Origin of the sequence: Salipiger abyssi (assembly GCF_017311415.1) — a bacterium.
In the GTDB taxonomy this organism is placed as follows: domain Bacteria; phylum Pseudomonadota; class Alphaproteobacteria; order Rhodobacterales; family Rhodobacteraceae; genus Salipiger; species Salipiger abyssi_A.
The window spans coordinates 169,616-225,739 of sequence record NZ_JAEKIS010000005.1; the positions used below are offsets into that span (position 1 = coordinate 169,616).

Below are 56,124 nucleotides of genomic sequence, written 5' to 3' on the forward strand. Positions count from 1 at the left end.
TGTATGCTGATGAGATCTGAACAGTCATATTTTCCAGCCGAAGGAAGATCCACATACCACTGATAGACATCCACGTTCTGGAGGGCGTTTTCAGCGACGAGGAAAAACAGCGGATGATCCGCGAGACCGCCCGCGCCTTCGGGCGCGTCGCGGGGCCGAAGATGCAGGAAAACACCTCGGTGCGCGTTCATGAGGTCCGCAGCGGCTGCTGGGGCGGTGCCGAGAGCGTCTGGACGACCGAGCGCGCGCTGGAGATGAAGGCGGCGCGCTGAGGTCTATCTCGCCTGCGGATAGGTGATGATCGACAGGTAGCGCGCCGGCAGCTCGACCAGCCCCTCGGGCCCATGCGGGGCGTCGGAATCGAAGAGAAGCGAGTCGCCCGGTTCCAGCAGGAAGAGCTGGTCACCATGGCGGTAATCGAGCACGCCGTCGAGCATGTAGATCAGCTCGATCCCCTCGTGCTGGAACGCCGGGAAACGGTCGGAATCGCTGTTGAGTGTGATGAGATAAGGCTCCACCACCACGCCGGAATTGTTCGATCCGATATGGCCAAGCAAGTTGTACTGATGGCCGGCGCGGGTGCCCGCGCGCTCGATTTCGACCCCCTGGCCAGCTTTGACATGCATCGCGCCGCGCGGCTCTTCGAAGCCGGAAAACAGCTGCACCAGCGGCACCCGCAGCGCGTTGGCCAGCGCCTGAAGCGTGTTGAGCGAAGGCGAGATCACGCCGTTCTCGATCTTCGACAGCATGCCGACAGACAGGCCGGTCTGCTGCGCCAGCTCCGAACCGGTCATGCGCTGGCGCTTGCGCAGATCGCGCACCTGGCGCCCGATGGCCACTTCGAGATTCTTTTCGCGCTGCTCGCGGACGGCGTGCGGGTTCTGGGTCAGTTTCGACCGGGAGCCGTTCTTCATTGTCTTTCCATCACCGGTTGGGGTGTCCCGTCGTGCAGGGGCGGCGGCGGTCATGTCAAGCCTCCGTCCAACAAGAGCATGCCCGGCTGGCAAAGCGCAGGGCTGAAACGGGGGGCAAACCGGTTATGGATCGTCATTCACACCTCAGTCTTGAAAGCAGCTCCTGTAGAGCGGCAGTATGTTGTCAGAACTCAGGGCGACCGGGTTGGTTCCCGCCGTCGGATCCTTGAGCGCTGACGCGCAGAGTATATCGAAATCCGGGTCGGTGACACCCAGCCCATCGAGCGTGGCGGGAATATCCAGTCCGGAGATAAGCTCCGCCACGAAATCGTAGAAGGCATCGAAGCTCGGCGCCAGCCCGAGATAGGCGCCGGCCCGGGCGAGTTTCTCTTCCACCGCCGGGCGGTTGAAGCGCAGCACCGGCAGCATGACCACGCCGTTGGTGGTGCCGTGATGGGTATCGTAGTGCGCGCCTATGGGGTGGCTCAGCGAATGGATCGCGCCCAGCCCCTTCTGGAACGCCGTCGCGCCGGCCGCGGCGGCCGTCATCATCTGCGCGCGCGCCTCGATATCGCTGCCGTCCCTGTAGGCGTGCAAAAGGTATTCCTTGCAGAGCCGCATGCCCTCCAGCGCGATGCCGTCGCCCATCGGGTGATAGGCGGGCGAGCAATAGGCCTCCAGACAATGGGCAAAGGCGTCCATGCCGGTGCCGGCGGTAATCGCGGGCGGCATGCCCACGGTCAGCTCCGGGTCGCAAATCACCTGCGCGGGCAGCATTCTGGGATGAAAGAGGATCTTTTTCTGATGGGTCTCCGCATTGGTCAGCACCGCAGCGCGGCCCACCTCCGAGCCGGTGCCGGCGGTGGTGGGCACCGCCACGATGGGCGCGATGGCGTCGGCATCGGCGCGGGTCCACCAGTCGCCGATATCCTCGAAATCCCATACCGGCCGCGTCTGCCCCGCCATGAAGGCGACGAGCTTGCCCAGATCCAGCCCCGAGCCGCCACCGAAGGCGATCACCCCGTCATGCCGTCCCTGCTTGAAGGTCACCACGCCGACACCGAGATTGCGCTCGGTCGGGTTCGGGTCGACATCGGCGAAGAGATCGGCTTCGAGCCCGGCGCGGCGGAGGATATCCAGCGCCTGTGCGGTGATCGGCAGATCCGCCAGCCCCCGGTCGGTGACCAGCAGCGGCTTGGAGATCCCGGCGGCATGGCAGGCTTCGGGCAGCTCTTCGATACGACCGGCACCGAAGCGGATGGCGGTCGGATAGGACCAGTTTGCATAGAGGGTCATGGAGCGTCCTTTCGGTCTCGTCCGGGCGCGTTGACGCGCCCGTCGTCGCGGGCACCATAGGAAACGACAAGGGGCAAGGCGAGCCTCAAGCGCGGCACTCTCTCCCCCGTGCGCGATTTCGTCGGGACCAAATGAAGGAAGGCTGCGACGTGCGCCGCAAGCCGTTTTTGCCCCCCGTCAAGCTGGCCAATCTCCAGCTCCGCGCCTGTCTCGGCATGGCACATGTCACCCGCGCACCAGCGCGATGGTCTTCGACAGCACTCTCGCAAGCGTATGGCAGAGCTGCGCACCCGCCCCAAATGGTCGGCGGCAACGCCAATGCGCCCAAAATCTCGGTCGGCGCGCTTGGCGCCGGACAGATCGCGGCGCGGCTTTAGCGGCAGCCGGACATGGAAACGGGGCGGAAAACCGCCCCGTTTCGAAACATGATAAATTGGCTCAGGCCGCGCGGCGGCGCGGACGCCGGCGCCGGGCCTGACCGGGTTTCGCGGCACCGCCACCGGCGCCCTTGTTGAACCCGCCCGGCTTGCCGCCGCCACCGCCGCCACGGCGACGCGACGGGCCGCCACGGCGCCCCTGCCCGCCACCGGAGGTCAGCTCTTCGGGCGCCTCGCCGCTGGCCACGGGAATGTCGATCTTCATCAGGCGCTGGATCTGGCGCAGCAGGTCCGCCTCGTCCGGCGCACAGAGTGCAATCGCCTCGCCCTCGCGCCCGGCGCGCGCGGTGCGGCCGATGCGGTGCACATAGTTGTCCGGCACCTCGGGCAGATCGTAGTTGACCACATAGGCCACGCCCGGAATGTCGATGCCGCGTGCCGCCACATCGGTTGCCACCAGCACGTTGATCGTGCCCTCGCGGAACGCCTTGATGGCGCGGTCACGCTGGCCCTGGCTCTTGTTGCCGTGGATCGAGGCGGCGTTGAACCCGTCGGCCACCAGCCCCTTCATCAGCTTTTCGGCACCGTGCTTGGTGCGCGCAAAGACCAGCGTCAGCGCGTCGGTATCCATCGACAGGATCTCGCGCAGCTTGCGCGGCTTGGCCGGTTTTTCAAGGAAGTGCACCGACTGGGTGATCTTGTCGGCGGCCTTGCCCGGAGGCGAGACCTGCACCTTGCGCGGATTGTTGAGATAGGCGGCGCTCAGCTCTTCCATCTGCTTCGGCATGGTGGCCGAGAACAGCATGGTCTGGCGCGGCGTCCCCAGCGCCGGCGCGATCTTGCGCAGCGCGTGGATGAAACCGAGGTCGAGCATCTGGTCGGCCTCGTCCAGCACCAGATAGCTGGCGGAGGACAGATCCACCGCGCGCCGCTCCATCAGGTCGATGAGCCGGCCCGGCGTGGCCACCAGAATATCGGTGCCGCGCGACAGGAAATTGATCTGCCGGTTGATGGACTGGCCGCCGACCACGGTCGAGACGCGGATGCGGGTGCCGTCGGTGAGCTGCTTGAGGCTCTCGGCAATCTGGTTCACCAGCTCGCGGGTCGGCGCCAGGATCAGCGCCTTGACCGTCTTGGGCGCGGGTTTGCCGGGGCTTTGCAGCAGCCGGTCGATCAGCGGCAGGCCGAAGGCCAGCGTCTTGCCGGTGCCGGTCTGGGCGAGGCCCAGCACATCGTGGCCTTCGAGCGCCAGCGGGATCGCCTGGTTCTGGATCGGGGTGGGTTCCTTGAAACCGTTGCGGTTCAGGGCGTCGTTGAGCGCCGGCGAGAGGCCGAGCATGTCGAAATCGAACAAGAGATATCCTTTGTCGAACCGCGACCCTCATCAGGTGCGCGGCAAAGCGTGCCGGACGCCGGAACGGCGGCGCGGCCAGGGTGCGGCGCGGCCTCGGGACAGGCGGGCGTATCCCGCGCCATCCGGCCGTCGCATCGAGAACCCTGCGTGATGGGGAATCGGACTGGGCAACGCTGATGCGCCCTTTATGCGGGCGCGGCTAGCTCACGCGGCAGCGCAGCGTTACCTGCCCATTTGGGCCCTGAAAGCGCTTCTGTCAAGCTTTATCGCGGCAGCAGCGCCGGAAAGCCAAAGCCGCGTTCGAGCAGCTCGCCCGCCTCCAGGCAGATATCCTCGCGCCAGGGCGGCGCCACGAGCTGCACGCCGGAGGGGATGCCGTCCACCACGCCGGAGGCCACCGAGAGCCCGGGCAGCGCCAGAAGCGGGATGGCGATCTGCGGCAGCTGGACTTCCCAGAGCCGGGTCAGCACGTCGCCGCCGCGCAGGTCTTCGTCCTGCTGGAAGGGCAGCTCGCCCGAGACCGGCATGAGCACCACCGGATAATCCTCCAGAAAGCCGCGCCAGGCCCGGATCAGCGCCGAGCGGCGCGCAAAGATCTCGCCGAAGCGTGCCACGTCGATGGCCGCCGCGCGGTCGGCATAATGGCGCAGCAGCGCAACGGCGCCGGCGTCGCCCTCCTGCTCGGCCTGTGCCAGCTTGGCCTCGTGCCCGTCCGAGAGCCAGAGGTCGATCTGAAGCTGCACCGCCTCGCGCAGATCGGGCAGCTCCGTGGGCTCTTCGACCTCCCATCCGGCAGCGCGGAAGAGCGCTGCGGCGCGATCGAGATCGTCGAGAATACGCGGATCGGTGTCGATCCCGCCGGGGCGTTTGACCAGCGCCACGCGGCGGCGGAAGGCCGGCCCGGTGAGCGGCACCGGCGCCGTCCAGGGATCGTCGGGCGCATAGCCCGCCATCGCCTCCAGACCCAGCCGCAGGTCGTCGACGCGCCGCGCCAGCGGGCCTGAGACCGCCATGATCTGCGGCCCGATCCCCCGGTCGGGGCCGGAATGGTTGAACTGCGGCACGCGCCCCGAGGTCGGGCGCAGCCCGTGGATGCCGCAGGCATAGGCGGGATAGCGGATCGAGCCCGCGATATCGGTGCCATGAGCGATATGGCCAAGCCCCGTGGCCGCCGCAGCCGCCGCCCCGCCCGAGGAGCCGCCGGCGGTCAGCGCGGGGTTGTGCGGGTTCTTCGTCTCGCCATGCACCGCATTGGTGGTAAACCAGCGATAGGAAAAGGCCGGGGTATTGGTGCGCCCGACGACGATGGCATCCTTCTGCCGCATATGACGCAGGAACGGGTTGTCCTGCGGCGCGATCACATCCTGAAAGAGCCATGTGCCGTTGGTGGTGGCATAGCCCTTCTGATCCGACACCACCTTTGTGGTCACCGGCACCCCCGCCAGAACGCCCACCTGCTGACCGTCCGCGATGCGCCGGTCGAGCGCCTCGGCCTCCGCCATGGCGTCGGCGCCGCAATCCTGCACGATGGCGTTGATCTGCGGATTGATGCGCGCGATGCGGTCGAGCGTGTCGCGGATGACGGTCGTGGCCCGGAGCTCGCCCCGGCGGATGCGGGCGGCGAGCTCGCGGGCGGAGAGATCGTTGTGGTCCATGGTCGGAAATGCCTTTGAAAGAGGGTCAGCCGCCGCCAAGCGCCCGCATCCGGTCGCGGATGCTACGCACGACAAAGGTCGGCTCGGGGATGGAGGCCACATGCGGCGTGATCACCACCTTGGGATGCGCCCAGAGCGGGCTGTCAGCCGGCAGGGGCTCGGTCTCGAACACGTCGAGCGTGGCGCCGCAGAGATGGCCCTCGTCGAGCAGGCGCAAAAGCGCCGCCTCGTCCACCTGCCCACCCCGGCCCATCTGTATGAGCGCCGCGCCGTGCGGCAGCTTGCGCAGGAAGGCCTCGTCGATCATGCCGCGCGTCTGCTCGGTAAGCGGCAGCACGTTGATCAGGATGTCGGTCTCCGCCAGAAACGCGTCGAGCTGACCCTCCCGGAAATGCCGCATGCCGGGCTCGGGCGGCTGCGGGGCCGAGCGGGAATAACCCGCGACCGGATAGCCCAGCACCATCAGCCCGCGCGCAATGGCGCGGCCCATATGACCGAAACCCAGAATGCCCACGCGTTTGTGGGTCGGCGAGAGCCGGGCGATCTCGCGCTGCCAGACCCGCGCGCGCTGCCGGGCGAGATAGAGCGCCATGTGACGGTGATGCCAGTGAACGTGAAAGGCAGCATACCCGGCCATCTGAAGCGCCTGATCGTCATCCTCGACCCGGAACACCGGCACGCCCTCGGGGCGCGAGGGGCAGGCCATGATCGCATCCGTCCCCGCCCCGGCGGAGAAGATCGCGCGCAGGTTGGGATAGGGCGCAAAGGCATCCTCCGCCGGCTGGAAGGTGAAGACGAAAGAGACCTGCTCCGGCCGCTCGACGCTCTCGGGCGCAACCACCCGGATCTCCGGCGCCTCGGTTTCGAAATAGGGCCGGTAATAAGGGTACATGTCGAAACCGGCATTGGTGACGACACCGATCATGCGCTTGCGGTCCTTTGCTGCTCCCAATCGGCGCCGGGCACCGCCGCGAGGAGCTGGCGGGTGTAGTCCTGCTGCGGCGAGAGGAAAATCTCGTGCACCGTACCGATCTCCACCAGCTTGCCCTTCTGCATCACCGCGATACGGTCGCAGAGCTGGGCGGCGACGCGCAGATCGTGGGTGATGAAGAGGATCGACAATTCCAGCTTTTCACGCAGCTCGCGCAGCAGGTCCAGCACCTGCGCCTGGATCGACACGTCGAGCGCCGAGACCGCCTCGTCGGCGATGATCAGCTCCGGGTCCATGGCGAGCGCCCGGGCGATGCCGATGCGCTGGCGCTGACCACCGGAGAATTCATGCGGGAAGCGGCTGGCGGCATCGGCGCCGAGCCCGACGATTTCCAGCAGCTCGCGGGCGCGGGCCTCGGCCTCTTTGCGGGGAATGCCGCGCGTGATCGGGCCGTCGGTGATCGCCCCCATGATGCGCTGGCGCGGGTTGAGCGAGGCGTAGGGGTCCTGAAACACCATCTGCACCTTGTGGCGCTGCTTGCGCAGGTCTTCGTCGCTGAGGGCTGCCAGATCGGTGCCGCCCACCAGCACCTGCCCGCCATCGGGGGTGACCAGCCGCACCGCCGTGCGCCCCAGCGTGGATTTGCCGGAGCCGCTTTCGCCCACCAGCCCCAGCACCTCGCCGCGCGCCACGGTGAGCGAGACATCGTCCACCGCCCGCACCTCGCGCACCGGTTTGAAGAGCCCGCCGCCGGTGCGGTAGATCTTGCGCAGCCCCTTGATCTCCAGCGCCGGGGTGGCGCTGAGCTGCCGCGCGTCGGGCAGCGTGCCGGTGGGGATCGCATCGAGCAGGCGCTTGGTGTACTCGTGCTGGGGGTTGCCCAGCACCTCCGCCGCGGCGCCGCGTTCGACCACCCTGCCCTCGCGCATGACGATCACCCGGTCGGCGATCTCCGCCACCACGCCGAAATCATGGGTGATGAACATCACCGCCATCCCGCGTTTCTCGCGCAGATCCAGAATGAGTTTCAGGATCTGCGCCTGTGTCGTCACATCCAGCGCCGTGGTCGGCTCGTCGGCGATGAGCAGTTTCGGCTCCAGCGCCAGCGCCATGGCGATCATCGCCCGCTGCCGCTGCCCGCCCGAGAGCTGGAACGGATAGGCGCGGATGATCTTTTCCGGGTCGGGAAGCTGCACCTCGCGGATCAGCGCCAGCGCCTTCTCGCGCCGTTCCGATTGCGTGAAACGGTCATGCGCGGCAAACACCTCGGCGATCTGGTCGCCGATGCGCATCAGCGGGTTGAGCGCGGTCATCGGCTCCTGAAAGATCATCGCGGTGGAGGCGCCGCGCAGCGCCTGTTTCTCCGCCTCCGGCAGGCGCAGCACGTCGCGCGCCTCGAACATGGCGCGGCCGGCCTTCACGCTCACGCCGGGCGGCAAGAGGCCCATCAGCGCGTTGGCGGTCATGGATTTTCCGCTGCCGCTTTCGCCCACCACGCAGAGGATCTCGCCCTTCTCGATGGACATGCTCACATCCTCGACCGCAAAGGGCCGGTCGGCGCCCTGCGGCAGGCCGATGGTCAGATGCTCGATGGAAAGTGTCGTGCTCATGCCTTGCCCTTCCGCGACAGATGCGGGTTCAGCGCGTCGTTCAGCCCCTCTCCGATCAGGTTCAGCGCCAGCACCGTGATGACGATGGCGATGCCGGGGAAGAAGCTCAGCCACCAGCTCGACCGGATCACCGTCCGCGCGGCGCCGATCATGTAGCCCCAGCTCATGGCGTTGGGATCGCCGAGGCCGAGGAAGGAGAGCGAGCTTTCCAGCAGGATCGCGGTGGCGACCATGAGCGAGGCCATGACGATGATCGGCGAGACGGTGTTGGGCAGCACCTGACGCACCAGAATGCGCGGTTTCGACAGGCCGGCCAGCGTGGCCGCATCTACGAATTCGCGCTTGCGCACCGACATCACCTCGGCCCGCACGAGGCGCGCCACCGGCGGCCAGCTCACGATGGCAATGGCGAGCGTGATCGAGGCCAGCGTCGGCTCGAAGATTGCCACCAGCACGATGGCCAGCGCGAAATTGGGGATGGTCTGGAAAAACTCGGTGAAGCGCATGGCGCCCTCGTCGACATAGCCGCCATAGAAACCTGCGAGCGCCCCCAGCGGCACGCCGATCAGCAGCGCCACCAGGGTCGAGACCAGCCCCACCAGCAGCGACACCCGCGCGCCATAGGCAAGCTGTGCCGCCACGTCGCGGCCCAGCGTGTCGGTGCCGAGCGGCAGCGCCTGCATGGTGAAGGGCGCGAGGAAGGGCCGCTGCACCATCTGCCAGGGGTCGTGGGAGAAGAGCAGCGGCGCAAAGATCGCGATAAAGATCACGGTGAGCAGCAGCAGCACGCCCACCATGGCACCGATATTGGAGGAGAAGCGTTTCCACATGCTCATGAGCGCGCTCCGATACGGGGATCGACGATGCGATAGACGATGTCGGTCACGATATTGAACAGGATCACCATGGCCGCGGAGACGAGGAAGACCCCGAGAATGGTGTTGTAATCCCGCGCCGCGAGGCTCTCGAACATCAGCCGCCCGATGCCGGGCCAGGCAAAGACCGTCTCGGTCAGCACCGCGCCGCCCACGAGCTGGCCGGCCTGAAGCCCCGCCAGCGTGACCACCGGCAGGATGGCGTTGCGCAGGATGTGGCGGCGGCGGATCACCGGGCCGGACAGGCCCTTGGCCTTGGCGGTCTTGACGAAATCGGCGGTCGAGACCTCCAGCATCGAGGCGCGTGTCATGCGCATATAGACCGCCATGAAGAACAGCCCCAGCGTCAGCGCCGGCAGGATCAGGTGTTTGAGGATATCGAGCGCGCGGGCAAAGCCGGAATAGGCCGAACCCACGGTCTCGTAGCCGAAGCCGGGCAACCAGCCGAGCCAGACCGAGAACACCAGCACCGCCATCAGCGCCAGCCAGTAGAGCGGCGTGGCGTAGAACAGCAGCGCCAGCGTGGTCAGCAGCGAATCCGACACCTTGCCGACCCGCGCCGCCGCCGCGACCCCCAGCGCGATGCCGCAGCTCAGCGAGATCACGAAGGCGGTCAGCGTCAGCAGCAGCGTGGCGGGCAGCCGCTCGGCGATGAGGTCGATCACCGGCGCGCCCTGGCGGAAGGAATAGCCCAGATCGCCCTGCACGATGCCGCCGACATATTTGCCGAGCTGGACGTAGAAGGGCTGATCGAGGCCGAAGCGCTCGCGCAGCTGTTCGATCATCTGCTCGTCGGCGGCACCGGCCTCGCCGGCCAGCACCACCGCCGGATCGCCGGGGGCGGCGTGCAGCAGGAAGAAATTCAGCACCGCAATGGCAAGCAGCGTCGCCGCCGCTTTGACGACGCGCGAAAGGGTGGCGATGAGGGCTGTCATGCGTCCTCGCGGAGAAGTTTGGATCTGCGGGCACTGCCCCGCCGGGGTGACGGGGCAGTGCCTTTTACCGGGCCGGAAAAGGGACGATCCGGCCCGAACTCGGGATTACTTCTCGATCCACGCGTTGCGCGGGCCGTCATTCACACCGATGCCGGTGGTCACGAGATCCTTGACGTTGCAGCGGTAGATCGTCGGGAATTCCAGCTCCAGCATCCAGGCAACCGGCACATCGTCGACGATCTCCTTCTGGATCTCCTCATAGGCGGCCTGGCGCTCTTCCGGCGACACCATGGTGGCTGCGGCGAACCATTTCTCGTCGAGCTCGGGATTCTCGTAGCCCTCGACATTGTTCCAGGGGCTGCCCTTCTGGATGCGGTCGGCGGTATAGTTCCGCGACACGCCCAGCGCCGGATCGCCGTACTGGTAGAGATAGGTGAAGGCCATGTCGTAATCCCACTGGGAGGTCTTCTCGTTCCAGCCGGCGACATCGGCGCTGTCGATCTCGACATTGATGCCGACCTCGGTGAGGTTCTGGCGCACCGCCTCGGCCCAGCGCTGCCAGGTCTCGCCATAGGGCAGCGGCAGGATGCGCACCGGCTCGCCGTCATAGCCCATCTCGGCCAGCAGCTCCTTGGCCTTGTCGGGGTTGTAGTCGTAATGGGTGACGTCGTCGGAATAGAAATTCGTCTTGGACGAGATCGGGCCGGTGGGCACGTTGCCGAAGCCGTTCCAGACGACATCCTTCATGAATTCGCGGTTCATCGCGTACATGACGGCCTGACGGAACAGCTTGTTCGAGGTCGGACCCTCGCGGTTGTTCAGCCACATCCAGGCATGCGGCGCGAAGAATTCCCAGCCCTCGCCGGTGGAGCAAACGCCCTCCATCTCGGTCAGGCGCGGCACGTCCCAGTTCTCCACCGAACCGCCGGGCAGCACATCGACCTCGCCCGTCTCGAAGGCCACCGCGCGCGAGGCGGCGTCGGGGATCACCCGGTAATAGACCTCGTCGAGATAGGGCAGACCGTCGATATAGTACTCCTCGTTCTTGACCAGATGGATATAGCTGCCCTTCACCCATTCATCGAACTTGAACGGGCCGGTGCCGATGGGCGTGGCGTTCATCTCGTTGGTGGCGAAATCGGTGCCCTCGTAGATATGTTTGGGGATCATCGGCATGGTCGCCGCCTCGAAGACGCTGATGAACGGGCCGAAGGGCTCTTTCAGCTTGAACTCGACGGTCAGCGGATCGAGCGCGGTGACGCTCTCCACATAGGCCAGCGAGGCGCGCAGGCGGGCATGGGTCTCGCGCAGGAAGACATCGGCCGAGAACACGACGTCATCGGCGGTGAAATCCTCACCGTCGTGCCACTTCACCCCCTCGTGCAGCTTGAAGGTATAGGTGAGGCCGTCCTCCGAGATCTCCCAGCTTTCCGCCAGCCCCGGCTGGGGTTCGAGATCGGTGTTGTAGATCAGCAGGCCCTCGTAGATGTCGCCGGCCACGAGCTGGGTCGGGCCGTTCTGCACCAGCCCCAGCATGAGCCCCGGCGGTTCCGGCTGCACAACGATATCGAGACGCCCGCCGGCCTCTTGCGCGGCAAGCGGCGCCGCCAGCGCGGCGGCGATCAGAAAGGTTGTCGCTTTGAGATGTTTCATGGTTTCCCTGTCGGTTTTTTCCGGTTCTGAGGTTCGGTCCGTCTTGTCGCGGACTCTGCCGCCCCGGATCAGGCCGGAGCGGACGAAGGGCTATCCCTGATAGCCGGGGGCCGCCGTTTCGAGCTGGCGCAGATAGGCGTCCCATTCGGGATCGCGTCCGCCCCGCTCTTCCTGCTTGTCATAGGCGGATTGATATTGCCGGGCGGTATGTTCGGCCACCTCGTCGGAGAGCACCACCGGCGTCAGCCCCATGCTCAGCGCCGCCACCTGCGCCTTGCAGGAGCGTTCGAGATTGATCGCCAGCTTCACCGCCTCGGCCACCGAACGGCCGAGGATCAGCGTGCCGTGATTGCGCAGCAGCATGACCTGTTTCTCGCCGAGATCGGCGACGATGCGGGCGCGCTCTTCGAGGTTGAGCGCGATGCCCTCGTAATCGTGAAAGGCGATGCGGTTGTGGAACTGCGCCGACCACTGGTTGAGCGGCAGCACCCCCTCGCGCACCGACGAGACCGCCACCCCCGCCACCGTATGGGTGTGCAGCACGCAGGCGGCATCGTGGCGCGCCATGTGCACGGCGGAATGGATGGTAAAGCCCGCCGCGTTCACGCCGGCGCCATAGGGGTCGTCAATCACCGCGCCGGTCTCGTCCACGGTGACCAGATTGGCCGCCGTCACCTCGTCGAAGCGCAGGCCGTAGGGGTTCAGCAGAAAGCGCTTCTCGCCCCCCGGCCCGTCCGGCATGCGCGCCGAGATATGGGTGTAGATGCCGTCATCCATCCCGAAGAGCGCGATCAGCCGGTAGGCCGCCGCTAGATCGCGTCGCATCCGGGAAACCGTCTGTTCCACCGCACCGTCGGGCATGAGAGTCATCCTTTCCGTTGTCTGCCTAAAGAAAGAACATTCCCACATCTTTGGTCAAGGAAATTGTCGACAGTCGACAGAAAGACAATTAACCTGACCGAAAGATGTGCTTTCACCCCCGGCGACATGGACCAGCAGAACGACAGTGACGGATTTCGGCCTATCGACCGCGAGGGGCTCGTTCAGCGCGTCGCGCGGCGGCTGAGCAAGGCCATCGTCACCGGTCAATTGGCCCCCGGCGCACGGCTTTCCGAATCGGTGGTGGCACGGCAGCTCGGCGTCAGCCGCGCCCCGGTGCGCGAGGCGGCGCGGCTGCTGGAGACCACCGGGCTGGTGACCTACGAGCCCAATCGCGGCTTTTTCGTGCGCGGCTTCACCTCTCGCGAGCTGGACGATCTCTACGAATTCCGCCTGGTGATCGAGACCGCCGTGATCCGCCGGCTGATCCGCAACGGGCTGGGCGAGACCGAGGCGAGGCTCGCCGCCCAGATCGACGAGCTGCACCGCGTTGCCGGGCCGGACTTCGACATGCTGACCCAGGTCGAGGCCGACATGCAGTTTCACCGGCTGCTCTGCGCCGGATCGGGCAACCCGCGATATCTCGCGGTCTTCGAACAGATCGCCGTCGAGACCGAGCTGTCGATCATGCTGATCGGCCAGCTCTACGACGATCCGCAACGGCTGGCCGAGACCCATGTGCCGATTCTCGATGCGCTGCGTAGCGGCGACGAGGCGCGGGCGGTCGAGGCGATCAGCTATCACATCGGCGAGGCGCGCACGCTCGTCACCGAACAGTTTCGCAAACTGGAAAGCGACCGGACAGAATGAAATGCTATTACGCTCCCGAGACCGAGGCACATGACCCGGTCTTCCGGCTGACCCACGGAAAGATCCTGCGCAACGCCGAACGGGCCAAGCGCGCCAGGCTGCTGCTTGCCGGGCTCGACGCGCTGTCCATGCCCACGGAAGAGCCGCCCGAGGCGCCGCAGGCAGCGCTGGAGGCGGTGCACACGCCGCAATTCCTGAGCTTCCTGGAAACCGCCTGGGAGGAATGGCAGAAACTGCCCGACTGCGGCCCCGAAGTGGTGCCCAACGTCTTTGCCCAGCACAGTTTTGCCACCTACCCCGACAGCATCGTCGGGCGCGCCGGCTGGCATATGGGCGACACCTCCGCCCCCATCGGCGAGCATAGCTGGCGCGCCGCGCGCCGCGCCGCCGATTGCGCCGTGGCCGCCGCCGACGCGGTGCTGGCGGGCGACGCCGCCGCCTATGCGCTCTGCCGGCCCGCCGGCCACCACACCAGCGCCGACATCACCGCGGGCCATTGCCTGATGAACAATTCCGCCATCGCCGCCGCCCGCCTGCGCGAGGGGCACGACCGGGTGGCGACGCTGGATATCGACGTGCATCACGGCAACGGCACGCAGGCGATCTTTTACGACCGCGCCGATGTGCTCACCGTGTCGATCCATGCCGATCCCAACAGCTATTACCCGTTCTTCGTGGGCTATGCGCATGAGACCGGCAGCGGCGCCGGCGCGGGGCACAACCTCAATATCCCCCTGCCCCGCACCACCACCGACGAGCGCTGGCTGGAGAGCATCGCCGAAGGGCTGGCGCGCATCGCCGCGTTCGCGCCCGGCGCGCTGATGGTCAGCCTCGGGCTCGACGCGCATGAGAAAGACCCGCTGAAGGGCATGCAGGTAAGCTGGGACGGCTTCCGCCGCGCCGGCGAGATGATCGCGGCGGCGGGCTATCCCACCGTGCTGGTGCAGGAGGGCGGTTATCTCTCGCCGGACCTCACCACCTCGCTCGTCTCCTTCATGACCGGCTTTCTGGGGCGCGGGGCATGAGCCTGTCGCCGGAGCTGACACAGAAGATTCTCGCCGAGGTCGCGGCCGGCTTCGAGGAACAGATCGCCTTTACCGAGGCGCTCGGCCGCTATCCCAGCCTGCGCGGGCAAGAGCACACCGCGCAGGATTTCCTGCATGACGCGCTCAAAACGCGCGGCTACGCCATGGACCGTTGGGCCATCGACGTGGACGAGATCAGGCACCATCCGGGCTTTTCTCCGGTGACGGTCGATTATTCCAACGCCATCAATGTCGTGGGTACCCTGCGCCCGCGCGAAGAGACGGGGCGCAGCCTCGTGCTCAACGGCCATATCGACGTGGTGCCCACCGGCCCGCTGGAAATGTGGAGCGCACCGCCTTTCGAGCCGCACCGCGACGGCGACTGGCTCTATGGGCGCGGCGTCGCTGACATGAAGGCCGGGATCGCCGCCAATATCTTTGCCGTGGATGCGCTGGCGCGGCTTGGCTACCGCCCGGCGGCGACGCTCTACCAGCAATCGGTGGTCGAGGAGGAATGCACCGGCAACGGCGCGCTGGCGGCGCTGCTGCGCGGCTACAGGGCCGATGCGGCGATCATCCCCGAACCGGTGGATGACAAGCTGGTGCGCGCCAATACCGGCGTGCTGTGGTTCCGCGTGCGGGTGCAGGGCGTGCCCGTGCATGTGCGCGAGGCGGGCTCGGGAGCCAATGCCATCGAGGCCGCCTATGAGCTGATCCGGGGCCTGCGCACGCTGGAGGAGGCCTGGAACGCCCGCAAGACCGATCACCGGTATTTCGAGGATCTCGACCACCCGATCAACTTCAATGTCGGCAAGATCGCGGGCGGAGACTGGGCTTCGTCGGTGCCGGCCTGGTGCGAATTCGACTGCCGCATCGCGCTCTATCCCGGCGAGAAACCCGCCGAGGCCGCGCGCGAGATCGAGGACCATCTGCGCCGGGTCTCCGAGAGTATCCCCTTCCTGGCAAACAACCCGCCCGAAATCGTCTTCAACGGCTTTTTCGCCGAGGGCTACGTGCTGGAGGAAGGCTCCGAAGCGGAAGGCACGCTCGCCCGCGCGCATCTGTCGAGCTACAGCGCGCCGATGCAGAGCTTTGTCAGCCCCGCCTATCTCGACGGGCGGGTCTTTGTGATCTACGGCGCCACGCCCTGCATGGTCTATGGCCCCGTCTCCGAGGCGATCCACGGCTTTGACGAACGGGTCAGCCTGTCCTCCGTGAAACGAATAACCGGCACCATCGCGCTATTCATCGCAGAATGGTGCGGATTGGAGGAAATATGATCAAATCTTCCGTGACCTTTCCCGTACACTTCCCCTAGTCTCTGACCCAGAGCGCCCAGCGCCACGATTCCCCTCACGTTCAAACCGGAGTTTCCCATGAACCAGCGTCCGAATTCGCTTCACGCCTCCGACATCGCCCATTCGATGCACCCTTACACAAACATGCGCCTACATGAGGAAAAGGGTCCGATGATCATGACCAAGGGCGACGGCGCCCGCGTCTATGACAGCGACGGCAAGGAATATATCGAGGCGCTGGCGGGGCTGTGGTCGGTGGCCGTGGGCTTTTCGGAAACCCGTCTCGCCGATGTCGCATACGAGCAGCTCAAGAAGCTGCCCTATTACCACACCTTCGCGCACAAGGCGCATGAGCCGTCGATCCGCCTGGCCGAAAAGCTGGTCGAGATGACGCCCGAGGGACTGAACCGGGTGTTCTTCACCAATTCCGGCTCAGAGGCGAACGACACGGTCATCAAGATGGCCTGGTTCCTCAACAACGGCCTTGGCCGCCCGGAGAAGAAGAAATTCCTCGCCCGCAACAAGGCCTATCACGGCATCACCATCGCGTCCGGCTCGCTCACCGGCCTGCCGGCGAACCACAAGGATTTCGACCTGCCGGCGATCCCGGTCACCCACCTGACCACGCCGCATTACTGGAAATTCGCCAATGAGGGCGAGAGCGAGGCCGAATTCACCGCCCGCCTGCTGAAAGAGCTCGAAGACACCATCCTCGCCGAAGGCCCCGAGACCATCGCCGGTTTCATCGGCGAGCCCGTCATGGGCGCCGGCGGCGTGATGACCCCGCCCGAAGGGTACTGGCCCGGCGTTGCCGAGATCTGCGCGAAATACGACATCCTGCTGGTGGCCGACGAGGTGATCAACGGGTTCGGCCGCACCGGCGCGCGCTTCGGCTGCGAGCGCTACGGCTTTACCCCCGACATTCTGGTGACCTCGAAACAGCTCACGTCGTCCTACATGCCGCTCGCCGCCATCGTGGTGAACGACAAGGTCTATAACGCCATCGCCGACAACACCGCCAAGCTCGGCACCTTCGGCCATGGCTTCACCGGCTCCGGCCACCCGGTTGCCTGTGCCGTGGGTCTGGAGAACCTCAAGATCATCGAAGAGAAAGACCTGATGGGCAACGCGGCGCGTCTGGAGCCGATGTTCCAGGAGGGGCTGCGCAAATTCGCCGATCACCCGCTGGTGGGCGAGGTGCGCGGCATCGGCCTGATCGCGGGCGTGGAAATGGCCAAGGACCGCGAAAAGCGCCAGTCCTTCGAACCGGCGGGCATGATGGCGGCCAAGGTCACCGCGCTCTGCGCCGAGGAAGGGCTGATCGTGCGCTCGGTCTATGAGACCGTGGCCTTCTGCCCGCCGCTGATCGTGACCGAAGAGGATATCGAGCAGATCCTCGCCCGCTTCGGCCGCGCGCTCGACCGGGCGTTGGACTGGGCCAAGGAAGAAGGGCTGGTCTGAGCCGCGCGCCACAGCGCACATGAACAGAGCGGTGGGCGGGATTGCCCACCCTACACCCTGCGCACCTTACCCGATGCTTTGCGCCAGCACCCGGCTGATCGTGGTGAGTGTGGCGCCGCTTTCCTCCCGCAACGCATTGAACGCCTGCTGGACGGCCTGCATGGCCTTGCGCGAGCTTGGCGCCTTGTCGATCACGCCCTCGGCCACCAGCCGCGCCACCACATCCTGACTGAGAATATAGCCGTCCTTGCCCATGCTGCGCAGGAGATAGGCCGCCGTCCCGCCGCCAAGCCGCGACCCGTCGCGCTTGAGCCAGTCGAGCAGCCCGGCGAAATCCGCCTCGGGCCAGTCGGCCACCCGGCGCCCGAAGGGAGTGCCCTCTTCGGCGAGGCGGCGCAGGAACGCCGCGTTGTCGCGAATGGCAGCAATCTTGGGCGCCGAGCGGATCACCCGCCTGTCGGCGACGAGATCGTCGAACCAGTCTTCCGACATCATCGACAGCGCGCCCACATCGAAGCCGCGAAACGCCTCTTCGATCTCCGGCCATTTGTTCTCGACCACGGTCCAGCTTATCCCGGCCTGAAAGATCCCCCGCGCCATACCCGCAAGCCAGCGGTCATCGGGGATGGCGGCGATCTCGTCAGGTGATTTCGGCGTCGGAATGCCGGCGAGCACAGCGTCGCGCCCGCCCTTCCGCTCGGCGGCGATATCAAGGATCTCTTCGAAACGGCGCATCGGCCCCTCCAGCGTTCACACTGAGCGAAAACTGCCGGACGGACCAACAAAGGTAAAGAACAAATTGAGAACAGCCCGCTGCGGGGCCACCCTATCAATCCGCGCCCGCAGGCACGCTGTTCAGATCCTGAGCATCGCGCTCCACCGCCGCGTCCTCGTTCACCTGTTCGGACTGGCCAGTGAAATCGTCCATCACGGTGCCCTGTGCCTCGGGCGCCTCGCCGCCGGCTATGACCCAGCCGAGCCAGCCGAGAAAGAGCAGCACGACAATGCCCAGCCCGGCCCAGATGCCCCAGAGCGGCGCGCGGTGCTGGCGTTCCTGTTTCTTGAGATTGGTGTCGGGTGCCGACATGGTCCCCTCCTTTCGATTTTTCCCGGGCGCGCGGTTGCCGCCCGTGTCTCATAGGCCTAACACTTTGGCAGCCGACACAGTTCCGGCGCCGCCCCAGCCCCGAGGATGAGAGAGACATGAAAGACGCGAGCCCCCAGACCATCTATCTCGAGGATTACACCCCCTTCGGCTGGCAGGTGGCGGATGTGCATCTCACCGTGGCGCTGGCGCCCAATGCCACAAGGGTCAAATCGCGCATCCATTTCGTGCCGAACCCGAACGCTCCGGAGCAGGAGTTCTTCCTGCATGGCGAAGAGCTGAAACTGATCCGCGCCGCCATCGACGGCGAAGAGGTCGCGCCCGAGGTCACGCCGCAGGGCCTGCGCTGCAAGGTGCCCTCCGGCCCGTTCCTCTGGGAGGCGGAGGTCGAGATCGCGCCGGCGGAAAACTTCGCGCTTGAAGGGCTTTACATGTCGAACGGCATGTATTGCACACAATGCGAGGCGGAAGGCTTTCGCAAGATTACCTATTACCCCGACCGGCCCGACGTGATGGCCACCTTCACGGTGCGCATCGAGGGCGATGAGGCGGTGAAACTGTCGAATGGCAACCCCACCGACAGCGGCGAAGGCTGGGCGGAATGGCACGATCCCTGGCCGAAACCGGCCTATCTCTTTGCGCTGGTGGCGGGCGATTTGGTGAACCATCCCGGGGAGTTCACCACCATGTCGGGCAAGACGGTGGAGCTGAACATCTGGGTCCGCCCCGGCGACGAGGACAAATGCGCCTTCGGCATGGAGGCGCTGAAAGCCTCGATGAAATGGGATGAAGAGGTCTACGGGCGCGAATACGACCTGGACATTTTCAACATTGTTGCGGTCGACGACTTCAATATGGGCGCGATGGAGAACAAGGGGTTGAACATTTTCAACTCTTCCTGCGTTCTCGCCTCTCCCGAGACCTCGACCGACGCAAATTTCGAGCGCATCGAGGCGATCATCGCGCATGAGTATTTCCACAACTGGACCGGCAACCGCATCACCTGCCGCGACTGGTTCCAGCTTTGCCTTAAAGAGGGGCTGACGGTGTTCCGCGACAGCCAGTTCACCTCCGACATGCGTTCGGCCGAGGTGAAGCGGATCTCCGACGTGATCGACCTGCGCGCGCGCCAGTTCCCCGAGGATCAGGGGCCGCTCTCACACCCGGTACGGCCCGAGAGCTTTCAGGAGATCAACAATTTCTATACCGCCACGGTCTATGAGAAAGGCGCCGAGGTGATCGGCATGCTCAAGCGGCTGGTGGGCGACGAGGATTACGCCAAGGCGCTGGATCTCTATTTCGAGCGCCACGATGGCGACGCGGCGACCATCGAGGACTGGCTGAAGGTGTTCGAGGACGCCACGGGCCGCGATCTGGCGCAGTTCAAGCGCTGGTACTCGCAATCCGGCACCCCGCATCTGAGCGTGACAGAAGATTATGCCGACGGGGTCTATACGCTGACCTTCAAGCAGCACACGCCGCCCACCCCCGGCCAGTCCGAGAAGGCGCCGCAGGTGCTGCCCATCGCGGTTGGGCTGCTGAACCCCAATGGCGACGAGGTGGTGCCGACCACGGTGCTGGAGATGACAGAGGCCGAGCAGAGCTTCAGCTTTTCATGGACTGCTGAAGGCTGGGTTCTGAATACTGGTAATCCAGATGAGATGCCTGAGCGCGTCGATGGAAGTGTTTCAACAAAGCCGGTGCCCTCGATCCTGCGCGGCTTTTCCGCGCCGGTGGTGCTGGAGCGCGAGACCGCTCCCGAGGAAAAGCGCTTTCTGCTCGCCCATGACACCGACGCATTCAACCGCTGGGAGGCGAGCCGCGATCTCGCCCGCGCCTGCCTCTACGCGATGATCACCGAGGGCGCCGGGCCGGACACCGCCTGGATCGACGCGCTGGAACAGGTTGTGCGCGCCGCCGATCTCGATCCGGCTTTCCGCGCGCTGATGCTGTCGCTGCCGACCCAGTCGGAGCTGGCGCAGATGCTGCATGCCAGGGGCGTGACGCCCGATCCGGACGCGATCTATGCCGCCACCGAGGCGCTGAAAAACGCCATGGCCGAGCGCTGGTCCGTCCTGCTGCCGGCGCTGCGCGAGGAAAGCGCGGTGAGCGCCGCCTACAGCCCCGATGCCGAGCAATCCGGCAAGCGCGCTCTGGGCAACGCGGTGCTGGCGCTGCAAACCCGGCTCGACGGCGGCAAGGCAGCACAAGCGCAATACGATGCCGCCGACAATATGACGATGCAGCTCAGCGCGCTGAGCTGCCTAATCTCGGCGGGCGCCGAAGAGACCGCGCTGGCCGCGTTCGAGGCGCAGTGGAAAGATGACCGGCTGGTGATGGACAAATGGTTCGCGCTTCAGGTCGCCGCCACCGCCCCGGAAAATGCCGCGACCCGCGCCGGGGCGCTGACCGAGCGGGCGGATTTCGACTGGAAGAACCCCAACCGTTTCCGCGCGGTGATGGGCTCGCTGGCGATGAACCACGCGGGTTTTCACGCCAAGGATGGCAGCGGCTACAAGCTGCTGGCGGACTGGCTGATCAAGCTGGACGAGAAAAACCCGCAGACCACGGCGCGCATGTGCTCGGTCTTCCAGACCTGGAAACGCTACGATGCAGGACGCCAGGCACTGATGAAGGCCGAGCTGGAGCGCATCGCCGGCAAGCCCGGACTGTCGCGCGACGTGACCGAGATGGTGACACGGCTGCTGAGCTGACCCCGGCTGGCGGCTGTCTGGAGCGGTGGGCAGAATTGCCCACCCTACGCGGGCGATGACGGGGATCGTGGCGGATGGCAACGGCGAATGACCGTCCGCGCCTTCGCCTTCGAACATTCGAACAAAAGCGCTGAACGATATGTGCCGGCGGGTCCGTCTCGGGTGATCGTTTGCACCACCCGGGCGAATGCCTCCGGGAGAGTAGTTGCCGAAAAGAGGAACGTCGGACGTGACCCGGGATCAGTGCTCCCGGCCGATGTCCTGTTCGGCGGTCGTACCCGAGGTGGCAATGACGGGATCGGAGGCTTTGCGCACGATGGTTCCGTCGATGCTGAGCGCCACGACCCCCTGCATTTCCGGCAATTGCGGGCGCGTGCCCTCAAGCCCGGCCATGAGCGCGGGCTGGCCCCAGGCATCGGGGCGCGCCACCGGTTTCAGCGAGCGCGGCAGACCGGCGCAATAGGGCTGCGCGCGCGTCCATGCGATCATGTCCTCGCGTTTCGCCCGCGAGTGAAACGGGCCCCAGTCGGCCGCCACGCCGCGCATATTTCGGCTCACCACCCCGTCGCGCGCCACGGTCTTGGCCATGATGCGCAGCCCGCAGGCCAGGTTGAGACGCGGATCCTTGAGCGCCGCCCCGCTGCGCGCTTCGCAGCCATAGAGCCGCGCGGTCGAGGGCAGGATTTGCAGCAGCCCATACCACAGCCCGCCGCCGCCCACGGCGGTGGGGCGATACGTGCTTTCATGCTTGGCCAGCGTCGAAACCAGCCCCAGCCAAAACGCCTCGCGGTCGGCCTGGGTGGCGCTGGGATAGGCCGGGCACCAGGTCGAAATATCGGCGGGCACGGTTTCCGGCAGGCGGCTGGCATGACCGCGCAGCGCCGACAGCGCCGCCAGAGACCAGGTGTTGCGGTCTGCGGATCTGCCCCAGCGCGCCTCGGGGATGCGCATCCGGCGCACCTGCGGGCGCAGCGACTCGGACACAGCCGCCGTCACCTTGGCGATGGGCGGAAGGCGGACCGGATCGGACCAGGCGGCGCTTGCAGTGACCAGCGCCGCCACGACACAGAGAACACGGGGCAGCATGGCCCAGACGCTTGCCACATCGGGTTCCATGGGTAAAGCGCGAGGGGGTGGCATCCCCGAGGCGCATAGGTGGAAACCGGGTATCGCCTGCATTAACCCTTTGTAAATCAATGCGGCAGGACCGGGACAGCGATGCGCGGAATGCCGCCGCTTCTTCGCCGGAACGCCCTCATGACGCCCGAATCCGCGACCAGTCTCTCCGTCATGATGGTTCCCGGTAAGATTCCCGATCTGTTTCCAGCAGTCCGCGCCCTGGGCGCCCGGCTGGGTGTGCGACCCCGTGCCGGGGAGGTTTCGATGCCGCTGCCCTCACGCCCGGAGGACTGTCCCGGCAGCGCGCCACAGCCCCGGATCCTGATCCCGGTCCGCGACGCCCCGCCCGACGCGGTGCAGCGCGACCGCCTGCGGACGCAGGGGCGCTATCTCGCCCGGCAGGAGGCCTGGGAGGTGCTGGCGCGCGGGCTGCGCGAGGCGGATACCGCCCGAGATGCCGCGCCCGGAGGCACGCCGGTAGCGCGGCTTCTGGCCGAGGGCGCCTGTTCGGACGCGATGGGGAGCGCGCTGGCCGCTGTCCGTCGCGACGATCCCACCGCCGCCCGCGCCAGCCTTTTCGCCCTGCGCGACGCCATCGACGGCGCCGAACGCGCGCCCTGGCTCGCCGCCATGCTGGCGCAAGCGCATCTCGGCGTGGCCAAAGCTTGGGCCACCCGCTCTGGCGGCCTCCTGCATCGCGATGCCCGGGCGCAACATCTGGAAGCGGCGCAGCGACTGATCGCACCCTTCGATCCGCTGGAGCACGACTCGCCCCTGCTTGCCGCGCTGCGCTGCGCTCTGCTCGATCTGGATCCGCATCCGGAGCATCGGGTCTATGACGATTACGAGGATCTGATCGACCTCGATCCCGCCTGCCCCGACCACCTGCGCGCGCTGGGACGCGACCTGATCCCGCAGCGCTTTGGCGACTGGGAGCGGCTCGACCGCGAGGCGCGGCGCACCGCCGGGCACACCGCGGATATCTGGGGGCTGGGCGGCTATGCCTGGGTGTGGTTCGACGCGCTGGCGGGCGCCGCGCCGGGCGGCTTCGCGAATGTGGATGCGGAGCTCTTCGCCGAGGGGCTGCACGATATCCTGCATCGCCGCCCCGATCAGCACATGGCCAACCTGCTGGCCGCCTATTGCGGGCTGACGCTCTCGGGTGCCGCCGTGCCGGGCTCGGCCCGGGCCCGCATTGCCGGCTGTTTCGGCTGGATCGCGCAGGACCATCTGCGCGAGGTGCATCCCGAGCTCTGGGCCGATGCCCGCCCCGTCCGGGGCAGCACCGACGGCGGCGAGCGGCTGCGGCTGGGTGAGGCCCGCGCGCTCTCTGCGCTGGCGGAGCATTTCGCCCATCAGCTGGCGCGCGGCCGGCAGGTGCGCTTTACCGAGGCGGGCATCGTGCTGACACCCTCGCCCTGTGCCGCCTGCACCCTTGCTCCCTGTTCCGCTCTGGCGTATCCCCGTCGCGATCAGCGAGACGAGGATGCGCCATGCTTGACCTGAGCTTCGAGACCCCCAAACCCAAGGTCATCGCCGGGGCCAAATACGATTGGGAACTGGTGATCGGCATGGAGGTGCATGCCCAGGTCGCCTCCGAGGCCAAGCTGTTCTCGGGCGCCTCGACCAAATTCGGCGCAGAGCCGAACAGCAATGTCAGCTTCGTGGACGCGGCCATGCCCGGCATGCTGCCGGTCATCAACGAATTCTGCGTCGAGCAGGCGGTGCGCACCGGGCTGGGGCTGAAGGCAGAGATCAACCTGAAATCGGCCTTCGACCGCAAGAACTATTTCTACCCCGATCTGCCGCAGGGCTATCAGATCTCGCAGCTTTATCACCCCATCGTCGGCGAAGGCGAAGTGATCGTGGATATGGAGCCGGGCATCGCCCGCCTCGTGCGCATCGAGCGCATCCATATCGAGCAGGATGCCGGCAAGTCGATCCACGACATGGACCCGAACATGTCCTTCGTCGATCTCAACCGCACCGGCGTGGCGCTGATGGAGATCGTCTCGCGCCCCGACATTCGCGGGCCCGAAGAGGCCGCCGCCTATGTGTCGAAGCTGCGGCAGATCCTGCGGTATCTCGGCACCTGCGACGGCAATATGCAGAACGGCAACCTGCGGGCCGATGTGAACGTATCGGTCTGCCGCCCCGGCCAGTACGAGAAATATCAGGAAACCCAGGATTTCAGCCATCTCGGCACGCGCTGCGAGATCAAGAACATGAACTCCATGCGCTTTATCCAGGCCGCCATCGACTACGAGGCGCGCCGCCAGATCGCCATTCTCGAGGCCGGCGGCTCGGTCGATCAGGAAACCCGGCTCTACGATCCCGACAAGGGCGAGACGCGGTCGATGCGCTCCAAGGAAGAGGCGCATGATTACCGCTACTTCCCCGATCCCGACCTGCTGCCGCTGGAGATCGAACAGGCCTGGGTGGACGATATCGCCGCAAACCTGCCCGAGCTGCCGGATGCCAAGAAGGCGCGGTTCGTGGGCGATTTCGGCCTGTCGGAATACGATGCCGGCGTGCTGACCGCCGAGGTGGCGAATGCCGCCTATTTCGAAGAGGTCGCGGGCGAGGCGGGCGACGGCAAGCTGGCCGCCAACTGGGTGATCAACGAGCTCTTCGGCCGTCTCAAGAAGGAAGGTCACGAGATCACCGAAAGCCCGGTGTCCCCGGCACAGTTGGCGGGTATCGTGCGGCTGATCAAGTCGGACGCGATTTCCGGCAAGATCGCCAAGGATCTGTTCGAGATCGTCTATACCGAGGGCGGCGACCCGGAAAAGATCGTCGAAGAGCGCGGCATGAAGCAGGTGACCGATACCGGCGCCATCGAAACCGCCGTCGACGCGATCATCGCCGCCAACCCGACGCAGGTGGAAAAGGCCAAGCAGAACCCCAAGCTCGCGGGCTGGTTCGTCGGGCAGGTGATGAAGGCCACCGGCGGCAAAGCCAACCCCAAGGCGGTGAACGAGATCGTCTCGAAGAAACTCGCACAGTAACCCTGCTCGGCCATCCCGCGCCCGCGGGGTGGCCCGTCTGCCGCTCTACAGGTCGATGTCCAGCGTCACCGGGAAATGGTCTGATGCGGTCAGCAGCGCCTGGCGCAACTCCGGCGTTTCCCAGCAGACCGGGTCGTCGAACGGGTGCCAGATGTGCCATTTCGGCCCTCGCGCCGCGAGATCGGGCGACACCATGATGTAGTCCAGCATCGCCTGCAAATAGCGCTGCTCGCCCGAAATATAGAAGCGTGCGGTGGTCGGCTGCGCCCCCAGCTTCGCATTCAGCGCCTGGGTCGCATGCGGATCGTAGAGCCGCGGCCCGCCATCGCCCAGCACGATCTCGACCGAGCTGCGCCCAAACAAGTGCTCGTATTCGTCGAGCCCCGGGCCGTCGTTCAGATCGCCCATCACGATCAGGCTCTCGCCTGCCTCCAGATGCGTCGCCACCCGGCGCCGCAGCCAGATCGCCTGGGCGAGCTGCTTGCGCCGGTTGGCAATGGCCAGCCGCATGATCTGGTCGCGGGTCTGCGCCCCGTGCGGCGCCTTGGATTTCAGATGCGCCCCGATCAGCCGCAGCACATTGCCCTTCGCCGTCACCGCCTCCACCTCCAGCGGCGGTTTCGAGAACACCACCTTGTCCTCGGTGGCGTCGATATCGAGGTCGATGCGGAACACCCCGTCGAAACGCGGCGCGCCGTCATCGCCCTGCGCCGGGCCGCGCTCGCCCACCGGAGCGTGACGCGCGCTCAGCACGGCAGGATCGTAGAGCAGCGCGATCTCCTGCTGGGTGTCGTTGACGAAACCGGTCAGCACCTCGCGGGTGCGCAGATCGAAGGCTGAGGCAAAACTCTTGAGCGCGCGTGTGGTGTCGCGGCGGGAATTGCCGTCCGGCGCCTCGATGATCATCACCGCATCGGCGTTCATCGCGGTAAAGACGATGCCCAGCGTCTCGATCTGCTGCGCCCGGGTGATGTCGTGCCGCGCCGACCAGCCGTCATCGACAAGCAGCGCGCCGCTCTCGTCGAAAAGCGAATCGAACCATTCGACATTGTAGGTGGCGAGCCGCATCCGCGCTCAGGCCTCCTGACGCTCTTCGCGGGCCGAAATCTCGCTCCAGGCGCGGTTGATGTCGATGAGCCGTTTTTCAGAAAGCTTCACCGCCTCCTCCGGCACGCCGCGCGCCTGCATCACATCCGGGTGGCTGTCGCGCACGAGCTGGCGCCAGTGGCGGCGGATCTCGGGCATGGGCGTGTCGGGCGTCACTCCCAGCACCGCATAGGGGTCGGGCGCCGCATCGGGCACGAAGCGGGCGCGCAGGGCGCGGAAATCGGGTTGCGGCACACCAAAGATCTCGGCCACGCGTTCGAGGAACTGATCCTCACCCGGGTGGTAATGCCCGTCGGCCACGGCGATGTGAAAGAGCCCCTCCATCAGGTCGCAGACCGGGCCGCTCGCCTCGTCGAACATACGGCGGATGCGGCGGGCGTATTCTTCGAACCCGGCCACGTCCTGCCGGGCGAGGTTGAACACCCGGGCCGCCGCCTTCTCGTCCTCGGGCGCGATGTAGAACACCTCGCGAAAGGCGGCGACCTCGTTGCGGGTCACCTGGCCGTCGGCCTTGGCCATCTTGGCCGAAAGCGCGATCACCGCGATGGTAAAGGCCACGCTGCGTTCGGGAGGCTGGCGCAACCGGTCGAAGACCGCGCCCAGCCCCTCGCCCTTGGCCAGCGCGGAAAGCGCTTCGGAAATGCGGGTCCAGATCGACATGGGAGGATATTACGCTGTCCGCGCCGGACTGTCAGGGCGGCTCAGAGAAATTTCTGCATTAGCACAAGGTCCATCCAGCGACCGAACTTGTAGCCGACCTGCGGCAGCCGTGCCGTCTCGCGGAAACCGATGGCGGCGTGAAAGGCCACGCCCTCGGGGTTTTCCGCCGAAACGCCAGCAAAGAGCGAATGCACCCCCTGCCCCCGCGCCACCTCTTCGAGCGCGCTCATCAGCGCGCGGCCCGCACCGCGCCCGCGCGCGGCGGGCGACAGGATGATCGTGTGCTCCTTGGTGCGCGCATAGCCGGGGCCGGCGCGGAAGGGAAAGAAGGTTGCGAGCCCCAACAGCGCGCCCTCCGCCTCCGCCACCTGAAAGGCCGGGCCGCGCGCGGCGATATCGGCGGTGAGGCCGGTTTCGGTCTTGAGCTCGGTGCTGAAGGTGATGGCGGTGTTTTCGATCCACGGGTTCCAGAGCGCCACCAGCGCCGCCGCATCCTCCGCCCGCGCCGGGCGGACGATCATTGCAGCACCCTCACCTGACCCTGCGCATTGCGCAGCTCGGCCCGCAGCCCCGGCGCGTCGCCCGTCGCGAATTGCACCAGCGGTGCGTCGAGATATGGCGCCAGCAGCGCCTCCAGCGCATCGGCCTCGGGATGGGTGACCATGAGCCGGGCCAGTGTGGTGCCGGAAGCCGAGAGCATCGCGCCGGCGGGCACCGGGCTGCGCCATTCGATCAGCGCCGGGAACATCCCGTCAAAGGGCAGCATGCCGTCCTCGGGCACCGACATGACCCAACGCAGGCGTCCGCGCGACAGCGCGACCGGGCGCCCGGCCATGGGCAGCGCTTCGAGCGCGGCCTCCATATCCTTTACCCGGCAAATCCACTTATCCAGACGCGCCGGGCCCTCGAACCGGTCGAGCCCGAACCAGCGCGGCTCCTCCGGCGGCGGTGCGGCAGGGTCGATGGACATCGCTTCGAGATAGAGCCCCCGGCCCAGCCCCAGAAGCTGGTTATGGGTGCCATAGCGCGGGTGTTCCCCGCCCGGCAAAAGCGGCATCCCGACCGCCGCCTCGGAATGCGCGACCGCCTCTTCCAGGCTCTCGCCCAGTACCGCGATGTGATCCAGCTGAAGCTTCATCCGCCATCCGCTTGTCCTGACCCGTCCGACCCAAGATAGGGCGCGGAAATCATTAAGGAAATGGCAAAAATGCGCAAGCGGCCCAAACGCATACGCCGGACCGTGTGGATTTTCGGTCTCTCCGGAGGTCGGACGGGCCGGTTTCGGCCCGTCCGTGGAGAGATTTGTGCAACGCGCCTACGCGGCGATCAGCTCCGCGCCTCGCGGATCAGCTTGAGGATATCCTGCGCCGCGTCGGGGATATTGGTGCCCGGTCCGAAGATCGCCTTCACCCCGGCATCGTAGAGGAACTGGTAATCCTGATGCGGGATCACCCCGCCGCAGATCACGATGATATCCTCGGCCCCCTGCGCCTTCAGCGCGGCGATGAGCTGCGGCGCCAGCGTCTTGTGGCCGGCTGCCTGCGACGAGATCCCGACGATATGCACGTCGTTGTCGATGGCGTCCTGCGCCGCCTCTTCGGGGGTCTGGAAGAGCGGGCCCACATCGACGTCGAAGCCGATATCGGCAAAGGCCGTGGCGATCACCTTGGCGCCCCGGTCATGGCCGTCCTGGCCCATCTTGACCACGAGCATGCGCGGGCGGCGGCCTTCCTCCTCGGCGAAATCGTCCACCGCCTTCTGGATCGCGGCAAAGCCCTCGTCGCCCTCATAGGCGGCGCCATAGACGCCTGCGAGCGTCTTTACCTCGGCCCGGTGACGGCCGAACACCTTTTCCATCGCCATGCTGATTTCCCCAACGGAGGCCCGGGCACGGGCCGCTTCCACCGCGGCTTCCAGCAGGTTGCCGCCCTCTTTCGCGCGCCGTTCCAGCTCGGCCAGCGCGGCGTCGCAGGCAGGCTGGTCCCTCTCGCCGCGGATACGCTCCAGCGCCTTCACCTGACCGTCGCGCACCTTGGCGTTGTCGATATCGAGAATGTCGAGATCGTCTTCTTTCTCGAGCCGGTACTTGTTGACGCCGACGATCACGTCGTCGCCCCGGTCGATATCGGCCTGACGCCGCGCCGCCGTCTCCTCGATGCGCAGCTTGGGCATGCCGGAGGCCACCGCCTTGGTCATGCCGCCCATCTCGTCGACCTCCTCGATCAGCTTCCACGCCGCCTCGGCCAGATCGGCGGTGAGCTTTTCGACATAGTAGGAGCCCGCCATCGGATCGACGACCTTGGTCACGCCGGTCTCTTCCTGAAGGATGAGCTGGGTGTTCCGCGCGATCCGGGCCGAGAATTCGGTCGGCAGCGCGATCGCCTCGTCGAGCGCGTTGGTGTGCAGCGACTGGGTGCCGCCCAGAACCGCGCTCATCGCCTCATAGGCGGTGCGGATGACGTTGTTATACGGATCCTGCTCGGCCAGCGACACGCCAGAGGTCTGGCAGTGGGTGCGCAGCATCTTGGAGCGGGCGGATTGCGCCCCCAGCTCGGTCATGATGCGGGCCCAGAGCATGCGCGCGGCGCGCAGCTTGGCGATCTCCATGAAGAAGTTCTTGCCGATGGCAAAGAAGAACGACAGCCGCCCGGCGAACTTGTCGATATCCATGCCGGCATCCATTGCCGTCTTCACGTATTCCTTGCCATCCGCCAGCGTATAGGCCAGCTCCTGCACCAGGTTCGCGCCGGCCTCCTGCATGTGATAGCCGGAGATCGAGATCGAGTTGAATTTCGGCATCTCGTTCGAGGTGTATTCGATGATGTCCGAGATGATCCGCATCGAGGGTTCGGGCGGATAGATATAGGTGTTCCGCACCATGAACTCTTTGAGGATGTCGTTCTGGATCGTGCCCGAGAGCAGCGCGCGATCATGGCCCTGCTCCTCTCCGGTGACGATGAAGTTGGCCAGCACCGGGATCACCGCACCGTTCATCGTCATCGAGACCGAGACCTTGTCGAGCGGAATGCCGTCGAACAGGATCTTCATGTCCTCGACGCTGTCGATGGCGACGCCCGCCTTGCCGACATCGCCCACCACGCGCGGGTGATCGCTGTCATAGCCCCGGTGGGTGGCAAGGTCGAAGGCCACGGAAACACCCTGCTGCCCGGCGGCCAGCGCCTTGCGGTAGAAAGCGTTCGATTCCTCCGCCGTCGAGAAACCGGCATATTGCCGGATCGTCCAGGGGCGCCCGGCATACATCGTCGCCTTGACACCGCGGGTGAAGGGCTCGAACCCCGGCAGCTCGCCGATCTGCGGCAGCCCTTCCACGTCCTCGGCGGTATAGAGCGGCTTGACCTCGATGCCTTCCAGCGTGTCCCAGGTCAGATCCTCCAGCGGGCGGCCCCGCAGCTCCTTTTCAGCGAGATTGTGCCAATCGTCCGTCTTGGCTGTCATCGTCTTGTCCTCTCTCTCTGGGAGCCGGCGGCCAGTTGATCCTGTCCTGTCCGGGCTCCGGGTCTTCCGTCAGTCGGGCCAGACCATCCGCCCCGGCGCGCAGCCAGAACAGATCGTCCGCATAGGTTTCGCGCAGGCGAGCGGCCTGCCCGGGCGAGAACGGCATCCAGCGCCCCTCGCCCTCGGGCAACGCAGCGGCGGCCGCGCCGCGTTCGGCCAGCAGCGCCCGCAGCATTGCGAGACCGGGGCCGCGATGTTCCCAGATCCCGCCGGACGGCAGCGGCGGCGCAAAGCGCAGCCCCGCCGCATGCATCAGCAGCCGGTCGGGCCGCGCGGCAAAGCGTTCGAAGGGCGTGACCAGCAGCTCCGTTCCCAGCAGGGCCGCGGCGATATCGGCGATCACCGGGCGCCAGCTCTGCGCGCGCGCCGCCAGCGCGTCGATCTGCGCCACATCCGGCAGCGGCAGGCCGCGCCCGACGAGAAAGGCCAGCGCCGAGGCCCACCACATCTCGGGCGAGCGGATCTGCAACACCGCGCGGCGCACCGGGCCAAACGCCTCCGCCACCCGCGCCAGCCTCTGGCCGGCCTGCGGATAGAGCCGCCGCGCGCGCAGACAGGCGCGCGGGCTGCCCAGCATATCCTCGTCCGTGACCAGCAGCAGCGGCAGCTCGCGCCGCGCCGAGGCCGCGACCGCAAGCCGCACCCGCCCCGTGGCGCGCCGCGCCGCCACCGGATCGGCAGGCGGCGCCATCAGCCCGTGAAACAGCCCGTTGCGGGTGCGCCAGGGCCCCCAGAAGCCGACGCCCTGCCCCGCCAGTGGCGCATCGGCACCGCGCAGATAGGTCTGAAACGTGGTCGAGCCCGCGCGATGGGCCCCGAGATGCAGGACGATGTCCATTCCGGTCCGTCTCCATATGGGAAATCCGCGCCATCATGCGCCCCTCCCCATGAGAAACCGGTTAAGTCCGGAAAAATTCGCGCGCGCGGCTGCGAAACGCTGTGCAGAGCCGGCGCGCGCGCCTATATCTGAGGGTATGAAGCGCTGCATCACCCTTGTGTCGATTGGATTTTTCACCCTCACCGCCGGGCTCGGCGCGGCGCAGGGCGCCGAACCGACCGAGGCCGAGACGATCCGCCCCGCCGATGAGGCCACGCTGGAGGAGTTCCTCTGGATCAAGCGCCCGCTGGTGGTCTTTGCCGACAACCCCGCCGATCCGCGATATGTGCAGCAGATGCAGCTCATCACCGAGCGGCTCGATGCGCTGGAAGAGCGCGACGCGGTGGTGATCACCGACACCGATCCCTCGGCGCGCTCGCCGATCCGGCGCGAGCTGCGCCCGCGCGGCTTCATGTTCACGCTGGTCGCCAAGGACGGCACGGTCATCATCCGCAAGCCCGCACCCTGGGACGTGCGCGAGATCTCGCGCTCCATCGACAAGCAGCCGCTGCGCCAGCAGGAGGTGCGCGACCGGCGCGATACCTTGCGGCAATGACGCGAACGGCCTATATTGAGGGTGTGCGCATCATGGCGCATGCAGGAGCGTAAGATGGAAAAAGATCCCAACATTCCCTTCACTCCGATCCCGCTGACCGGCCGGAGCGGGCCGCGTCCGGGCTATTGACCCGGGCAATCACCGCATCCGCCGCCGCGGAGCCGCCCGCCGCATAGGCCCGGATCAGTTCCAGCGCGTGCTGACCCAGAACAAAGGCCTGACGCCGCATATCCGCGTAGTCCTCGTACATGGCGATGCGCCGCTCCTGCGGCAGCGTCGCCCGGAAATACTCTCCCCGCATATCCTCGGCCATGATGCTCAGCGCCTTGACCTGGCTGTAATAGGCGACGACCGCGTCGATGGTCTGCCGGGGCAGCACCTCGATCTCCTCGACAATCGCATCGAAGACGTGATCGTGCCGTTCATGCGGAATGAAAGGCACGAAATCGCGCTCCCGCCGCATGCGCGCAGCCGTTTCGGTCATGTAGCCATCAGCACGCCCCTCGTCCCACATCGCCCGCAGCGTGTTGCCGATCTCGGCATAGAGCGCCTTGTGATAGTCCCGCAGTCGCTCGGCCTTGGCACGCGAGCGGCCGATCTCGGAAAAGATCGCGGTGGTCAGCCAGCCCATGGCGATGACCGTGCCCGCGATCAGCGCCTGCCAGAGTCGGTCTTCCAGATCGACGAGTTGTGCCAGCAGCAACAGCGGCACGCCCAGCAGGATCGCCATCGGCAGTGCGATGCGGAACAGGAATTGCGACAGGATCAGCCGGGGCGTTGCCGCCCCGGAGCCGAGGTAAAGCGCAGCCCACAGCAGGACGAGCGCGGCAAACCCGCCCCCGATCCAGATGCCAGTGCTGGGCTGCGCCTGGTCCATGGGATCACTCGAACTCCATGATCACATCGTCGACGGCGAGGCTGTCGCCCGGGCCGGCGTTGATCTTTTTCACGGTGCCCTTGCGTTCGGCGCGCAGGATGTTCTCCATCTTCATCGCCTCGACGGTGCAGAGCGCCTGGCCCTCCTGCACCTCGTCGCCCTCGGCCACGTTCATCTTCACGATGAGGCCGGGCATCGGGCAGAGCAGCATCTTGGAGGTATCGGGCGGCAGCTTTTCGGGCATCAGCCGGGCGAGCTCGGCCTGGCGCGGGCTGCGCACATGCACCTTGAGATCGGCGCCGCGCGAGCGGATGCGGAAGCCGCCCGAGATCTTGCCGACCTTGAGCACCAGCGGCGCGCCGTTCACCGTCATATGCGCCAGCGACTGCCCCGGGGTCCAGTCGCCATCGACGCGGATCTCGGCGCCGTCGGCGAAACGCACGGTCGCGCCCTGCTTGTCCGCCGCGATACTCACCGCGAATTCCTGCCCCTGCAACGCGATGTTCCACTCGTCGCCGACCTTGCGCTCGTGATTGTCGAGCGTGCCCGAGATACGCGCGCGGCGGATCTCGGCGACGCGGTTCATCGCCGCCGCCGCCGCCGCGATGTCGCGCAGCTTGTCCTCGGAGAGCGTGACGCCCTCGAAGCCCTCGGGATATTCCTCGGCGATGAAGGCGGTGGAGATATTGCCGGTGATGAAACGCTCGTGATCCATAACCGCCGCGACGAAGGGCAGGTTGTGGCCGATGCCCTCGACCTCGAAACTGTCGAGCGCGTTGCGCATGGTCTCGATCGCCTCGGCGCGGGTGTGGCCCCAGGTGCAGAGCTTGGCGATCATCGGGTCGTAATACATCGAGATCTCGCCGCCCTCATAGACGCCGGTATCGTTGCGCACGAGCCCCTCGCCCAGCTTGCCCTCTGCCGGCGGACGGTAGCGGGTCAGACGGCCGATGGAGGGCAGGAAGTTGCGATACGGATCTTCGGCGTACAGCCGGTTCTCGATGGCCCAGCCGTTGATCTTCACGTCGTCCTGGGTGATGCTCAGCGCCTCGCCATTGGCGACGCGGATCATCTGCTCCACCAGGTCGATGCCGGTGATCAGCTCGGTCACCGGATGTTCCACCTGAAGGCGGGTGTTCATTTCCAGGAAGTAGAAATTCTTGTCACCGTCGACGATGAATTCCACCGTGCCGGCAGAGGTGTAATCCACCGCCTTGGCCAGCGCCACCGCCTGCTCGCCCATCGCCTTGCGGGTCTCGGGGTCGAGGAACGGGCTCGGCGCCTCTTCGACAACCTTCTGGTTGCGGCGCTGGATCGAACATTCGCGCTCGTTCAGCCACAGCCCGTTGCCATGCGCGTCGCAGAGCACCTGAATCTCGATATGGCGCGGCTGGGTGACGAATTTCTCGATGAAGATCCGGTCGTCGCCGAAGGAGCTCGCCGCCTCGTTCTTGGACGACTGGAAGCCCTCGCGCGCCTCCTCGTCGTTCCAGGCGATGCGCATGCCCTTGCCGCCGCCGCCGGCGGAGGCCTTGATCATCACCGGATAACCGATCTCGTTGGAGATCTTCACCGCCTCCTCGGCATCCTCGATGAGCCCCATATAGCCCGGCACGGTGCTGACGCCGGCTTCCTTGGCGAGCTTTTTGGAGGTGATCTTGTCGCCCATAGCCTCGATGGCGCCTTTGGGCGGCCCGATGAAGGCGACGCCGGCGGCCTCGAGCGCGTCGGCGAATTTCGGGTTCTCCGACAGGAAGCCGTAGCCCGGATGCACCGCCTGCGCGCCGGTCTGCTTGATGGCGTCCATGATCTTGTCGATGATGATGTAGGACTGGTTCGCCGGCGGCGGGCCGATATGCACCGCCTCGTCGGCCATCTCCACATGCAGCGCATGCTTGTCGGCATCGGAATAGACGGCCACCGTCTTGATGCCCATCTTCTGCGCCGTCTTGATGACCCGGCAGGCGATCTCGCCACGGTTGGCGATCAGGATCTTCTCGAACATATCTGTCCCTTTCCTACATATTCCTCAGGCCGCGCGGTGCCTCCGCGTCTCCGGCCACGAAAAAGCCACCGGCGCCGGGGGCACCGATGGCTTGCATAACCTCTACCGTTTCAGCGCCGAAACCGGCGCCGATCTGGTGATCAGTTACAGTATTGCGGGGTGACGTCGTCGCAGACGGTGCCTGCGGCTGCACCCACGGCGGCGCCGACCATCCCGTCGCCGCCGAGCGCACGGTCTGCCAGATAGCCGCCGCCGGCACCAAGGCCCGCACGACCGATATCCGAGGTCTCGCAGGCTGCGACGGTGAAGAGACCGAGAACGGCGACGATGCGAAGAACGGTTTTAGCCATGAGGAAAACTCCCTGTGATGGTTGCGATATTTCACGGTCACAACGTCACGTTCCGTCGGGAGGTTCCAAGAAAATCGTACGACACAGCGCAAACCGGCGGCGCGGCGCCTGTCGCCGGCGGAAAACCGCACGCGAGAGTCAGAGCCGGGGAAAAGAAAGGCGGACGGACGGCCAGGGGATGCGCCGTGCCGCCCGCCAGGGGAAGGGTAACGGTGAATGAGCTGCGTCCTACGGAGACGCGGAACCACTCGCAACACGTCCAGCCTGCCCGACTCGCCACGCGCCGCATAGCGGTATCTGCCACACAACTTAAACTCGGCGCTCTTTCGCGCATACTCTCCTCTGAGTGGCAAATTCACGCCCATTCCGTGCCCTCCTCGAAGGCTTCGGGAAAGGCCGCGCGCGCTGCCTGCTCGTCGATGATCAGCATCGACTCGTAGCTTTCGGGATCGAACGGGTCGTCATAGGGCAGCACTTCGCGCCCGAAGAGCCAGGACAACCGCCCGGCATCGAGATTGCCGCGCTCGAACGGCTCGGTTCCGAAATGCGCCCAGAGTGATGCCATAAAGGCGAGATCGGCGCGCTTGTCGGGGCTGCGGCGGTCGCGATAGCGCTCGCGCCGCACGATCGGCGTCACCCCCTTGGGGTTGGCGCGCCGGATGGTGAATTGGTAATCGGTGCCGGGCAGACGGCCCGGAAAGCCGCGGTGTTTCAGCATCGCCCGCCCTCCTCAGCGAAGGGCACCGCGCGGGGCGAAAGGGGGACGGGCCCGCAGGCCCGCCCCGGAGTCTTATTTGTACTTGCCGGTGTAGACGGGCTCGGTGCTGATCGGCTCGGGGTCGACCACAACGAACTCTTCTTCCTGCTGGCCGCCGCAGGCGGCAAGGCCGAACAGACCCAGCATGGCGAGAACTTTGATGCTCTTGGACATCTCTTACTCCTGTCAGGTTCAACGAAACCGACAGGACCTGTTGGCCCTGCCTGTCCTCGTTCCGAGGTAACGATTGCTTGGGTGCAATCCGAGTCGACCATATCCGAATTCCAAACCGAAAGATATCGGGGCCGCGCGCATGCGGCCACCTGTGGCGGCAAAGCCGCAGTCCCCTGCCCACATGAGAATTTCCCCGCAAGATATTGTGGACACATCAGAAAGCCTCCCAGATGCAGCGGCCGTCCCGCAGGCTGTAAGCCTCGAAATACTGCCGTATTCCCGGCGAAGGATCGCCGAATTCCACCGGCTCCGCCATGAGCGAGATCACGATGCGCGCAGGCACCGGCTCGGCCCCGGCAAGCTCTCCGGCAGCCACGTCCTGACAGAGGAAATCCATGTCGCCGGAGACCTCCTCATAAGGACGCGGGCTATCGCCGCCGATCTCGGGCGCAACAAAGCGGAAACGGTAGATCGCCCCCTCGCCCGGCGCGTCCATACGCATGTCGTGAAAGGCCACGGGCATGCCGGACGGCACCGCCACCGGCGCGCTCTCGGCCAGCGCAAACGCCGGATCGGCGAGGCACAGCGCCAGAAGCAGCCCCCGTCCCGGCCCCCGCGCCGGGACCTCCCGGCCGGTCATGAGGCCCCGGAACAGGTCCGGGGCGCGTCGCAGCCTGTGAATGACCTTCATGACGACCACCTTACCCAGCGCGCCCGATTGCCCGCATCCTCCAGAACCCCGGCGATGCAGGCTTCGGCCCGCGCCCGTGGCGCCCGACCCTCGACCTGCCCGCCGGCACGCAGAACCGTGCCCTCCGGCCCGTCGCTGACCGCGACGCAGGGGGAAAAGCCGCGCAGATGCTGGAGCGCGCGCCAGATATCCTGGCGCACCTGATGCGCCAGCCGCGCCTTGCGCGCGACCGGCGGCAGCCGCGTCTCGACGCTCAGATCGAAACGCGCCGGCCAGCGGCGGGCGAGGATCAGCGCCCCGTCCTGCTGCTGCATATACCAGCCCCTGCGGCCCATGATTCCTCCCAGAACCGGCTCAGAGCGGGATATTGTCGTGCTTCTTCCACGGATTGCTGAGCTTTTTGTTGCGCAGCATGGCAAAGGCACGGCTGACCCGGCGGCGGGTGGAGCGGGGCTGGATCACCTCGTCGATAAAGCCGCGTTCCGCCGCCACGAAGGGGTTGGCGAAGCGGTCTTCGTAATCGGCGGTGTGCTTGGCGATCTTCTCCGCATCACCGAGATCGGCGCGATGGATGATCTCGGTCGCGCCCTTGGCCCCCATCACCGCGATCTCGGCGGTGGGCCAGGCATAGTTGACATCGCCGCGCAGGTGCTTGGAGCTCATCACGTCATAAGCACCGCCATAAGCTTTGCGGGTGATCACGGTCACCTTCGGCACCGTCGCCTCGCCATAGGCAAAGAGCAGCTTGGCGCCGTGCTTGATGACGCCGCCATATTCCTGACCGGTGCCCGGCAGGAAGCCCGGCACATCGACGAAGGTCAGCAGCGGGATCTCGAAACAGTCGCAGAACCGCACGAAGCGCGCGGCCTTCTTGGAGCTGTCGATGTCGAGGCAGCCGGCAAGCACCATCGGCTGGTTGGCCACCACGCCCACGGTCTGGCCTTCGAGACGAATGAAGCCGGTGATGATGTTCTTGGCGTGCTCTTCCTGGATCTCGTAGAAATCGCCCTCGTCCGCGACCTTCAGGATCAGCTCCTTCATGTCATAGGGCTGGTTGGCGTTTTCCGGAATGATCGTGTCGAGCGAGGTTTCCACCCGGTCGACATCGTCGAAGAACGGCCGCACCGGCGGTTTCTCGCGGTTGTTGAGCGGCAGGAAATCGACCAGCCGCCGCACCTCGGCCAGCGCCTCGACATCGTTCTCGAAGGCGCCGTCGGCGACGGAGGATTTCTTGGTATGGGTGGAGGCCCCGCCCAGCTCCTCGGCGGTCACAACCTCGTTGGTCACGGTCTTCACCACATCGGGACCGGTGACGAACATGTAAGAGGTGTCTTTCACCATGAAGATGAAATCGGTCATCGCGGGCGAATAGACCGCGCCGCCGGCGCAGGGCCCCATGATGACGGAAATCTGCGGGATCACACCCGAGGCCTCGATATTGCGCTGAAAGATCTCGGCATAGCCGGCCAGCGAATCGACGCCTTCCTGAATCCGCGCGCCGCCCGAATCGTTGAGCCCGATCACCGGGGCGCCGTTCTGCACCGCCATATCCATGATCTTGCAGATCTTCATCGCATGGGTGGCCGAGACGGAGCCGCCCAGAACGGTGAAGTCCTGGCTGAAGACATAGACCATGCGGCCGTTGATCGTGCCCCAGCCGGTCACCACGCCGTCACCGTAGGGGCGGTTCTTTTCCATGCCGAAATCGGTGCAGCGATGGGCGACGAACATGTCGTATTCTTCGAAACTGCCCTCGTCGAGCAGGACCTCGATCCGTTCGCGCGCGGTCAGCTTGCCCTTGGCGTGCTGCGCATCAATCCGCTTCTGGCCCCCTCCGAGCCGCGCCCCGCTGCGGCGCTCTTCCAGTTCATGCAGAATGTCTTTCATGGCCGTCCCTTTCGTTTGTCAGGACCATACAGAGGCGGCTTGTCCACTCAAGTCAAATTCGGCAAATTTGCAAAGACGGAAAACAGATTGGATCGCAAAATGCAAATCCGCAAATAGCGCATAATTACCGTTTTGCGCGTCAAGCCGAATGGACATTCCCCGGTTTCGGTCCTACCCCTTTGCTCATGCAACCCGCGCCGAAGGTCCGCTTTCTGGACCGCACGACTCCGCCTCACCTTGTCACACTTATCCTGCTCGCAGGTGTCTCTGCGCTTGCGATGAATGTGTTTTTGCCCTCGCTGCCCAACATGGCGGCGCATTTCAACACCGAATACCGGCTCATGCAGCTCTCGGTCGCGATCTACCTGGGGGTGAACGCGGTGCTGCAAATCCTCGTGGGGCCGATTTCCGACAAGGTCGGGCGGCGACCGGTGATTCTCTGGGGCATCGTGTTGTTCCTGATCGCGACGCTGGGCTGCATCTTCGCGCCCAATATCGTGGTCTTCCTCATCTTCCGGATGTGTCAGGCCATCGTGATCGTCGCCATGGTGCTGAGCCGCGCCGTGGTGCGCGACATGGTCCCGCAGGATCAGGCCGCCTCGATGATCGGCTATGTGACCATGGGCGTCGCGGTCGTGCCGATGGTGGGGCCGGTCTTTGGCGGCATGCTGGATCAGGCCTTTGGCTGGCAAGCCTCCTTCTGGCTGCTGTTCCTCGTCGGGCTCGCCATTCTCTGGCTGAGCTGGCGCGATCTCGGCGAGACCTCGGTCTCGAGCGGCCTTTCGCTGGCGCAGCAGTTCAGCGAATATCCCGAGCTGTTCCGCAGCCCGCGCTTCTGGGGCTATGCGCTGACCTGCGCACTCTCCTCGGGCGCGTTCTTTGCCTATCTCGGCGGCGCGCCCTTCGTCGGCTCTCAGGTCTTCGGCCTCGACCCCGCGACGCTCGGCCTGTTCTTCGGCGCGCCGGCAGTCGGCTATTTCTTTGGAAACGGCCTCTCGGGCCGCTATTCCGCGCGGTTCGGGATCAACCAGATGATCCTTTGGGGCTGCACCATCGTCACGCTGGGGCTGGCGTTGGCGCTGCTGCTGTTCTGGGCCGGCTTCCAGTACCCGCTGACTTTCTTCGGCTTCATGACCTTCGTCGGTTTCGGCAACGGCATGACCATCCCCAACGCCACCGCCGGCGCGCTGTCGGTGCGCCCGCATCTGGCGGGCACCGCCTCCGGCCTCAGCGGCGCGATCATGATCGGCGGCGGCGCGGCGCTCTCGGCGCTGGCCGGGGCGCTTTTGCAACCGGGCACCGGCGCATGGCCGCTGCTCTGGCTGATGTTCGTCACCTGCGCCGCCTCCATCGTCTCGATCCTGCTGGTGATGCGTCGCGAAAAACGGCTGGCCGGGCTGCTCTGAGCCCTTCCCCGACCATCGCGGGGCTGGACCTGCGGCGCGAGATTTGCAAACTAGCGAACCATCCCGCGCAAATCCGCAAACGGGCGAGGAGGGGACGATGGCCACACGCAAGCTCTATGCGGGCGCCAAGCTGCGCGATCTGCGCGGACGGCTCGGACTGACGCAAAAGGATTTCGCCGCCAAGCTCGGCATTTCGCTGCCCTACCTGAACCAGATGGAGAACAACAACCGCCCCGTCAGCACCACGGTGGTGCTGGCCCTGGCGCAGGAATTCGGCTTTGACGTCACCGAACTCGGCCAGGGCGACAGCGAGCGGCTGGTCACCGACATGCGCGAAGCGCTGGCCGATCCGGTCTTTGGCGAGACGCCGCCGCTGGCAGATCTGCGGCTCACCGCGTCGAACGCCCCCGCCCTCGCCCGCGCCTTTCTGGAACTGCACCGCGCCTATCGCCAGACCCATGAGCGGCTGGCCAGTCTTGACGAGGCGCTGGGGCGCGAGGGTGCGCAACTCCAACCCTCCCCCTGGGAGGAGGTGCGCGATTTCTTCCATTATTGCGACAATTATATCGACGCGGTGGACCGCGCGGCGGAGCATTTCGCAAACGGGCTGAACGGAGAGATGCGCGGCGCGGTGATCGCGCGGCTGCGCGAGCGCGGCATCGCGGTCGAGATGGCCCATAGCGCGACGCTGCGCGCCTACGACCCGGCGCGCAAGCAGCTCACCCTGTCGAGCCTGGTGCCGCCGGAGACGCAGAATTTCCAGTTGCTGGTGCAGGTGGCGCTGCTGCGGCAGAACGATCTGCTGGAGGCGACGCTGGATCTGGGTCGTTTCCAGTCCGACGCCGCCCGCGCCATCGCCAAGCTGGGGCTCGCGAATTACTTCGCCGGCGCCGCGCTGATGCCCTATGGCCGCTTCCTCGCCGCGGCGCAGGAGACGCGGCACGATCTGGAACTGCTTGCCGCGCGGTTCGGCGCCTCGATCGAACAGGTGGCGCATAGGCTCTCGACACTGCAACGGCCCGGCGCCAAGGGCATCCCGTTCTTCTTCGCCCGGGTTGATCAGGCCGGCACGATCACCAAGCGGCACTCGGCCACACGGCTGCAATTCGCCCGTTTCGGCGGCGCCTGTCCGCTCTGGAACGTGCACCGCGCCTTTGAGACCCCTGGCCGTTTCCTGCGCCAGCTTGCCGAGACGCCGGACGGGGTGCGCTATGTGCTGCTCGCGCGCGACGTCACCAAGCGCGGCGGCCATTTCGGCGCGCCGGTACGGCGCTACGCCATGGCGCTGGGATGCGAGGTCAAACATGCCGGCGCGCTGGTCTATGCGGACGGGCTCGATCTGGGGCGCGACGGCGCGTTCGAGCCCATCGGCATCTCCTGCCGGATCTGCGAGCGCACCGACTGCCACCAGCGCTCGGTGCCGCCGCTGGAAAAGCGGCTCTCGATCCACCCCGAACGGCGCGAGGTGCTGCCCTATTCGCTGGAATGAGCCCGGCCCGCGGTGCGGTGGGCAAATTGCCCACCCTACCCCGCCCGGCATGACAGCCCCCGTGCATGCGAATGCCTCCGGCGGGCGTATTTGCAAAGAGAAGAAACGCAAGAGAACGCCCCTGCCCCCTTCTTCTCTTTTCCAAATACGCAAAACCTGCCCTGGACGCCTGCTCGGCCTCGACGGCTCTGCACCCGTAGGGTGGGCAATTCTGCCCACCACAGCCTCAAGCCGCCCCAGCCCAAACCCGACCGCTTGCGACCGCAGACGCGGCGGAGTAAAGCGGGCAGGACAAATTCAGGACAACGGAGATCCCCGATGTCGATCGACACCGATACCGCCGCGCGTGTGGCGAAGCTCGCCCGGATCCGGGTGGAAGACGACCAGCTCCCTGCGCTGGCGCAGGAATTCTCCAATATCCTCGATTTCATCGAACAGCTGAACGAGGTGGATGTGGAGGGCGTCGAGCCCATGGTCTCGGTCACGCCGATGCGGCTCAAGCGCCGTCAGGACGGCGTCACCGATGGCGGCATGCAGGACAAGATCCTCTCCAACGCCCCCGATGCCCGCGAGGGCTTTTTTGCCGTGCCGAAGGTGGTCGAATGAGCGATCTGACAAAGATGAAACTGGCCGAGGCGCGCGACGCGCTGCGCGCCGGCGATGTGACCAGTGTGGAACTGACCGAGGCCTGCCTCTCGGCCATCGAGGGCGCGGGCGCGCTGAATGCCTTCGTGCACAAGACCCCGGAGCTCGCCCGCGAACAGGCACAGGCCGCCGATGCGCGCATCAAGGCCGGCGACGCGCCGTCGATGTGCGGCATCCCGATGGGGATCAAGGATCTCTTCTGCACGCGCGGTGTGGCCAGCCAGGCTGCGAGTCGCATCCTCGAAGGCTTCAAGCCCGAATACGAATCCACCGTCACCACGCAGCTTTTCGACGCGGGCGCAGTGATGCTGGGCAAGCTCAACATGGACGAATTCGCCATGGGGAGCAGCAACGAGACCTCGTGCTACGGCAACGCGGTGAACCCGTGGCGGCGCGGCAATGACGATACCGCCCTCACCCCCGGCGGTTCCTCCGGCGGCTCGGCGGCGGCGGTGGCGGCCGATCTCTGTCTCGCGGCCACCGGCACCGATACCGGCGGCTCGATCCGCCAGCCCGCCGCCTTCACCGGCATCACCGGCATCAAGCCGACCTACGGGCGCTGCTCGCGCTGGGGTATCGTGGCCTTTGCCTCTTCGCTCGACCAGGCCGGCCCGATGACCAAGGATGTGCGCGACAGCGCCATCCTGCTCAACGCCATGTGCGGCCACGACCCCAAGGACAGCACCTCCGCCGATCTGCCGGTGCCGGATTTCGAGGCGATGCTCACCGGCGACATCAAGGGCAAGACTATCGGCATCCCGCGCGAATACCGCATGGAGGGCATGCCCGAGGAGATCGAGGCGCTCTGGACCAGGGGCCGCGAGATGCTGGCCGATGCCGGCGCGAAGATCGTCGATATCTCGCTGCCGCATACCAAATACGCCCTGCCCGCCTATTACGTGATCGCTCCCGCCGAGGCCTCGTCGAACCTCGCGCGCTATGACGGGGTGCGCTACGGCCACCGCGCCACGCTTTCGCAGGGCGAGGGCATCAACGACATGTACGAGAAAACCCGCGCCGAGGGCTTCGGCCACGAGGTGCAGCGCCGCGTGATGGTGGGCACCTATGTGCTCTCGGCGGGCTTCTACGACGCCTATTACAACCGCGCCCGCAAGGTCCGCACGCTGATCAAGAAAGACTTCGAGGATGTCTTTGCCCATGGCGTCGATGCGATCCTGACCCCGGCCACGCCCTCCGCCGCCTTCGGGCTCGGCGAGATGAAGGATGCCGACCCGGTGCAGATGTATCTCAACGACGTTTTCACCGTCACGGTGAACCTTGCGGGGCTTCCGGGCGTTAGCGTTCCGGCGGGTCTGGACAAGCAGGGCCTGCCGCTGGGGCTGCAACTGATCGGGCGGCCCTGGGAGGAAGGCGATCTGCTGAATACCGCTTATGCGCTGGAGCGTGCCGCGGGGTTTGTGGAAAAACCCGCCAAATGGTGGTAAGGACGCGAAAAACAGGGGTGACGGGCAGACAGATGAGAACGGTTTTCCTTTGCGGTGTGGCAGCGCTGGCGCTGTCGGCCTGTGGCACGTCGGTGCCCGATAGCGGTGCGGGCGTGGGCTTTGACGACTACCAGACCTACGCACAGCGCCAGATGGCGCAGCAGGCGCAGGGCGGTGGCCAGACCACTGTGCAGCCCCCCACCGCCGTGGAAAGCCAGACGCTCGACAGCGCAGAGGCGCAGGCCGCCGCAAACGCCGCCGCGCAAAATTCCGGCGTCGCCCCGGTCGAGGCCTCCCCCTCGAACCCGGCGCCGCAGGTCGTGACCAACGCCGCCGGCATCTCCGACGAGAACAATTTCGAAGCGGTCTCGGCAGAGCGCGACATTCAGGCCGATGCCGCGCTGATCGCGCAGAACCGCGCCCAGTACCAGCTCGTCACACCGACCGACCTGCCGCCGCGCCCGGACAGCGACGCGCCCAATATCGTGGAATATGCGCTGCGCACCACCAACCCGGTCGGTGCACAGCTCTACGAACGTCGCGGTCGCTATGATGGCAACCGTATCTCCAAGGCCTGCGGCTCCTACAACTCTTCCGATCTCGCACAAGAGGCCTTCCTCGCCGCCGGCGGACCAGAGCGCGACCGCCGCGGGCTCGACCCGGATGGCGACGGCTTTGCCTGCGCCTGGGATCCCGCGCCGTTCCGCGCGGCGCGCGGCTGACACCGCTCTGGCACCCCAGCGATAATTTCGGCCCGCGCCGGCTCGGCGTGCGGGCCGATACAGTCGTTTTGCACTACACTGCGATGGAGAGCGCCGAGGGGGCGCGCGACTGGCTTTGCAATGTCGAATCCAGCGTCTCCGCCCATTATGTGATCGGCCGCCATGGCACCTGCTGGCAACTGGTGCGCGAAGATATGCGCGCCTGGCATGCGGGGCTCGGCGCCTGGGGCAGCGTCGAGGAGGTCAATTCCCGCTCCATCGGTATCGAGATCGCCAATACCGGCGCCGAGCCCTTTCCCGAACCGCAGATGGCCGCGCTGGAGGCCCTGCTCACCGGCATTCTCGCGCGCTGGGATATCTCGCCGGAGCGGGTGATCGGCCATTCCGACCTTGCGCTCGGGCGCAAGATCGACCCCGGCCCGCGCTTCGATTGGTCGCGGCTGGCGCGGCGCGGGCTGGCGATCCGGCCCTCGCCCGCGACACCCGGCGATTTCCACGCCGATGCCCGACGCTTCGGCTATGTCTTTACTGAGGATCAGCATACGGCCCTGCTCGCCGCCTTCCGTGCCCGCTTCCGTCCCGGCGCTGCCGGCCCGCTCTGCGATGCCGACCGCGCGCTGATGGCCGATCTCGCCGCGCGCTGGCCTGCCGCCTGAGACCCAAAAACCGCAGCCACCCGGGCCCGGGACGGGACCATGCAGCGCCCCTTGCGCGAACCGCCCCCCCGGCGTAAACCGCGCCTGATTCAAAGACACCCCGGGGAAAGCCTCATGCCCGTTCTCGTGATGAAATTCGGCGGCACCTCCGTCGCGACGCTCGACCGGATCCGGCGGGCGGCGAAACGCGTGGGCGTCGAGGTGGCCAAGGGCTATGACGTGATCGTCATCGTCAGCGCCATGTCGGGCGAGACAAACAAGCTCGTGGGCTATGTCGAGGAAACCTCTCCCCTCTTCGACGCGCGCGAATACGACGCCGTGGTCAGCTCGGGCGAGAACGTCACCGCCGGGCTGATGGCGCTGACGCTTCAGGAAATGGACGTGCCGGCGCGCAGCTGGCAGGGCTGGCAGGTGCCGCTGATGACCACCTCCGCCCACAGCGCCGCGCGCATTGTCGATATCCCGACCGAGAACATCACTCGCAAGTTCGGCGAGGGCATGAAGGTCGCGGTGGTCGCGGGCTTTCAGGGCCTCTCGCCCGAGGGCCGGATCACCACGCTGGGCCGGGGCGGCTCGGACACCACCGCCGTGGCCTTTGCCGCCGCCTTCGGGGCCGAGCGCTGCGATATCTACACCGATGTGGACGGGGTCTATACCACCGATCCGCGCATCTGCGAAAACGCCCGCAAGCTCGACAAGATCGCCTTTGAAGAGATGCTGGAACTTGCCAGCCTCGGCGCGAAAGTGTTGCAAACCCGCTCGGTCGAGCTGGCGATGCGCTACAAGGTCAAGCTGCGGGTGCTGTCGAGTTTCGAGGAACAGTCGGACGAGGCCGGAACGCTGGTCTGCGACGAGGAGGAAATCATGGAACTGAACGTTGTTTCCGGGGTCGCCCATTCGCGCGACGAAGCCAAGATGACCCTGTTCTCGGTCGCTGACCGCCCCGGCATCGCCGCGGCGATCTTCAGCCCGCTCTCCGAGGCGGGGATCAACGTGGACATGATCGTGCAGAACATCTCCGAAGACGGCCGCACCGACATGACCTTTTCCTGCCCCACAAATCAGGTGAAACGGGCCGAGGAAGCGCTGAAGAAAGCCCAGGACTCGGGCGAGATCAATTTCCACAACCTCCTGGCCGATACCAATGTCGCCAAGATCTCGGTGGTGGGAATCGGCATGCGCTCCCACACCGGCGTCGCGGCGAAAATGTTCAAGGTTCTCTCGCAAGAGGGTATCAACATTAAGGTTATCACAACCTCCGAGATAAAAATTTCCGTGTTGGTCGACCGGAAATACATGGAACTCGCGGTTCAGGCGCTGCATGATGCGTTCGAACTGGAGAAGGCGGCCTGAGGTGACCCGGGCCGGCTTTTCGCTGGGACGGGGACAGGTCTGACCGATATGCCGGATGGCTCGGAAAGCGAAAGCCGCAAGCTGCTTGGCCGGCTGCGCGACACCATGGCCGAAGAGGCCGCGGGTCAGGCGCGGCTGGACAAGATCACGCATCTGACGGCGGATTCGATGGGCACCGAAGTGTGCTCCGTCTACCTCTTCCGCGACGAGGACACGCTCGAGCTCTGCGCCACCGAGGGGCTCAAGCAGGAGGCGGTGCACCACACACGGATGAAGCTCGGCGAGGGCCTCGTGGGGCGCGTGGCGCGCACCGGCAAGATGGTCAACACCGCTGACGCGCCCTCGGAACGCGGCTTCCGCTACATGCCCGAGACCGGCGAGGAGATCTTCTCCAGCTTCCTCGGCCTGCCGATCCAGCGGCTTGGCGAAAAGCTCGGCGTGCTGGTGGTGCAGACCAAGGCCAAGCGCGAATTCACCGCCGACGAGATCTATGCGCTTGAGGTCGTCGCCATGGTGCTGGCCGAGATGGCCGAGCTCGGCGTCTTTGTCGGTGAGGGCGCGGCGCTGAAGGCACGCCACACCCAGGCGGCGATGATCCGGGGCATCACCGGTCAGGAGGGCACCGCCGAGGGCCATGTCTGGCTGCACGAGCCGCGCGTCGTGGTCACCAACCTGGTCAGTGACGATCCCGAGCGTGAGCGCGAGCGGCTGAAATCGGCGGTGGAGAAACTTCGGGTCAGCGTCGACGAGATGCTTGCGGGCGCCAGCGGCGAGCAGCTCGAAGTGCTCGAAGCCTACCGCATGTTCGCCAATTCCAAGGGCTGGCGGAAGCGCATGGAAGAGGATATCGACCGCGGCCTCTCCGCCGAGGCGGCGGTGGAAAAGGAGCAATCCGCCGCCCGCGCCCGCATGGGCCAGGTCACCGACGCCTATCTGCGCGAGCGGCTGCACGATCTCGACGACCTGTCGAACCGGCTGCTGCGCATTCTCACCGGTCAGGGCAGCGAGACCGGCGCCGAGATGCCCGCCGACCCGATCCTCATCGCCCGCAATATCGGCCCCGGCGAGCTGCTCGATTACGGGCGGCGGCTCAGAGGCATCGTGCTGGAGGAGGGCTCGGTCGGCAGCCACGCCGCCATCGTCGCCCGTGCCCTGGCTATTCCGCTGGTCGTCCGCGCCGACCGGGTGCTGACCGAGGCGCTGAACGGCGATCACATCATGGTCGACGGCGATCAGGGCGTGGTGCATCTGCGCCCCGACGAAAGCGTCGTCAGTGCCTTCCGTGACAAGATCGCGATGCAGGCGCAGGCGCAGGAGCGCTACGCCTCGATCCGGCAGAAACCGGCGATGTCGATCTGCGGCAAGCAGATCAACCTGTTCATGAATGCGGGGCTTCTGGCCGATCTGCCGTCGCTGCCGAGCTCCGGCGCCGAGGGCGTCGGGCTGTTCCGCACCGAGCTGCAATTCCTCATCCGCAACCAGATGCCGCGCCGCACCGAGCTGGTCGAGGTCTACAAGCGGGTGATGGATTCCGCCGGCGACAAGCCGGTGATCTTCCGCACGCTGGATATCGGCTCGGACAAGGTGCTGCCCTATATGAAGCCCAATGACGAGCCCAACCCGGCGCTCGGCTGGCGGGCGATCCGCGTCGGACTCGACAAGCCGGGCGTGATGCGGATGCAGATCCAGGCGCTGCTGCGCGCCTCCGAGGGGCGGCCGCTATCGGTGATGTTCCCCTTCGTGGCGCAATACGAGGAGTTCCGCGCCGCCCGCGCCGAGGTCGACAAGGCCATGGCCATCGAGCGCAAGCTCGGCCACAAGGTGCCCGAGACCATCACCATCGGCACCATGCTGGAGACGCCGAGCCTCGCCTATGCGTCGAAGAAGTTCTTCGAGGACGTGGCCTTCATTTCGATCGGCGGCAACGATCTCAAGCAGTTCTTCTTTGCCGCCGACCGCGAAAACGAGCGGGTGCGCCGGCGCTACGATACGCTGAACGTGAGCTTCCTGACCTTCCTCGAAGGCATCGTGCAACGCTGCTCCGAGACCGGCACGGCGCTGAGTTTCTGCGGCGAGGATGCAGGGCGGCCCATCGAGGCGGTGTGTCTCGCCGCCATCGGGCTGCACAAGCTGTCGATGCGCCCGGCCTCCATCGGCCCGGTGAAAAGCCTGATCATGCGCACCGATCTCGATGCGCTCTACGATGTGATCTGCGACGCACGCGAACGCGGCGAGCAGTCGGTGCGCGAGTCGGTGCTGGATTACCTGCGCTGGAACGGGTGAGGACGGTAGAAGGTGGGTTGAAAACCCACCCTACCCCGCACCCGTAGGGTGAGTTTCCAACCCACCACCCGCTCGACATCCTCCGCCACCACCGGTACTGCATACAAAGGCATACAAAACTCGGACACGCTCTTGCTCCTCTCCCTGCACCATATACAACTCGCCATGCCTGCGGGGCGCGAGACCGACGCCATCGCCTTCTATTCCGGCGTGCTGGGGCTGGAACCGGCCGAGAAACCCGCCCCGCTGCGCGCCCGTGGCGGCGTCTGGTTCGAACGCGGCGCATTGCGCGTGCATCTGGGCACCGAGCAGCCCTTCGCCCCCGCCCGCAAGGCGCACCCCGCCTTTCAGGTCGCGGAGCTCGACGCGACGATCGCCCGTCTGGATCGCGCCGGCCTGCCCTGGCGCCGCGACATCGACCTGCCCGGCCTGCGCCGCATCTATGTGGACGATCCTTTCGGCAACCGCATCGAGCTGCTGGAGCTGCACGCGGAGTGACACCCCCGCACGGGCGCCAGTTCTCGGAGAACATGTAAGCGGTCAGCCCGAATGCGCCTACAGACAAAGACAAAGCCGCCCGGCCAGACCGGAGCCTCTCCGCGGCCGGGCGTAGTCTGTTCTGTCGCGCGCCGATGCCCTTCTGGCAACGGACACTGCCCGCACCTTCTGCGCGGGATTACCCCTGCCCGGGAACCGGTGAGACCACGATCCGGCGGCCCCCGTGCATGTCCGGGCGGGGCTGCGGAGAAGAACTTTGCCGCTCCGCCCCCCCTGTTAGGCGATTAACCTTGAGAAAGGCTTAACCAAGCCGCGCCAGCTCGGTTTTCAGCGCATCGACCAGCGCCGCGCGCTCCTGCCCGCTCTCGCGCGCCAGCCGCAGCAGACCGAAATGCACATGCGCCATCTGCTGGTAATAGCTGGTATAGGCGTAATTGGTCGCGGCCCCCGCCGCCGCCCCCAGCACCGGCACCGTCTGCGCCGCCAGCTTCTGCCCCAGCACCGTCGCCAGCCGCGGCGCCACCCGGCGGATCAGCCCGTGCACCGTCGCGCCGGTCAGCGTCACCCGCGCCGAGAGAAAGCCCATATCCACCCCGTCATCCTGTGCCAGCGGCCCGGCGGAAGCAAAAACCGCGAGGCATTCGGCGCGGATCTCCGGCGTATCGGGGTCGAACCCGTGCTCGGCGGCGATGCCCTGGATCGTGCGCAACAGCACCGTGGTGGTCACCGGCAGCTCGGCCAGCGCCGAGGGCAGACCGCCGGCGCCGCCCGCCGCCCCCATCGCCGTGGCAAGCGCGGTGTTGAGCCAGCCCTTCTGGTCGCGCACCACCCCGCGCGAGCCGGAAGCGGCGCGCAGCGCGGTCTCCAGCGCCCGCTCTGTGGCGCCCTCGAGCCGGTCCTTGACCCGGTCGGGCAGCCGTTCGAGCAGGTTCTCCGCCTGCCCGCCGATCAGGTTCAGCACCTGCAAACCGACACCGCCGGCCGCGCGATAGCGCCGCGCCAGCGCGGCGATCTCACCGCTGGTATCGAGAGGAACAAGCTCGGTTCCGGTCATGGCGCTCCCTTTCCTGCCTGCTGGAAAGATCGGCATGCCGGCACGCGAAATCAAGCGCCGCGCGTCACCTCGCCCGTCACCCCCTCCCAGGCGCCGGGGGCCAGCTCCAGCCCCAGCACCCGCTCGGGGTTGGTCGGCGGCGGCATCTCGACGCCGCTCAGCTTGCGAAATCCGAAGCGACGGTAATAGGGCTCGTCGCCCACCAGCAGCACCCGCGCCCATTCCAGCGCCCGCGCCCGCTCCACCGTGTCGCGGATCAGCGCCGCGCCCAGGCCTTCGCCCTGCGCGGTGGGATGCACTGCCACCGGCCCCAGGAGCAGCGCCTGCCAGGCGCCGATGCGCACCGGCCAGTAACGGATCGCCCCACCCAGAATGCCGGTCTCGTCGCGCGCGATGCGGCACAGCTCCGCCACCGGCGGCACGTCCTCGCGCAGCCGATAGGAGGAGAGCGCCGTGCGCCCCGGCGCAAAGCTGAGATCGTATAGCGCCTCGATCTCCCACCAGTCGTCGGGCTTTTCCTGTGACAGCGTGAACAGCGCCGCTTCTCCCGTGCAATTGGCCGCGAACCGGCCTATTCCTGAACCTATAGGTGCAAATATCTGAAAGGACAGAAATGTTCTACCGCCCCGAAGATGGCCACGGCCTGCCGCACAACCCGTTCAATGCCATCGTCACGCCGCGCCCGATCGGCTGGATCTCGACCCGGGGCGCGCTCGGCGACAATCTCGCACCTTACAGCTTCTTCAACGCGGTGGCCTATGTGCCGCCGCAGGTGATGTTCGCCTCGACCTCGGCCAAGGACGACCGCGGCGACACCAAGGACAGCGTCGCCCAGCTGCGCGAGCAGGGCGTGTTCTGCGTCAACATCGTTGAATACGCCATGCGCGACGCGATGAACCTTACCTCGGGGCCGTGGCAGGCCGGGCAGGACGAATTCGAGATGGCCGGTCTGGAAAAGGCCGAATGCGAAACCATCGACTGCCCGCGCGTGGCGCGCGCGCCGGCGGCGCTGGAATGCAGGGTCGTGCAGATCGTGCAATTGCCCGGCAAGTCCAATTTCGTGACCTTCGGCGAGGTCACCGGCGTGCATCTACGCGACGATTGCCTGGTCGATGGCATCTTCGACATCACCCGCTTCCACCCGCTCTCGCGGCTGGGCTATCGCGACTACACAGTGGTGCGCGAGCTGTTCTCGCTCAAACGCCCCGGCGAATAGCCCGCCAGCGCCGGATAGCGCACCCTCCCGGTTTCCATTGGCCCCAAATATCCCGGGGAGTCGGCCGCAGGCCGACGGGGCAGCGCCCCAACCCGCGCGCCGCGGGCGCGCGCAAGATCCCTTGGATACAAACGACAAGCGCGCGCCGCGTCAGCGGCGCGCGCGCCCGGGCATCGCGGGCAACGCCCGCGGCGCAACCCCTCCGGTCTCAATGCCCGCCGAGGATCCCCGTGCGCACATGGTAATCCACCGCCAGCGCGTAATCCGGATCGTCGTCGCTATCGACCATCAGATGCCCCGCCTTGGTCAGCAGCCGGTGACAGTCGCGCGACAGGTGGCGCAGTTGCAGCCGCTTGCCCGCCGCCTGGTATTTCGCCGCCACCGCCTCGATGGCCTGAAGCGCCGATTGATCCACCACCCTGCTGTCGGCGAAATCCACGATCACCGTCTGCGGATCCTCCGCCACGTTGAAGAGCTCGGCAAAACCCTCCGACGAGCCGAAGAACAGAGGCCCCTGCACCTGATAGACCTTCGCCCCTTCCGGCGTCACGTAGCTGCGCGCATGGATGCGGCGGGCATTGTTCCAGGCATAGGCCAGCGCCGAGACGATCACCCCGACCACCACGGCCACGGCGAGATCTTCATAGACCGTCACCACCGTCACCAGCACGATCACGAAGGCATCGGTCAGCGGCACCCGGAACAGGATGCGCAGCGAATTCCAGGCGAAAGTGCCGATCACCACCATGAACATCACCCCCACCAGCGCCGCCAGCGGAATGAGCTCGATCAGCGGCGAGGCGAAGAGGATGAAGCTCAGCAGGAACAGCGCCGCCACGATGCCGGCGATCCGCGTCCGCCCGCCGGAATTCACGTTGATCATCGACTGACCGATCATCGCGCAGCCGCCCATGCCGCCAAAGAACCCGGTCACCGTATTGGCGAGCCCCTGGGCGATGCATTCCTGGCTGGCGCCGCCGCGCTGGCCGGTCATCTCGCCCACGAGGTTCAGCGTCAGCAGGCTCTCGATCAGCCCGATGGCGGCGAGGATCACCGCATAGGGCAGGATGATCTCCAGCGTCTCCCAGGTGAGCGGCACCATGGGGATGTGGAAGGCCGGGAACCCGCCCTCGATCGAGGCCATGTCGCCCACCCGCGGCGTGTCGAGCCCCAGCGCGATCACCAGCGCCGCGGTCACCGCGATCCCCGCTAGCGGCGCCGGCACGATGCGCGTCAGCTTCGGCAGCAGCCAGATCACCGCCATGGTCAGCGCCACCAGCGCCAGCATCACCAATAGCGGCGTGCCGCTCAGCCACGCGCCGCCGCCGATGCCGCCATGGCCCGAGGCCTCGGCGCTGCCCGGCACCTTGAACTGCGTCAGTTGCGCCATGAAGATCACGATGGCCAGCCCGTTCACAAAGCCCAGCATCACCGGATGCGGCACCAGCCGGATGAACTTGCCCCAGTGCATGACCCCGGCAAAGATCTGCAACAGCCCCATCAGCACCACCGTGGCGAAGAGGTACTCGACGCCGTGATCGGCCACCAGCGCCACCATCACCACCGCAAGCGCGCCGGTCGCCCCCGAGATCATCCCCGGACGCCCGCCGAACACGGCGGTGATCAACCCAACCATGAAGGCCGCATAAAGCCCCACCAGAGGGTGCACGCCGGCGACAAAGGCAAAGGCCACCGCCTCGGGCACCAGCGCCAGCGCCACGGTCAGCCCGGAGAGCAGATCGGTCTTGACCTGTCCCGGTGTCAGCCGCCCGGTCGGGTGGATGCTGAGATCGGGCATGGAAATGCGGCTGGCGTAGCGCGCCAGTAGGGCCTTGGCCATGGAGCTGTCCTGTTCGTTGCTTGCACGCAGGCCGCAGATACTGCACCGCAGCGAAAAACGCCACCCATACGCTCGAAATCGGCCCCTTGCGCGCACTCATACAAGCGAGGCGGCGAAAGTCACGGCTTTCCTGCGCCCACCACCCTCACAACCCGCTGCACGGGGGCGGTTTTTGCCCCCCGGCCCTTCCCTTCGCCGCCACGCCGTTGCACGCTTCGCCCAGGGATATCACGGAGCGGATTGCATGACGGAAACCATGATCGGCGTGATCGGAGGATCGGGGGTCTACGATCTCGACACGCTGGAAGACAAACGCTGGGTGGCGGTCGAATCGCCCTGGGGCCTGCCCTCGGACGAGATCCTCACCGGCACGCTCGGCGGCGTGAAGATGGCCTTCCTGCCCCGCCACGGGCGCGGCCATGTGCATTCCCCCTCCACCGTGCCCTACCGCGCCAATATCGACGCGCTGAAACGGCTGGGCGTCACCGATGTGATCTCGGTCTCCGCCTGCGGCTCCTTCCGCGAAGAGATGGCGCCGGGCGATTTCGTCGTAATCGACCAGTTCATCGACCGCACCTTCGCTCGCGAGAAGAGCTTCTTCGGCAGCGGCTGCGTCGCGCATGTCTCGGTGGCCCACCCCACCTGCCCGCGCCTCGGCGCCGCCTGCCTGACCGCTGCGAGCGAAGCGGGCATCCGGGTGCATGACGGCGGCACCTATCTGGCAATGGAAGGCCCGCAATTCTCCACCCTCGCGGAATCGAAGATGTACCGCGACAGCTGGGGCGCCGATGTGATCGGCATGACCAATATGCCCGAGGCCAAGCTCGCCCGCGAGGCCGAGCTCTGCTACGCCTCGGTCGCCATGGTCACCGATTACGACAGCTGGCATCCCGATCACGGCGCCGTCGACATCACCGAAATCGTCAAGATCCTCACCGGCAATGCCGACAAGGCCCGCGATCTGGTCAGCCGGCTGCCCGGGCTGCTGGGGGCCGAGCGCACGCCCTGCCCGCATGGCTGCGACCGCGCCCTCGACTACGCCCTGCTCACCGCACCGGAGAAACGCGACCCGATGCTGATGTCGAAACTCGACGCCGTTGCCGCAAGGATGCTGACATGAGTCTCGATCTCTGGCTGACCTTCGTCGCCGCCTCCACCGCGCTGCTGCTGATCCCCGGCCCCACCGTGCTGCTGGTGCTCTCCTACGCGCTTTCCAAGGGCCGCTCGGTCGCCATGGCCTCCGCCGCCGGCGTCGCGCTCGGCGATTTCACCGCCATGTCATTGTCGCTCGCCGGGCTCGGCGCGCTGGTGCTGGCCTCGGCCACGCTCTTCACCGCGCTGAAATGGATCGGCGCCGCCTATCTGGTCTGGCTCGGCATCAAACTCATCCGCTCCGCCCCAAAGGAAGGCCTCGCGATCCCGCGCGCCGAGGTCACCGCCAGGGGCGTCTTCGCACATGCCGCCGCCGTCACCGCGCTCAACCCAAAGAGCATCGCCTTCTTCATCGCCTTCGTGCCGCAATTCATCGACGCGTCCGCGCCGCTGCTGCCGCAATTCGTCATCCTGATCGCCACCTTCGTGGGCCTCGCAGCCCTCAATGTGCTGGTCTATGCGCTGGCCGCCGACAGGCTGCGCAGCGCCGTGGCCCGGCCCGGCATCATCGCCTGGCTCACCCGCGCCGGCGGCGCCGCACTCATCGGCATGGGGGTGCTCACCGCCACCCTGCGCCGCGCGAGCTGAGGCGCCGCCATGATCGCCCAGAAACAGGTCCGCGACTATATCCGCTCCATCGTCGATTTCCCGCATGAGGGCATCGTCTTCCGCGACGTGACCACGCTCTTCGCCGATCCGCGCGGCTTCCGCATGGCCGTCGACCAGCTGCTGCACCCCTATGCCGGGATGCGGTTCGACAAGGTGGTGGGGCTCGAGGCGCGCGGCTTCATCCTCGGCGGCGCCATAGCGCATCAGCTCTCGGCGGGCTTCGTGCCGATCCGCAAGAAAGGCAAGCTGCCCGGCGCCGTGATCTCTGAAAGCTACACGCTGGAATATGGCGAGGCGGTGGTCGAGATCCATGACGACGCCATCGCCCCCGGCGAGCGCATTCTGCTGGTCGACGACCTGCTGGCCACCGGCGGCACCGCCGAGGCGGGCATCAAGCTTGTGGAACGGCTCGGCGGCGAGATCATCGGCTGCGCCTTCATCGTCGATCTGCCCGAGCTGGGCGGACGCGCGCGGCTCGACGCGATGGGCATGGATGTGCACGCGCTCTGCGCCTTCGAGGGTCTCTGACCTCGGGCACCACGGCCCGGCCCAACCGCCGGATATGCGTATTTGAAAAGAGAAGAAGAGCAGACGCGCCGCCGCTGCCCGTCTTCTCTTTCAAAAATACGCCCTTGAAAGACCGCCACGCATCGCGCCGCCGCTCTTGACGTATCAGACCGGCCAGAGGCGCCGAGGCCCCCGGCGAAGGCGGGGGCCGAGACAGACTGCGCGCCGCAGGCGCACCATCAGGTCACGCGGCGTTGGCGGCGCTTTTGCGGGGCGTGCCGGCATTGGCGTCGATGAAATCGAGCACCAGCGGACGGATATTGTTGCGCCAGCTCTTACCGGCAAAGATGCCGTAATGGCCCGCCCCCGGCTCCAGATGGCTGGCCTTCTTGCTGTCGGGCAGCCCGGTGCAGAGATCGAGCGCCGCCACGCATTGGCCCGGGGCCGAGATATCGTCCTTGGCGCCCTCGACGGTCTTCACCGCCACATCGGTGATCTTGCCGATATCCACTTGCTTGCCCGCCACGACAAAGCGGTTCTGCGCGATCTCGCCATTCTTGAAGATCCGCTCCACGGTCGACAGGTAGAACTCCGCCGTCATGTCCATCACCGCGAGATACTCGTCGTAGAAACGGTTATGCGCATCGTGATCCGAGCCCTCGCCACGCGTCACCCGCAGGATCTGTTCGTTGAAGGCCTTGGAATGGCGCTCGGCATTCATCGCCACGAAGGAGCTGAGCTGCAACAGGCCCGGATAGACCAGCCGGCCGACG

At 66.3% G+C, this 56,124-nt stretch carries 53 protein-coding genes (1 of these 53 running past the window's edge); 22 read left to right on the forward strand and 31 right to left on the reverse strand.

The genetic code is table 11. The annotated features are described in order from the left end of the window. The first annotated feature begins 68 nt into the window (after positions 1–68). Positions 69–272, forward strand: coding sequence for a 4-oxalocrotonate tautomerase (locus I6N89_RS09025; protein ID WP_328805866.1), 204 nt, complete (start codon positions 69–71; stop codon positions 270–272). Positions 273–275: 3 nt separating this feature from the next. Here I6N89_RS09025 and I6N89_RS09030 read toward each other — a convergent pair whose 3' ends face one another. The 10 genes from I6N89_RS09030 to I6N89_RS09075 form a co-directional block, all read right to left on the reverse strand. Further along, entirely contained in the window at positions 276–914 is a 639-nt protein-coding gene (locus I6N89_RS09030) for a helix-turn-helix domain-containing protein (protein WP_207018019.1), read from the reverse strand. Positions 915–1,058: 144 nt separating this feature from the next. Next, complete coding sequence (locus I6N89_RS09035) at positions 1,059–2,210, reverse strand: iron-containing alcohol dehydrogenase (RefSeq protein ID WP_207018020.1); 1,152 nt, start codon at positions 2,208–2,210, stop codon at positions 1,059–1,061. Positions 2,211–2,648: 438 nt separating this feature from the next. Beyond that, positions 2,649–3,941, reverse strand: coding sequence for a DEAD/DEAH box helicase (locus I6N89_RS09040; protein WP_207018021.1), 1,293 nt, complete (start codon positions 3,939–3,941; stop codon positions 2,649–2,651). A 263-nt stretch (positions 3,942–4,204) separates the two neighbouring features. Then, positions 4,205–5,596, reverse strand: a complete 1,392-nt coding sequence (locus tag I6N89_RS09045) for an amidase family protein (RefSeq protein WP_207018022.1) — start codon at positions 5,594–5,596, stop codon at positions 4,205–4,207. A gap of 25 nt (positions 5,597–5,621) precedes the next feature. Further along, positions 5,622–6,521, reverse strand: coding sequence for a 2-hydroxyacid dehydrogenase (locus I6N89_RS09050; protein WP_207018024.1), 900 nt, complete (start codon positions 6,519–6,521; stop codon positions 5,622–5,624). Then, on the reverse strand, positions 6,518–8,137 hold the full coding sequence (locus tag I6N89_RS09055; RefSeq protein WP_207018025.1) for an ABC transporter ATP-binding protein: 1,620 nt from the start codon (positions 8,135–8,137) through the stop codon (positions 6,518–6,520). Before I6N89_RS09055 ends, I6N89_RS09050 begins: the two co-directional genes overlap by 4 nt. Beyond that, complete coding sequence (locus tag I6N89_RS09060; RefSeq protein WP_076696005.1) at positions 8,134–8,973, reverse strand: ABC transporter permease; 840 nt, start codon at positions 8,971–8,973, stop codon at positions 8,134–8,136. The genes I6N89_RS09055 and I6N89_RS09060 overlap by 4 nt, the downstream gene beginning before the upstream one ends. Further along, complete coding sequence (locus I6N89_RS09065; protein ID WP_207018026.1) at positions 8,970–9,947, reverse strand: ABC transporter permease; 978 nt, start codon at positions 9,945–9,947, stop codon at positions 8,970–8,972. The genes I6N89_RS09060 and I6N89_RS09065 overlap by 4 nt, the downstream gene beginning before the upstream one ends. Before the next feature lie 105 nt (positions 9,948–10,052). Continuing rightward, positions 10,053–11,600: an ABC transporter substrate-binding protein gene (locus I6N89_RS09070; RefSeq protein WP_207018027.1), complete on the reverse strand. Its 1,548-nt coding sequence runs from the start codon at positions 11,598–11,600 to the stop codon at positions 10,053–10,055. Positions 11,601–11,690: 90 nt separating this feature from the next. Then, on the reverse strand, positions 11,691–12,461 hold the full coding sequence (locus I6N89_RS09075) for a class II aldolase/adducin family protein (RefSeq protein WP_207018028.1): 771 nt from the start codon (positions 12,459–12,461) through the stop codon (positions 11,691–11,693). A gap of 126 nt (positions 12,462–12,587) precedes the next feature. Here I6N89_RS09075 and I6N89_RS09080 point away from each other — a divergent pair, with 126 nt between their 5' ends. The 4 genes from I6N89_RS09080 to I6N89_RS09095 all read left to right on the forward strand — a co-directional run bounded on the left by I6N89_RS09080 (position 12,588) and on the right by I6N89_RS09095 (position 17,073). Further along, positions 12,588–13,289: a GntR family transcriptional regulator gene (locus tag I6N89_RS09080; RefSeq protein WP_207018029.1), complete on the forward strand. Its 702-nt coding sequence runs from the start codon at positions 12,588–12,590 to the stop codon at positions 13,287–13,289. Next, positions 13,286–14,314, forward strand: a complete 1,029-nt coding sequence (locus tag I6N89_RS09085) for a histone deacetylase family protein (protein WP_207018030.1) — start codon at positions 13,286–13,288, stop codon at positions 14,312–14,314. Before I6N89_RS09080 ends, I6N89_RS09085 begins: the two co-directional genes overlap by 4 nt. Next, positions 14,311–15,594, forward strand: a complete 1,284-nt coding sequence (locus I6N89_RS09090) for an ArgE/DapE family deacylase (RefSeq protein WP_207018031.1) — start codon at positions 14,311–14,313, stop codon at positions 15,592–15,594. The genes I6N89_RS09085 and I6N89_RS09090 overlap by 4 nt, the downstream gene beginning before the upstream one ends. A gap of 96 nt (positions 15,595–15,690) precedes the next feature. Then, a complete protein-coding gene (locus I6N89_RS09095; protein ID WP_207018032.1) occupies positions 15,691–17,073 on the forward strand; it encodes an aspartate aminotransferase family protein in 1,383 nt (460 codons plus the stop codon). Between the two features lie 66 nt (positions 17,074–17,139). Here I6N89_RS09095 and I6N89_RS09100 read toward each other — a convergent pair whose 3' ends face one another. Continuing rightward, positions 17,140–17,808 (reverse strand): DNA-3-methyladenine glycosylase I, encoded by a 669-nt coding sequence (locus I6N89_RS09100; protein ID WP_207018034.1) that lies wholly within the window; start codon positions 17,806–17,808, stop codon positions 17,140–17,142. Between the two features lie 94 nt (positions 17,809–17,902). After that, positions 17,903–18,160, reverse strand: a complete 258-nt coding sequence (locus tag I6N89_RS09105; RefSeq protein ID WP_207018036.1) for a hypothetical protein — start codon at positions 18,158–18,160, stop codon at positions 17,903–17,905. A gap of 116 nt (positions 18,161–18,276) precedes the next feature. On the opposite strand from I6N89_RS09105, the gene pepN reads away from it, so the two are divergent. Beyond that, positions 18,277–20,892 carry an aminopeptidase N gene (gene pepN / locus I6N89_RS09110; RefSeq protein ID WP_207018038.1) on the forward strand — a complete coding sequence of 872 codons (2,616 nt, stop codon included), beginning with the start codon at positions 18,277–18,279 and terminating at the stop codon, positions 20,890–20,892. A 240-nt stretch (positions 20,893–21,132) separates the two neighbouring features. Here pepN and I6N89_RS09115 read toward each other — a convergent pair whose 3' ends face one another. Beyond that, positions 21,133–21,978 (reverse strand): transglycosylase SLT domain-containing protein, encoded by an 846-nt coding sequence (locus I6N89_RS09115; protein ID WP_207018039.1) that lies wholly within the window; start codon positions 21,976–21,978, stop codon positions 21,133–21,135. 297 nt (positions 21,979–22,275) lie between these two features. On the opposite strand from I6N89_RS09115, the gene I6N89_RS09120 reads away from it, so the two are divergent. Both I6N89_RS09120 and gatB read left to right on the forward strand, forming a co-directional pair. Continuing rightward, positions 22,276–23,517 carry a hypothetical protein gene (locus tag I6N89_RS09120; protein ID WP_236016520.1) on the forward strand — a complete coding sequence of 414 codons (1,242 nt, stop codon included), beginning with the start codon at positions 22,276–22,278 and terminating at the stop codon, positions 23,515–23,517. After that, positions 23,505–25,019 carry an Asp-tRNA(Asn)/Glu-tRNA(Gln) amidotransferase subunit GatB gene (gene gatB / locus I6N89_RS09125; RefSeq protein WP_207018042.1) on the forward strand — a complete coding sequence of 505 codons (1,515 nt, stop codon included), beginning with the start codon at positions 23,505–23,507 and terminating at the stop codon, positions 25,017–25,019. Before I6N89_RS09120 ends, gatB begins: the two co-directional genes overlap by 13 nt. Before the next feature lie 45 nt (positions 25,020–25,064). On the opposite strand, the gene I6N89_RS09130 is transcribed toward gatB, so the two are convergent. From I6N89_RS09130 to I6N89_RS09155, 6 genes are all read right to left on the reverse strand, one after another. Then, positions 25,065–26,087, reverse strand: coding sequence for an endonuclease/exonuclease/phosphatase family protein (locus I6N89_RS09130; RefSeq protein WP_207018044.1), 1,023 nt, complete (start codon positions 26,085–26,087; stop codon positions 25,065–25,067). 6 nt (positions 26,088–26,093) lie between these two features. Beyond that, entirely contained in the window at positions 26,094–26,786 is a 693-nt protein-coding gene (locus I6N89_RS09135) for a molecular chaperone DjiA (protein WP_207018046.1), read from the reverse strand. 41 nt (positions 26,787–26,827) lie between these two features. Further along, positions 26,828–27,307 (reverse strand): GNAT family N-acetyltransferase, encoded by a 480-nt coding sequence (locus I6N89_RS09140; protein ID WP_207018048.1) that lies wholly within the window; start codon positions 27,305–27,307, stop codon positions 26,828–26,830. Next, complete coding sequence (locus I6N89_RS09145) at positions 27,304–27,924, reverse strand: VOC family protein (RefSeq protein WP_207018049.1); 621 nt, start codon at positions 27,922–27,924, stop codon at positions 27,304–27,306. Before I6N89_RS09145 ends, I6N89_RS09140 begins: the two co-directional genes overlap by 4 nt. Positions 27,925–28,112: 188 nt before the next feature. Continuing rightward, positions 28,113–30,242, reverse strand: coding sequence for a methylmalonyl-CoA mutase (gene scpA / locus I6N89_RS09150; RefSeq protein WP_207018050.1), 2,130 nt, complete (start codon positions 30,240–30,242; stop codon positions 28,113–28,115). Then, positions 30,205–31,140, reverse strand: coding sequence for a hypothetical protein (locus tag I6N89_RS09155; protein WP_207018051.1), 936 nt, complete (start codon positions 31,138–31,140; stop codon positions 30,205–30,207). The genes scpA and I6N89_RS09155 overlap by 38 nt, the downstream gene beginning before the upstream one ends. Before the next feature lie 136 nt (positions 31,141–31,276). Here I6N89_RS09155 and I6N89_RS09160 point away from each other — a divergent pair, with 136 nt between their 5' ends. Continuing rightward, on the forward strand, positions 31,277–31,735 hold the full coding sequence (locus I6N89_RS09160) for a DUF4174 domain-containing protein (protein ID WP_207018052.1): 459 nt from the start codon (positions 31,277–31,279) through the stop codon (positions 31,733–31,735). Positions 31,736–31,814: 79 nt separating this feature from the next. Here I6N89_RS09160 and I6N89_RS09165 read toward each other — a convergent pair whose 3' ends face one another. The 8 genes from I6N89_RS09165 to I6N89_RS09200 all read right to left on the reverse strand — a co-directional run bounded on the left by I6N89_RS09165 (position 31,815) and on the right by I6N89_RS09200 (position 38,476). Beyond that, complete coding sequence (locus I6N89_RS09165; RefSeq protein ID WP_207018053.1) at positions 31,815–32,612, reverse strand: hypothetical protein; 798 nt, start codon at positions 32,610–32,612, stop codon at positions 31,815–31,817. 4 nt (positions 32,613–32,616) lie between these two features. Then, positions 32,617–34,617, reverse strand: a complete 2,001-nt coding sequence (locus I6N89_RS09170) for an acetyl-CoA carboxylase biotin carboxylase subunit (RefSeq protein ID WP_207018054.1) — start codon at positions 34,615–34,617, stop codon at positions 32,617–32,619. Positions 34,618–34,757: 140 nt separating this feature from the next. Next, complete coding sequence (locus I6N89_RS09175; protein ID WP_207018055.1) at positions 34,758–34,967, reverse strand: hypothetical protein; 210 nt, start codon at positions 34,965–34,967, stop codon at positions 34,758–34,760. Positions 34,968–35,322: 355 nt separating this feature from the next. Then, complete coding sequence (locus I6N89_RS09180; RefSeq protein ID WP_207018056.1) at positions 35,323–35,685, reverse strand: hypothetical protein; 363 nt, start codon at positions 35,683–35,685, stop codon at positions 35,323–35,325. A gap of 72 nt (positions 35,686–35,757) precedes the next feature. After that, complete coding sequence (locus I6N89_RS09185; protein ID WP_017467604.1) at positions 35,758–35,898, reverse strand: hypothetical protein; 141 nt, start codon at positions 35,896–35,898, stop codon at positions 35,758–35,760. 214 nt (positions 35,899–36,112) lie between these two features. Beyond that, positions 36,113–36,589, reverse strand: coding sequence for a DUF6497 family protein (locus I6N89_RS09190; RefSeq protein WP_236016521.1), 477 nt, complete (start codon positions 36,587–36,589; stop codon positions 36,113–36,115). Continuing rightward, positions 36,586–36,924, reverse strand: coding sequence for a hypothetical protein (locus tag I6N89_RS09195; protein WP_207018057.1), 339 nt, complete (start codon positions 36,922–36,924; stop codon positions 36,586–36,588). Before I6N89_RS09195 ends, I6N89_RS09190 begins: the two co-directional genes overlap by 4 nt. A gap of 19 nt (positions 36,925–36,943) precedes the next feature. Further along, complete coding sequence (locus I6N89_RS09200; protein ID WP_207018059.1) at positions 36,944–38,476, reverse strand: acyl-CoA carboxylase subunit beta; 1,533 nt, start codon at positions 38,474–38,476, stop codon at positions 36,944–36,946. A gap of 185 nt (positions 38,477–38,661) precedes the next feature. Between I6N89_RS09200 and I6N89_RS09205 the strand changes: the two genes are divergently transcribed. The 9 genes from I6N89_RS09205 (at position 38,662) to I6N89_RS09245 (ending at position 48,973) form a co-directional block, all read left to right on the forward strand. Then, complete coding sequence (locus I6N89_RS09205; RefSeq protein WP_207018061.1) at positions 38,662–39,882, forward strand: multidrug effflux MFS transporter; 1,221 nt, start codon at positions 38,662–38,664, stop codon at positions 39,880–39,882. Positions 39,883–39,979: 97 nt separating this feature from the next. Next, positions 39,980–41,371, forward strand: a complete 1,392-nt coding sequence (locus I6N89_RS09210; RefSeq protein ID WP_207018062.1) for a helix-turn-helix domain-containing protein — start codon at positions 39,980–39,982, stop codon at positions 41,369–41,371. A gap of 318 nt (positions 41,372–41,689) precedes the next feature. Continuing rightward, entirely contained in the window at positions 41,690–41,977 is a 288-nt protein-coding gene (gene gatC, locus I6N89_RS09215) for an Asp-tRNA(Asn)/Glu-tRNA(Gln) amidotransferase subunit GatC (protein ID WP_076696397.1), read from the forward strand. Continuing rightward, positions 41,974–43,461, forward strand: coding sequence for an Asp-tRNA(Asn)/Glu-tRNA(Gln) amidotransferase subunit GatA (gene gatA, locus I6N89_RS09220; protein ID WP_207018064.1), 1,488 nt, complete (start codon positions 41,974–41,976; stop codon positions 43,459–43,461). Before gatC ends, gatA begins: the two co-directional genes overlap by 4 nt. A 32-nt stretch (positions 43,462–43,493) precedes the next feature. Then, the gene (locus tag I6N89_RS09225) at positions 43,494–44,183 is read left to right on the forward strand and encodes a hypothetical protein (RefSeq protein WP_207018066.1); all 690 of its coding nucleotides are present in this window, start codon (positions 43,494–43,496) and stop codon (positions 44,181–44,183) included. After that, complete coding sequence (locus I6N89_RS09230; RefSeq protein WP_207018205.1) at positions 44,147–44,839, forward strand: N-acetylmuramoyl-L-alanine amidase; 693 nt, start codon at positions 44,147–44,149, stop codon at positions 44,837–44,839. The genes I6N89_RS09225 and I6N89_RS09230 overlap by 37 nt, the downstream gene beginning before the upstream one ends. 114 nt (positions 44,840–44,953) lie before the next feature. Continuing rightward, positions 44,954–46,192 (forward strand): aspartate kinase, encoded by a 1,239-nt coding sequence (locus I6N89_RS09235; RefSeq protein WP_207018068.1) that lies wholly within the window; start codon positions 44,954–44,956, stop codon positions 46,190–46,192. Between the two features lie 48 nt (positions 46,193–46,240). Next, the gene (gene ptsP, locus I6N89_RS09240; RefSeq protein WP_207018070.1) at positions 46,241–48,475 is read left to right on the forward strand and encodes a phosphoenolpyruvate--protein phosphotransferase; all 2,235 of its coding nucleotides are present in this window, start codon (positions 46,241–46,243) and stop codon (positions 48,473–48,475) included. 132 nt (positions 48,476–48,607) lie between these two features. Continuing rightward, positions 48,608–48,973: a VOC family protein gene (locus I6N89_RS09245; RefSeq protein ID WP_236016522.1), complete on the forward strand. Its 366-nt coding sequence runs from the start codon at positions 48,608–48,610 to the stop codon at positions 48,971–48,973. Positions 48,974–49,274: 301 nt separating this feature from the next. On the opposite strand, the gene I6N89_RS09250 is transcribed toward I6N89_RS09245, so the two are convergent. Both I6N89_RS09250 and I6N89_RS09255 read right to left on the reverse strand, forming a co-directional pair. Further along, on the reverse strand, positions 49,275–50,027 hold the full coding sequence (locus tag I6N89_RS09250; protein WP_207018072.1) for an EcsC family protein: 753 nt from the start codon (positions 50,025–50,027) through the stop codon (positions 49,275–49,277). A gap of 50 nt (positions 50,028–50,077) precedes the next feature. Then, positions 50,078–50,563, reverse strand: coding sequence for a GNAT family N-acetyltransferase (locus I6N89_RS09255; RefSeq protein ID WP_076696139.1), 486 nt, complete (start codon positions 50,561–50,563; stop codon positions 50,078–50,080). Between the two features lie 77 nt (positions 50,564–50,640). Here I6N89_RS09255 and I6N89_RS09260 point away from each other — a divergent pair, with 77 nt between their 5' ends. Then, positions 50,641–51,243, forward strand: a complete 603-nt coding sequence (locus tag I6N89_RS09260; RefSeq protein WP_207018074.1) for a flavin reductase family protein — start codon at positions 50,641–50,643, stop codon at positions 51,241–51,243. A gap of 208 nt (positions 51,244–51,451) precedes the next feature. Here I6N89_RS09260 and I6N89_RS09265 read toward each other — a convergent pair whose 3' ends face one another. Beyond that, the gene (locus I6N89_RS09265) at positions 51,452–53,083 is read right to left on the reverse strand and encodes a SulP family inorganic anion transporter (RefSeq protein ID WP_207018076.1); all 1,632 of its coding nucleotides are present in this window, start codon (positions 53,081–53,083) and stop codon (positions 51,452–51,454) included. A gap of 244 nt (positions 53,084–53,327) precedes the next feature. Between I6N89_RS09265 and I6N89_RS09270 the strand changes: the two genes are divergently transcribed. Genes I6N89_RS09270 through I6N89_RS09280 form a run of 3 tightly spaced genes read left to right on the forward strand, consistent with a single transcriptional unit; the run spans position 53,328 to position 55,372 of the window. Continuing rightward, positions 53,328–54,203 (forward strand): S-methyl-5'-thioadenosine phosphorylase, encoded by an 876-nt coding sequence (locus tag I6N89_RS09270; RefSeq protein ID WP_076696144.1) that lies wholly within the window; start codon positions 53,328–53,330, stop codon positions 54,201–54,203. Further along, positions 54,200–54,823: a LysE family translocator gene (locus I6N89_RS09275; RefSeq protein WP_207018078.1), complete on the forward strand. Its 624-nt coding sequence runs from the start codon at positions 54,200–54,202 to the stop codon at positions 54,821–54,823. Before I6N89_RS09270 ends, I6N89_RS09275 begins: the two co-directional genes overlap by 4 nt. A 12-nt stretch (positions 54,824–54,835) precedes the next feature. Next, a complete protein-coding gene (locus I6N89_RS09280; RefSeq protein ID WP_207018209.1) occupies positions 54,836–55,372 on the forward strand; it encodes an adenine phosphoribosyltransferase in 537 nt (178 codons plus the stop codon). A gap of 223 nt (positions 55,373–55,595) precedes the next feature. Here I6N89_RS09280 and phaZ read toward each other — a convergent pair whose 3' ends face one another. After that, on the reverse strand, positions 55,596–56,124 hold the end of the coding sequence (gene phaZ / locus I6N89_RS09285) for a polyhydroxyalkanoate depolymerase (protein ID WP_207018079.1). The gene runs 734 nt beyond the window's last position; only the last 529 of its 1,263 coding nucleotides appear in the window; its start codon lies off the right edge, out of view; the stop codon is at positions 55,596–55,598.

Bases quoted from the DNA above. Each gene is read 5' to 3' on its own strand.
- I6N89_RS09185 (WP_017467604.1), bottom strand. From the start codon at position 35,898: ATGTCCAAGAGCATCAAAGTTCTCGCCATGCTGGGTCTGTTCGGCCTT.
- I6N89_RS09165 (WP_207018053.1), bottom strand. From the start codon at position 32,612: ATGGACCAGGCGCAGCCCAGCACTGGCATCTGGATCGGGGGCGGGTTT.
- I6N89_RS09095 (WP_207018032.1), top strand. From the start codon at position 15,691: ATGAACCAGCGTCCGAATTCGCTTCACGCCTCCGACATCGCCCATTCG.
- I6N89_RS09065 (WP_207018026.1), bottom strand. From the start codon at position 9,947: ATGACAGCCCTCATCGCCACCCTTTCGCGCGTCGTCAAAGCGGCGGCG.
- scpA (WP_207018050.1), bottom strand. From the start codon at position 30,242: ATGACAGCCAAGACGGACGATTGGCACAATCTCGCTGAAAAGGAGCTG.
- I6N89_RS09235 (WP_207018068.1), top strand. From the start codon at position 44,954: ATGCCCGTTCTCGTGATGAAATTCGGCGGCACCTCCGTCGCGACGCTC.
- I6N89_RS09055 (WP_207018025.1), bottom strand. From the start codon at position 8,137: ATGAGCACGACACTTTCCATCGAGCATCTGACCATCGGCCTGCCGCAG.
- gatC (WP_076696397.1), top strand. From the start codon at position 41,690: ATGTCGATCGACACCGATACCGCCGCGCGTGTGGCGAAGCTCGCCCGG.
- I6N89_RS09090 (WP_207018031.1), top strand. From the start codon at position 14,311: ATGAGCCTGTCGCCGGAGCTGACACAGAAGATTCTCGCCGAGGTCGCG.
- gatB (WP_207018042.1), top strand. From the start codon at position 23,505: ATGCTTGACCTGAGCTTCGAGACCCCCAAACCCAAGGTCATCGCCGGG.
- I6N89_RS09080 (WP_207018029.1), top strand. From the start codon at position 12,588: ATGGACCAGCAGAACGACAGTGACGGATTTCGGCCTATCGACCGCGAG.
- I6N89_RS09225 (WP_207018066.1), top strand. From the start codon at position 43,494: ATGAGAACGGTTTTCCTTTGCGGTGTGGCAGCGCTGGCGCTGTCGGCC.
- I6N89_RS09075 (WP_207018028.1), bottom strand. From the start codon at position 12,461: ATGCCCGACGGTGCGGTGGAACAGACGGTTTCCCGGATGCGACGCGAT.
- ptsP (WP_207018070.1), top strand. From the start codon at position 46,241: ATGCCGGATGGCTCGGAAAGCGAAAGCCGCAAGCTGCTTGGCCGGCTG.
- I6N89_RS09120 (WP_236016520.1), top strand. From the start codon at position 22,276: ATGCCGCTGCCCTCACGCCCGGAGGACTGTCCCGGCAGCGCGCCACAG.
- I6N89_RS09180 (WP_207018056.1), bottom strand. From the start codon at position 35,685: ATGCTGAAACACCGCGGCTTTCCGGGCCGTCTGCCCGGCACCGATTAC.
- I6N89_RS09060 (WP_076696005.1), bottom strand. From the start codon at position 8,973: ATGAGCATGTGGAAACGCTTCTCCTCCAATATCGGTGCCATGGTGGGC.
- I6N89_RS09200 (WP_207018059.1), bottom strand. From the start codon at position 38,476: ATGAAAGACATTCTGCATGAACTGGAAGAGCGCCGCAGCGGGGCGCGG.
- I6N89_RS09105 (WP_207018036.1), bottom strand. From the start codon at position 18,160: ATGTCGGCACCCGACACCAATCTCAAGAAACAGGAACGCCAGCACCGC.
- I6N89_RS09045 (WP_207018022.1), bottom strand. From the start codon at position 5,596: ATGGACCACAACGATCTCTCCGCCCGCGAGCTCGCCGCCCGCATCCGC.
- I6N89_RS09100 (WP_207018034.1), bottom strand. From the start codon at position 17,808: ATGCGCCGTTTCGAAGAGATCCTTGATATCGCCGCCGAGCGGAAGGGC.
- I6N89_RS09140 (WP_207018048.1), bottom strand. From the start codon at position 27,307: ATGATCGTCCGCCCGGCGCGGGCGGAGGATGCGGCGGCGCTGGTGGCG.
- gatA (WP_207018064.1), top strand. From the start codon at position 41,974: ATGAGCGATCTGACAAAGATGAAACTGGCCGAGGCGCGCGACGCGCTG.
- I6N89_RS09190 (WP_236016521.1), bottom strand. From the start codon at position 36,589: ATGAAGGTCATTCACAGGCTGCGACGCGCCCCGGACCTGTTCCGGGGC.
- I6N89_RS09135 (WP_207018046.1), bottom strand. From the start codon at position 26,786: ATGTCGATCTGGACCCGCATTTCCGAAGCGCTTTCCGCGCTGGCCAAG.
- I6N89_RS09195 (WP_207018057.1), bottom strand. From the start codon at position 36,924: ATGGGCCGCAGGGGCTGGTATATGCAGCAGCAGGACGGGGCGCTGATC.
- I6N89_RS09145 (WP_207018049.1), bottom strand. From the start codon at position 27,924: ATGAAGCTTCAGCTGGATCACATCGCGGTACTGGGCGAGAGCCTGGAA.
- I6N89_RS09035 (WP_207018020.1), bottom strand. From the start codon at position 2,210: ATGACCCTCTATGCAAACTGGTCCTATCCGACCGCCATCCGCTTCGGT.
- I6N89_RS09205 (WP_207018061.1), top strand. From the start codon at position 38,662: ATGCAACCCGCGCCGAAGGTCCGCTTTCTGGACCGCACGACTCCGCCT.
- I6N89_RS09070 (WP_207018027.1), bottom strand. From the start codon at position 11,600: ATGAAACATCTCAAAGCGACAACCTTTCTGATCGCCGCCGCGCTGGCG.
- I6N89_RS09210 (WP_207018062.1), top strand. From the start codon at position 39,980: ATGGCCACACGCAAGCTCTATGCGGGCGCCAAGCTGCGCGATCTGCGC.
- I6N89_RS09160 (WP_207018052.1), top strand. From the start codon at position 31,277: ATGAAGCGCTGCATCACCCTTGTGTCGATTGGATTTTTCACCCTCACC.
- I6N89_RS09250 (WP_207018072.1), bottom strand. From the start codon at position 50,027: ATGACCGGAACCGAGCTTGTTCCTCTCGATACCAGCGGTGAGATCGCC.
- I6N89_RS09050 (WP_207018024.1), bottom strand. From the start codon at position 6,521: ATGATCGGTGTCGTCACCAATGCCGGTTTCGACATGTACCCTTATTAC.
- I6N89_RS09175 (WP_207018055.1), bottom strand. From the start codon at position 34,967: ATGGCTAAAACCGTTCTTCGCATCGTCGCCGTTCTCGGTCTCTTCACC.
- I6N89_RS09260 (WP_207018074.1), top strand. From the start codon at position 50,641: ATGTTCTACCGCCCCGAAGATGGCCACGGCCTGCCGCACAACCCGTTC.
- I6N89_RS09030 (WP_207018019.1), bottom strand. From the start codon at position 914: ATGAAGAACGGCTCCCGGTCGAAACTGACCCAGAACCCGCACGCCGTC.
- pepN (WP_207018038.1), top strand. From the start codon at position 18,277: ATGAAAGACGCGAGCCCCCAGACCATCTATCTCGAGGATTACACCCCC.
- I6N89_RS09130 (WP_207018044.1), bottom strand. From the start codon at position 26,087: ATGCGGCTCGCCACCTACAATGTCGAATGGTTCGATTCGCTTTTCGAC.
- I6N89_RS09270 (WP_076696144.1), top strand. From the start codon at position 53,328: ATGACGGAAACCATGATCGGCGTGATCGGAGGATCGGGGGTCTACGAT.
- I6N89_RS09265 (WP_207018076.1), bottom strand. From the start codon at position 53,083: ATGGCCAAGGCCCTACTGGCGCGCTACGCCAGCCGCATTTCCATGCCC.
- I6N89_RS09275 (WP_207018078.1), top strand. From the start codon at position 54,200: ATGAGTCTCGATCTCTGGCTGACCTTCGTCGCCGCCTCCACCGCGCTG.
- I6N89_RS09085 (WP_207018030.1), top strand. From the start codon at position 13,286: ATGAAATGCTATTACGCTCCCGAGACCGAGGCACATGACCCGGTCTTC.
- I6N89_RS09115 (WP_207018039.1), bottom strand. From the start codon at position 21,978: ATGCTGCCCCGTGTTCTCTGTGTCGTGGCGGCGCTGGTCACTGCAAGC.
- I6N89_RS09155 (WP_207018051.1), bottom strand. From the start codon at position 31,140: ATGGACATCGTCCTGCATCTCGGGGCCCATCGCGCGGGCTCGACCACG.
- I6N89_RS09170 (WP_207018054.1), bottom strand. From the start codon at position 34,617: ATGTTCGAGAAGATCCTGATCGCCAACCGTGGCGAGATCGCCTGCCGG.